We start from the raw sequence: 55,980 nt of genomic DNA, 5'->3' as shown, positions 1-55,980 counted from the left end.
CGACGGCGCGCAACGGCCTGCTCTTCCAGGGCTGCTCCGTCGACGTCATCCCGGACGCCAGCTTCGTCACGATGGCCCTCATGGTCATCACGATGACCGCGGGCACCGGCCTCATCATGTGGCTCGGCGAGCTCATCACGGAGCGCGGCGTCGGCAACGGCATGTCGCTGCTCATCTTCACGTCCATCGCCGCGAGCTTCCCGACCGCCCTGTGGTCGATCGCCGGCGGCGCGAACGGCGCGACGAACTTCATCATCATGATCGCGGTCATCGTGCTCGTCATCGGGCTGGTCGTGTTCGTCGAGCAGTCGCAGCGCCGCGTGCCGGTGCAGTACGCCAAGCGCATGGTCGGTCGCCGGATGTACGGCGGCTCGAGCACCTACATCCCGATCAAGATCAACATGGCGGGCGTCATCCCGGTGATCTTCGCGGCCTCGCTGCTCGCGGTCCCGGGCCTCATCGCGCAGTTCGGCGACCAGAGCGCCGACTGGGTGATCTGGATCAGCACCAACCTGGCCGACCCGTCCGCGCCGCTGCACATCCTGCTGTACGTGCTGATGATCCTGTTCTTCTGCTTCTTCTACACGTCGATCACGTTCAACCCGGACGAGGTCGCGGACAACATGAAGAAGTACGGCGGCTTCATCCCGGGCATCCGTGCCGGCCGGCCCACCGCCGAGTACCTCGACTACGTCATCACCCGCATCACCTCCGCGGGTGCCATCTACCTCGCGCTCGTCGCACTGCTGCCGACGCTGGTCCTCATCGGGCTCGGCGTGAGCACGAACATCCCGTTCGGTGGCTCCTCGATCATCATCGTCGTCGGCGTCGGCCTGGAGACGGTCAAGCAGATCAACTCCCAGCTGCAGCAGCGCCACTACGAAGGGTTCCTCCGTTGAGCAACGCCACCGACGGCCAGTCCGCCGCGCGCCCCGCGCGCCTCGTCATCATGGGCCCGCAGGGCGCGGGCAAGGGGACGCAGGCCGCCCGGCTCGCCGAGCAGCTGTCCATCCCGGCGATCTCGACCGGCGACATCTTCCGGGCGAACATCAAGGGCGGCACGGAGCTCGGCCGCCTCGCGCAGGAGTACACCGCGAAGGGCGACCTCGTCCCCGACACGGTGACGAACGCGATGGTCCGCGACCGTCTCGCGCAGGACGACGCCGCGCAGGGGTTCATCCTCGACGGCTACCCGCGCAACGCGGCCCAGGTCGTCGAGCTCGACGCGATCCTCGCCGACCTGGGCGTCGCGCTGGACGGCGTCGTGGAGCTCACCGCGGACCGCGACGAGCTGCTCGCGCGCCTCGCGAAGCGCGCGGAGATCGAGGGTCGCGAGGACGACACGGAGGAGGCCATCGCGCGCCGCCTCGACATCTACGCGGAGCAGACGGCGCCGCTCACCTCCGCCTACGCGGACCGCGGCCTGCTGGTGCGCGTCGACGGTATCGGCGACATCGACGAGGTCACGGGCCGCATCGTGTCGGCGTTGACCGCGCTCGTCGGCTGAGCGCCCGCACGTCTTTCCGTCGGTTCTGAGGAGCAGCAGGGTGTTCGGTCGCGAGCGCATCGAGTACAAGACGCACGACCAGGTCCGGTCCATGCGCAGCGCCGGCCTCGTCGTGGCGCGTGCGCTCGGGACGGTGCGCGACGCCGTCCGCCCGGGCATGACGACCGCCGACCTCGACGCGCTCGCCGCCGCGGTCATCGCCGACGCCGGGGCGACGCCGTCGTTCCTCGGGTACGAGGGCTACCCGGCGTCGCTCTGCGTGTCGGTGAACGACGAGGTCGTCCACGGCATCCCCGGGCCGCGCGAGCTGCGCCCGGGCGACGTCGTCTCCGTCGACTGCGGGGCCGTCGTCGACGGCTGGCACGGCGACTCGGCGGTCTCGTTCGTGCTCGGCGAGGGCGACCCGCAGGACGAGGCGCTCGTCGAGGCGACGCGCCGCGCCATGTGGGCCGGGATCGCCGCCCTCGCGACGAGCGAGCGGCTGTGCGACGTCGGGGCCGCCATCGAGGACTCGGTGCGTGTCTCGGGGGAGTCGGACGGCGTGACCTACGGCATCGTCGAGGACTACGTCGGCCACGGGATCGGGTCCGCGATGCACCAGCCCCCGGACGTCCCGAACTACCGCACGCGTGAGAAGGGCCCGCGGCTGCGCCCGGGCATGTGCCTCGCGATCGAGCCGATGCTCACGCGGGGCGAGCGGTTCACCGAGGTGTGCGAGGACGACTGGACGGTCGTGACCGACGACGGCACCCGTGCCGCGCACTGGGAGCACAGCGTCGCGATCCTCGACGAGGGCATCTGGGTCCTCACCGCGCCCGACGGCGGCGCCGCGGAGCTCGCGGAGCTCGGCGTGCGCGTCGCACCGCTCGCGGCCTGACCGCGCACCGGCCCGTCGCGGGCCGCCTCGCTCCCGTCCGGCAGCGCCCGACGGCACCCCGCACGACGGGGGAGTGACGCGTCGCACCGCGCGCACGACCCGCCACGGTTTCCCGTCCCTTGCCGGATGCCGTAGGATGGTCCGTCGGGTGTAGTCCGTGCACGTCGTTCATCCGGCCCCCGTCCCTCGGGACCCGGGCGACCGACCACCGCACGCGGCTCCACGCACCTCCCACGATCGGACGACCCTCGGGTCGGGCGTGCGCGGGAGTCCTAGCAGTTCAGACGAGAGTTAGCGGAGGACATGGCAAAGAAGGACGGTGTCATCGAGATCGAGGGCAGCGTGGTCGAGGCCCTGCCGAACGCGATGTTCCGCGTGGAGCTGGCCAACGGGCACAAGGTTCTCGCGCACATCTCGGGCAAGATGCGCCAGCACTACATCCGGATCCTCCCCGAGGACCGGGTCGTGGTCGAGCTGAGCCCGTACGACCTGTCCCGCGGCCGGATCGTCTACCGCTACAAGTAGTCGTCACGCGTCCACCCACTCACCCGCCTCGCACCCGGGACCACCGGGGCCGCTCGTCGGTCGCGCCCGGAGCGGGGCACCACTGAGGGAACGAAGATGAAGGTCAAGCCCAGCGTCAAGAAGATCTGCGACAAGTGCAAGGTGATCCGCCGGCACGGTCGCGTCATGGTGATCTGCGAGAACCTGCGGCACAAGCAGCGCCAGGGCTGAGCCCTCACCTGCGCCACGGGTGACGGTCCTCCGGGACCGCGGTCACCAGGCCGCCCGTCACGACGACGGCCGGCCACCAGCGCACCACCACGAACCTGCTCGGCACCCCGGACGCGAGTCCGGGAGGAGAACGCCACAGGCAGGGGAACCCCCGGCTCGGAGGCCGGGGCCCACGGAGCTCCCCGTGGGAGGGCGGTGCGACAGACCTCCGACGAAGCACGAGGAGCCGAAAGGCACATGGCACGTCTCATCGGCGTCGACCTCCCCCGCGACAAGCGGCTCGAGGTCGCGCTCACCTACATCTACGGCGTCGGCCGTACCCGCGCCCAGCAGACGCTGGCCGCCACCGGCATCAGCCCGGACGCCCGCGTGAAGGACCTCGGCGACGCCGAGCTCGTCGCGCTCCGCGACTACCTCGAGGGCAACTACAAGCTCGAGGGTGACCTCCGTCGTGAGGTGGCCGCCGACATCCGCCGCAAGGTCGAGATCGGCACCTACCAGGGCCTGCGTCACCGCCGCGGCCTGCCCGTGCGCGGCCAGCGCACGAAGACCAACGCGCGTACGCGCAAGGGACCGAAGCGCACCGTGGCCGGCAAGAAGAAGGCCCGCTGAGCCAGTCCGCAGGGCGGGCCCTGCTCGCGCACTGACGCGGACCTCACGGTCCGTCCCGTGCCGGGTGGAGATCCCCGCGGTCAGACCACCTCAGACCAGGAGAGAAGAAGGACATGCCTCCCAAGACTCGCGCCGCCGCTGGGCGCAAGCCTCGTCGCAAGGACAAGAAGAACGTCCCCGCCGGCCAGGCGCACATCAAGAGCACGTTCAACAACACGATCGTGTCGATCACGGACCCGTCGGGCGCCGTGATCGCGTGGGCCTCCGGCGGCGACGTCGGCTTCAAGGGCTCCCGCAAGTCGACCCCCTTCGCCGCCGGCCTCGCGGCCGAGGCCGCTGCCCGCAAGGCGCAGGAGCACGGCATGAAGAAGGTCGACGTCTTCGTCAAGGGCCCGGGCTCGGGTCGCGAGACGGCGATCCGCTCGCTGCAGTCGGCCGGCCTCGAGGTCGGCTCGATCCAGGACGTGACGCCGCAGGCGCACAACGGGTGCCGGCCGCCCAAGCGTCGTCGCGTCTGACCCTCGTCGTCGACGTGCCGTCGACGGGCCGCCCGGTCACCGACCGGCCGAGCCCGTCGACGGCGCCCGTCACGGGGCAGCCGCCTCCTGACGGGGTCGACGCACCCTTCCCGGCCGGGTGGACAGAGTCCCGGCCGGGGCCGCGTGCCGCAGGCACGCACCTCGCCTTGAACCGTGCAGCGTCATATGGCGGACGCTCACCGAAAGGAAACCACCAGTGCTGATCGCACAGCGCCCCACCTTGACCGAAGAGGTCATCTCGGAGAACCGTTCGCGCTTCTCCATCGAGCCGCTGGAGCCCGGCTTCGGCTACACGCTCGGCAACTCGCTGCGTCGCACGCTGCTGTCGTCCATCCCGGGCGCGGCGGTCACCTCCATCCGCATCGACGGTGTGCTCCACGAGTTCACCACCGTGCCGGGTGTGAAGGAGGACGTGACCGAGGTCATCCTCAACATCAAGAACCTCGTCGTCTCCTCGGAGAACGACGAGCCCGTCGTGATGTACCTGCGCAAGCAGGGTGCTGGTGCGGTCACCGCGGCGGACATCGTCCCGCCCGCGGGTGTGGAGGTCCACAACCCCGAGCTGCACATCGCCACGCTCAACGACAAGGGCAAGCTCGAGATCGAGCTGACCGTCGAGCGCGGCCGCGGCTACGTCTCGGCCTCGCAGAACAAGTCGTTCGACGCCGAGATCGGCCGGATCCCGGTCGACTCGATCTACTCGCCGGTCCTCAAGGTGACCTACAAGGTCGAGGCGACGCGTGTCGAGCAGCGCACGGACTTCGACAAGCTGGTCGTGGACGTCGAGACGAAGCCGGCGATCTCGCCGCGCGACGCGCTCGCGTCGGCCGGCAAGACGCTGGTGGAGCTCTTCGGCCTCGCCCGCGAGCTCAACGTCGAGGCCGAGGGCATCGAGATCGGTCCGTCGCCGACGGACGCGGCCCTGGCCGCGGACCTGGCGCTGCCGATCGAGGAGCTCAACCTCACGATCCGCTCGTACAACTGCCTCAAGCGCGAGGGCATCCACCAGGTGGGCGAGCTCGTCGCACGCAGCGAGGCGGACCTGCTGGACATCCGCAACTTCGGTGCGAAGTCCATCAACGAGGTGAAGGAGAAGCTCGCCGAGCTCGGCCTGTCCCTCAAGGACTCGCCGCTCGACTTCGACCCGTCGGCCGCCGCGTACTACGACGGCGACGACGACGAGGCGACGTTCTCGGACACCGAGCAGCAGTACTGAGCCTGCGGCTCTAGACACCTCAGCGCGTCCGGGTCCGCACCTGCGGCGCGATCACTTCCCAAGGAGCACATCCCATGCCTACCCCCGCCAAGGGCCCCCGGCTCGGCAGCGGACCGGCTCACGAGCGCCTGATGCTCGCGAACCTGTCCACCCAGCTCTTCGAGCACGGCCGCATCACGACCACCGAGACCAAGGCGAAGCGCCTGCGCCCGGTGGCCGAGCGCCTCATCACGTTCGCCAAGCGCGGCGACCTGCACGCGCGCCGTCGCGTCCTGCGCGTCGTCCGCGACAAGTCCGTGGTGCACACGCTGTTCACCGAGATCGCCCCGCAGATGGCGGAGCGTGAGGGTGGCTACACGCGCATCACGAAGGTCGGCACGCGCAAGGGCGACAACGCGCCCCTCGCGGTGATCGAGCTCGTGACCGAGCCCGTCAGCCCGAAGCAGGCCGTCGTCCGCGAGGCGGAGAAGGCTGCCGAGAAGGCGAGCAAGAAGAAGGCCGACAAGCCGTCCAAGAAGGCCGACAAGGTCGAGGACGCGCCCGTCGAGGACGCCGCCGTCGAGGACGCTCCCACCGAGGACGTCCAGGACGCGCCCGTCGAGGACGCCACGGAGGAGAAGAAGGAGGCCTGAGCCTCCTCTTCCCGCCCGAGCCCTCCGGGGCTCGTCGCGCAGGGCCCGGGACCGTACGGTCCCGGGCCCTGCGGCGTCCCCGGCCTGGCGAGTCTCCGGCCCTGTCCCGTTCCCCCGGGTCGATCTCGCGTGGAGCAGGCCCTACGGTCGAGACGTGACCTCCACCGACGCGTCGCCCGGGACCGGGACCGGGAGCGGGACGTGGCCACCCGTCGTCCTCGTGCACGGGTCGCGCACGTCGCGCTCGATGTGGCGCGACCAGCTCGCGGCGCTGGGCCGCGCCGGAGTGCGGGCCGTCGCGGTCGACCTGCCGGGCCACGGGGTGCGGCGCGGCGAGGCGTTCACGCTCGACGGCGCGGTCGGGGCGGTCGCGGCAGGGATCGACGCGATCGGCGGACGCGCGCTCGTCGTCGGGCTGTCGCTCGGGGGCTACGTCGCGATCGAGACGCGTGCGCGGCACCCGGAGCGCGTCGTGGGGCTCGTCGCCGCCGCGTGCTCGACGCCGCCGTCGACGCGCCTGCGCGGCGGCTGGCTCGTCCTCGCGCGCGGCATCGAGCGGCTCCCGGACGGAGGAGCCGGGCTGAACCAGGCGCTCGTCGACCGGGCGATGACGGCGCAGGCCGCCGCCGACCTGGCGGCCGGCGGGTTCGCCCTCGACGTCATGAGCGCGATCCTGCGCGAGGTGGGGTCGGTCGACCCGGTCCGGGCCCTCGGCGCGGCGGACTCGCCGGTCTGGCTCGTCAACGGGCGCTGGGACCACTTCCGGCTCGGGGAGCGCGGGTTCCTCGCCGCGGCGCGCGCGGGCGGGGCCTCCGCCCGGCTCGTCGTCGTCCCGGGCGCGCGACACCTGGTGAGCCTGGACGCGCCCGTGGCGTTCAACCGCATCCTGCTCGACGCGCACGGCGCGCTCGCCGCGGGCGCGCCTCCGGGAGGCGGGGGCGAGGGCGCGACGCCGGGCCTCCTCGAGCCCGCCGCGGCCGCGCCCAGGCCGCGCACCGCGGACGGGGAGCCGGACCGCGGCACGGCCGGTCGCTGAGGCGTCAGGCCGGCGGGAGGTCCCACGCGCGGGCGCCCCCGACGAGGGCCGCCGAGTTCGGCACCACGACGACGTCGTCGCCGAGCCGGTCGAGGACGCTCGGGGTGATGCGCCGCGAGTTGCCACCGCCCAGGTAGAGGCGGTCCCACCAGAACACGGGCCGCAGCCCCTCGACGACCGCGAGGACGCGGCGCGACCAGAGCCCGTCTCCGAGGCGGCGGCGCTCGGGCTCGCCGACGTACTCGTCGTACGTGGTGCCGCGCCGCACCGGGGCGCGCGACCACTCGAGGTGCGGCGCGAGCCGGCCCCCGTGGAACAGCGCGGAGCCGAGCCCCGTCCCCAGGGTCAGCACCAGCTCGAGCCCGGACGCCGCGACGACGCCCGCGCCGTGCACCTCGGCGTCGTTGAGCACGAGCGCCGGGACGCCGAGCCGGCGCTCGACGGCCGCGCGGACGTCGAAGCTCGTCCAGGCCTCGACGAGCGCGGGGTCCACGCGCGACCGGGGCCCGCTGCGCGTCACGTAGTGGGGCGTGTGCACGACGACGCCGCGCCGGATCATCCCGGGCAGGCCGACCGTGACGCGGTCGGTGGGAGGCAGCGAGGCCGCGATGCCCGCGACCGTCTCGACGAGGAGGTCGGGCGGGAGGGGGTAGGGCGTGGGGACGCGCACGGCCGCGGCGTGCGCGGTGCCCGACGCGTCGAGCACGTTCGCCTTGATGCCGCCTCCGCCGCAGTCGACGGCGAGGGTGCGGACGTCGTGCGGGTCGCCGGTCATGGGCGGCAGCGTAGGCACGGCGGCGCGCGCGGCGCACGGGCGGGCGACTACGGTGAACTCCCGTGACCGCCGTCCCGCTCCCCGCCCTCCCGGACCCCGACGCCCCGCGACCCGAGGTGCCGGACGACGTCGTGCGCGTGCGCCTGGACCTCGCCTACCAGGGGACGGCGTTCGCCGGCTGGGCCCGGCAGCCGACGCTGCGCACGGTGCAGGGCACGCTCGAGGACGGGCTCGCGACGATCCTGCGGGGCGCGGCGCCGCGGCTCACGGTGGCGGGGCGCACGGACGCGGGCGTGCACGCGCGGGGGCAGGTCGCGCACGTCGACCTCGCGCGGGCGCAGTGGGAGGCGCTGCCCGGCCGGTCCGACCGCGCGCCGGGGGACGCGCTCGTCGCGCGGCTGGGCGGCGTGCTGCCGGGGGACGTCGTCGTGCACCGTGCGGCGCAGGCGCCGGCCGGGTTCGACGCCCGCTTCTCCGCGCTGCACCGCGCGTACACCTACCGCATCGCGGACGACCCGGCGCAGCGCGACCCGCTGCGCCGGGAGTGGGTGCTGTGGAACCGGCGGCCGCTCGACGTCGCGGCGATGGACGCCGCCGTGCGGCCCCTGCTCGGGGTGCGGGACTTCGCGGCGTTCTGCAAGCCGCGACCCGGCGCCACGACGATCCGGGAGCTGCAGCACCTGTCGTGGTCGCGCCCGACGGACGGGCCCGACGCGGGGCTCGTGGTCGCGCACGTCCGCGCGGACGCGTTCTGCCACAACATGGTGCGCGCGCTCGTCGGCGCGTCGCTCGCCGTGGGGGAGGGGCGCCGCGACGTCGGGTGGCCCGCGGAGCTCCTCGCGAGCCGGCGCCGGGACGCGGGGGCGGGCGTCGTGCCGGCGCACGGGCTCGTGCTCGAGGAGGTCACCTACCCGCCCGACGCGGAGCTCGCGGCGCGTGCCGACCGCATCCGCGCCGTGCGGAACGAGGAGGACGTCTGGGAGGACGCGCCGCCCCGCGAGCCGGCCTGAGCCGGCCGCGGGCGGGCGCTCGCCCTCAGGGCTTCCTCGGGGCTTCCTCGGGGCTTCTCAGGGCTCCTCGACGACGTGGACGGCGGCCTCCTCGGCGCCCGCGGCGCCCCCGGAGATCCCCTCGTCGTCGGCGTACGTGTCGTTCTGGCGCCCGTCGAGGGCGTCGGGGTCCGCGACGAGGCGGCCCGCGCGGGTCTCGTCGGGACGCTCGGACGGGTCGCGCTCCCACTCCTCCGGCTCCTCCTCGGCCAGGCGCTGGTCGAGCGTCTCGCCGTGCACCTCTTCCCACGGCGTCTCGCCGAAGTGGTTCGAGCGGGGGCGCTCGGGCGGGGAGTAGCCCTCGTCGAGCACGTCGTCCACGCCGCGGTCGAGGAGCGTCTCCTCGGGCTGGAGCTGGTCGGTGTCGCCCTCGGCGCCCGTCTCCGGGTCGGGGCTCGTGGCGGTGGTGTCTTCGCTCATGCGTCCCACCCTGGCACCTCGCAGGGCCGGACGCAGCCCCGGACGCGAGTGCCTGCGAGGACGCCCGGCCGGGACTACGGTGGGGCCGCACCGCGCCCCGGTGCGCACCCGCTGGAGCACCCCTGAACCGGAGGACGACCGCATGGCCGGCATCGACGACATCCTGTCCACCGTCCCGCTCGACCAGCTCGCCGGTCGGCTCGGCGTCGATGAGGCGACGGCGCAGCGCGCGGTGGGCGCGGCGCTGCCCGCGCTGCTGGGCGGGCTGCGCGCCAACGCGCAGGACCCGGCGGGCGCGGCGTCGCTCGGCGAGGCCCTCGCGCAGCACGACCCGGCGCTCGTGGAGGGCGGCGTCGACCTCGACGACGTCGACACCGACGACGGCCGCAAGATCGTCGGGCACGTGTTCGGGCAGAACGAGCAGGCGGTCGTCGCGCAGCTCGCCCAGTCGACGGGCACCGGCAAGGACCTGCTCGCGAAGGTGCTGCCCGCGCTCGCGCCGATCGCGCTGGCCTTCCTCGCGAAGCAGCTCGGCGGCGCCGGGTCGTCGGGCGGCGCCACGACCGGCACCTCGGGCGGCACGGCGGGCGGCACTTCGGGCGGCACCGCGGCGGGGAAGGGCGCGGGCGAGCGGCCGGGCACCTCGCAGACCGGCGGGGGCGGCCTGGGCGACGTCCTCGGCGGGCTCCTGGGCGGCGGGTCGGGCTCCGGCGGCGGTCTCGGCGACCTCCTGGGCGGGCTGGGCGGCCTCCTCGGCGGCGGCCGGCGCTGAGTCGTCCCGCCATCCCGCCGTCCCGCCACCCGCCATCCGCCATCCCGCCACCCGCGGGTGGCGCCGGCCCGGCCGAGGTGCCGGACGCCGGGGTCCGGAAAGCGCGTGACCGCGCGGCCGACGTCGGGGACCATGACGGGGTGGGACACCTCGACCTCAGCGACGTCACGTATCACCTGCCCGACGGGCGCACCCTGCTCGACGGCGTCGACCTGCGGGTCGCGGACGGCGCGCGCGTCGCGCTCGTGGGGCCCAACGGCGTCGGGAAGTCGACGCTGCTGCGCATCGTCACCGGCGAGGTCGCGCCGCACGGGGGCGCCGTCGTGCGCAGCGGCGGGCTCGGGGTCATGCGCCAGGACGTCGGCCGCATCGACGACGACCGCACGGTGCGCGACCTGCTCGTCGGGCTCGCGCCGACCGCCGTCCGCGAGGCGGCGCTCGAGCTCGCGGCTGCCGAGCACGACATCATGACGGTCGACGACGAGCCCGCCCAGCTCCGCTACGCGCAGGCCCTCGTGGACTGGGCGGACGTGGGTGGCTACGACGCCGAGGCCGGCTGGGACGAGGTGACCGACGAGGTGCTGTCGGTCCCGTTCGAGAAGGCGCAGTGGCGCGACGTGCGGTCGCTGTCCGGGGGCGAGCAGAAGCGGCTCGCGCTCACGGCCCTGCTGCGTGGGCCCGAGGAGGTCCTGCTGCTCGACGAGCCGGACAACCACCTCGACGTGCCGACGAAGCGCTGGCTCGAGGAGCGGCTCGTCGCGTCGTCCAAGACGGTCCTCTTCGTGTCCCACGACCGCGAGCTGCTGTCGCGCACCGCGACCCAGGTCGCGACGCTCGAGCCGACGCCGGGCGGCGGCACGGTGTGGGTGCACGGCGGCGGCTTCGCGACGTACGCCCAGGCCCGCGCGGACCGGCGCGACCGGCTCGCCGAGCTCGCGCGCCGCTGGGACGAGGAGCACGCCAAGCTCCAGGAGCTCGTGCGGACGCTCAAGACGAAGGCCGCGTTCAACGACGGCCTCGCGAGCCGGTACCAGGCCGCGCGCACGCGCCTGCGCAAGTTCGAGGAGGCGGGGCGTCCCGAGGTCGTCGCGCGCGACCAGAACGTGACCGTGCGGCTCACGGGCGGGCGGACGGCCAAGCGCGCGGTGACGTGCGAGCGGCTCGAGCTCACGGGGCTCATGAAGCCGTTCGACGTCGAGGTGTTCTTCGGCGAGCGCGTCGCGGTGCTCGGCTCGAACGGCTCCGGGAAGTCGCACTTCCTGCGCCTCCTCGCCGCGGGCGGGAGCGACCCCGAGCCGGGCACCGTGCCCGACGACGTGGCCGGCGGCCCGGCGGCGCCCGCCCCTGTGGCGCACACTGGCCGGGCCGTGCTCGGGTCGCGGGTGCGGCCGGGGTGGTTCGCGCAGAACCACGACCACCCGGAGCTGCGAGGGCGCACGCTGCTGGAGATCCTCCACCGCGGCGAGGGGCACCGGGCGGGCATGGGGCGCGAGGGCGCGAGCCGGGCGCTCGACCGGTACGAGCTCGTGGGCCAGGCCGAGCAGCGCTTCGAGACGCTCTCGGGCGGCCAGCAGGCGCGCTTCCAGATCCTGCTCCTCGAGCTCGACGGCGCGACGCTGCTCCTGCTCGACGAGCCGACCGACAACCTCGACCTGCACTCGGCGGAGGCGCTCGAGGCGGGGCTCGCGGCCTTCCAGGGCACCGTGCTCGCGGTGACGCACGACCGGTGGTTCGCGCGCGGCTTCGACCGGTTCCTCGTGTTCCGCGAGGACGGCGAGGTCGTCGAGGCGCCCGAGCCCGTCTGGGACGTCGAGCGCGTCCGTCGGGCGCGCTAGCCCTCCCTATCCTGGTGAGCATGGCCGTCCACAAGATCGTGCTCTTCTACGCCTTCACGGCGCTGCCGGACCCGCGTGCCGTGCAGCTCTGGCAGCAGGCGCTGGGGGAGCGGTGGCACCTCACGGGTCGCGTGATCGTGTCGGAGCACGGGATCAACGCGACCCTCGGCGGGACGGTCGAGGACCTCAAGCAGTACGTGAAGACGACGCGCCGGTACCCGGGCTTCGAGGGCGTCGACGTCAAGTGGTCCGACGGCACGGGCCGCGACTTCCCGCGCCTGTCCGTCAAGGTGCGCCCCGAGCTCGTCGCGTTCGGCGTGCCGGACGAGGTCCGGGTCGACGAGCACGGCGTCGTCGGCGGCGGGGAGCGGCTGAGCCCGCAGGCCCTGCACGACCTCGTCGAGGAGCGCGGCGACGACGTCGTGATGCTCGACGGCCGCAACGCGTTCGAGGCGGCGATCGGCCGCTTCCGCGGGGCCGTCGTGCCCGACGTCGCGACCACGCGGGACTTCGTCGCCGAGATCGACTCGGGCCGCTACGACGACCTCAAGGGCCGACCCGTCGTCACGTACTGCACGGGGGGCGTGCGGTGCGAGGTGCTGTCGGCGCTGCTGCGCGCCCGCGGGTTCGAGGAGGTCTACCAGCTCGACGGCGGCGTCGTGCGCTACGGCGAGGTGTTCGGCTCGCAGGGGCTGTGGGAGGGGTCGCTCTACGTGTTCGACGAGCGCATGCACGTCGAGCTCGGCCCGGGCTCGACGCCGCTCGGCGCGTGCACGGCGTGCGGGGCGCCGACGGCGAAGTACGAGAACTGCGCCGACCCGAGCTGCCGGACCCTGCGCCTGTACTGCCCCGGCTGCGTCCACGAGGCCCGCTCGACGCGCTGCGAGACGTGCGTCCGGGAGCGCCCGGCCGCTTTGACCGGCGGCCTGCCTCGCGGGTAGTCTGGTGAGTCGTTGTGCTCATCTCACGACACCCGTGTCGCTAGCGCGCCCACTCGCTGCCGGCCAAGGAGCGGGTGTCGACCGAGCCCGCCGCGCAACGACCTGCCCTCTCGGCCGCACGCTTCAGCGGTCGAAGAAGACATCCTGAGACAGAAACGAAGGCTACGACCGTGCGTACGTACACCCCGAAGCCCGGCGACGTCCAGCGCGACTGGTACGTCATCGACGCGACCGACGTCGTCCTGGGCCGCCTGGCCACCCACGTGGCCACCCTGCTGCGCGGCAAGCACAAGCCGACCTTCGCTCCGCACGTCGACGGCGGTGACTTCGTCATCGTCATCAACGCCGGCAAGGTCGCCCTGAGCGGCAACAAGCGCGAGCAGAAGATGGCCTACAACCACTCCGGTTACCCGGGTGGTCTGCGTGCCGTCGCCTACGGCGACCTGCTCGACAAGCACCCCGAGCGTGCCGTCGAGAAGGCCGTCCGGGGCATGCTCCCCAAGACGACCCTCGGTCGCGCCCAGTTCGGCAAGCTGAAGGTCTACGCGGGTGCCGAGCACCCGCACGCCGCTCAGCAGCCGAAGCCGTTCGAGATCACCCAGGTCGCGCAGTAATCGCCGCCCAGGCGTAGCGCACAGAGAGACGCGAGGACACCACCCGTGGCCGAGACCACCGTCGACACCGACACCCTGGGCGACGAGACGCCCAGCACCTACACCTCCGAGTCCGCCGCCCCCACGGGCCGCGGCCAGAGCATCACCGCCCCCGGCCAGGCCCTGGGCCGTCGCAAGGAGGCCGTGGCGCGCGTGCGCCTCGTCCCCGGCACCGGCACCTGGAAGGTCAACGGGCGCACGCTCGAGGACTACTTCCCGAACAAGGTCCACCAGCAGCTCGTCAACTCCCCGCTGAAGCTGGTCGACGTCGAGGGTCGCTTCGACGTCGTGGCCCGCATCACGGGCGGCGGCTCCTCGGGCCAGGCCGGCGCGCTGCGCCTGGCGATCGCGCGCGCGCTCAACGCGATCGACGCCGAGCACAACCGCCCCGCGCTGAAGAAGGCCGGCTTCCTCACTCGCGACGCCCGCGTCGTCGAGCGCAAGAAGGCCGGTCTCAAGAAGGCCCGCAAGGCACCGCAGTACTCCAAGCGCTGATCCTGCGCTGTGCGCTCGTCGGCCCCGGTGGACCTGGTCCACCGGGGCCGACGGCGTTTGTGAGGAGCGGTGACCAAGACCCGTCGACGGCGGGCAGCGGCTGACGGTCGTACGGTCGGCGTACGGCCGGTACGAGGGGAAGGACTTCCATGGGACGGCTTTTCGGCACCGACGGGGTGCGCGGTCTCGCGAACGGCAACGTGACGGCGGAGCTCGCGCTGGACCTCGGCGTCGCCGCGGCCCGTGTGCTCGCGAGCGGTCAGGAGGAGGGGCACCGCCCGCGCGCGGTCGTCGGGCGCGACACGCGCGTGTCCGGGGAGTTCCTCGGCGCGGCGCTCATCGCGGGGCTCGCGAGCGCGGGCGTCGACGTGAAGGACGTCGGGGTCCTGCCGACCCCGGCCGTCGCCTACCTGACGAGCACCATGGACGTCGACTTCGGCGTCGTCATCTCGGCGTCGCACAACCCGATGCAGGACAACGGGATCAAGTTCCTCGCGCGCGGCGGCGTGAAGCTCGACGACGCGGTCGAGGACCGCATCGAGAGCCTGCTGGGCCTGGAGTGGGAGCGCCCGACGCACGGCGTCGTCGGCCGCATCTCCCCGGACTCGGGTCGCGCGGGCGGCGCGTACGTCGAGCACCTCATGTCGAGCATCGGCGCCGACGAGGATCACAAGCCGCTGGCCGGCCTGCGGATCGCGGTCGACTGCGCGAACGGCGCGGCGAGCGACGTCGGGCCCGCGGCGCTGCGTGCTGCCGGGGCGGACGTCGTCGTCATCAACGCGAGCCCCGACGGCCGCAACATCAACGCGGCGTGCGGCTCGAACCACCCGGAGCAGCTTCAGGCCGTCGTCGTCGCGTCCGAGGCCGACTTCGGCGTCGCGTTCGACGGCGACGCGGACCGCTGCATCGCGGTCGACCACGGCGGCACCGTCGTCGACGGCGACCAGATCATGGGCGTCCTCGCCCTCGCGCTCAAGGACGAGGGCGCGCTCCCGCACGACACGCTCGTCGTCACGGTCATGAGCAACCTCGGGCTGCTGCTCGCGATGCGCGCGGCGGGGATCAGCACCGTCCAGACGGCGGTCGGCGACCGGTACGTGCTCGAGGAGATGCGCGCCCACGGCTACGGCCTGGGCGGCGAGCAGTCAGGCCACATCGTCATGTCGCGCTACGCGACGACGGGCGACGGCGTGCTCACGGCCCTCCAGCTCGCGGCGCGGGTGCGCGCGACGGGCCAGAAGCTCGCGGACCTCGCGGGCGTCGTGCAGCGGCTCCCGCAGACCCTCCTCAACGTCCCCGGCGTGGACAAGGCGCGCGCGTCGACCGACGAGGCGCTGCTGGCCGCGGTCGCCGGTGCGGAGCGCTCGCTCGGGGAGACGGGGCGGGTGCTCCTGCGGCCGTCGGGCACCGAGCCGCTCGTCCGGGTCATGGTCGAGGCGGCGACGCAGCAGCAGGCCGACGCGGTCGCCGCGCAGCTCGCGGGCGTCGTGCGCGAGCGGCTCGCCCTGTGAGCGCGTCCGGACGGCCGACGGGACGCGAGGCGGGCACGAGCGTGCGGCAGGGGGTCGACGAGGCGCTGCGCGAGCACGTGCTCGCGCTCCTCGCCGCGTACCCGGACGGCGTCCTGCCGATCGTGCAGGCCGGCCACCCCGTGCTGCGCACGCCGGCCGTGCCGTACGCGGGCCAGCTCGGCGACGCGCTGCCGCGCTTCCTCGACGCGATGCGCACGACCATGCGCGCGGCGCCCGGCGTGGGGCTCGCCGCGCCGCAGGTCGGCATCGGCCTCGCGGTGGCCGTGGTCGAGGACCCGGGTGCACCGGACGTCGGCGACGACCGGGAGCGGAGCCCCCTGGAGTACCGGGTGCTCGTGAACCCGCGCTACGAGGTCGTCGGCGAGGAGACCCGCACGTTCTTCGAGGGCTGCCTCTCCGTGCACGGTTGGCAGGCCGAGCGGACGCGCGCCCACGCCGTCCGGCTCACGGGCCAGGACGAGGCCGGCGAGCCGTTCGACGACGTGCTGACCGGGTGGCCCGCGCGCATCGTCCAGCACGAGACGGACCACCTGCGGGGCGAGCTCTACCTCGACGCCGCCGACCTGCGCACGCTGTCCTCGACCCTCGGGGTCGCGCGGCTCCCGGGCGCCGGGAGCTAGCCCACCGGGCGTCCGCGGGCCCCTGGTCCTCACGACGTACGGGCCCGCCGCGGGAAGTCGTCCGCCGGGATGACGAACTGCCGCGGCGGGCACGGCAGAATCGTCACGGGCGCGGCGCCGTCGCGCCCGGGGTCCTCAGGGGTGAACCGGGGGTCTCCCTGATGGTCGTCGTCCTCGCGCTCCGTAGGCTTGTCCTGGTGCAGGACGACCGACCTGCCGCCACCGCCCGCCTGGCCTCCCCGCCAGCAGACGAACGAGGACGCCGTTGCCGGACGCCGTGTCGACCTTCCTGGAGAATCTCGAGCACTGGATTCTCGCCCTCGCGGCGTCCGCGTGGATCTATCCCGCCCTGTTCGGCTTCGCGACGATCGACGGGTTCTTCCCGCCGGTCCCCAGCGAGTCGGTCGTCATCACGCTCGCGGTCTCCGCGCACGCGACCGGCGAGCCGAACCTCGTCCTCGTGCTCCTCGTCGCGGCCCTGGGTGCCTGGACCGGGGACCAGATCGCGTTCGCGATCGGTCGCGCCGTCGGCACGGAGCGTCTGCGCATCCTGCGCACGCCCCGCGGGCGGCGCGCCGTGGGGTGGGCCGAGCGCGCCCTCGCGCACCGCGGGGCGTCGTTCATCCTCGCGGCGCGCTACATCCCCGTGGGCCGCGTCGCGGTGAACATGACGGCTGGCGCCGTCGGGTACCCGCGGCGTCGGTTCATGGCGTTCTCCGGCATCGCGGCGGTGACGTGGGCCGTCTACTCGGTGCTCATCGGGCTCGTCGCCGCCCGCTGGCTGGGCCACGAGCCGCTGCTCGCGATGGTCGTGGGCATCGTGCTGGGCGTCGGGAGCGGGTTCGTCATCGACCGCGTGCTCATGATGCGCGCGCGCCAGCGCGGCGAGCTGCCGCCGACGGCGCGGGTGCCTGTCGGAGAGGATGCGACCGACCCGGCCGGGGCCGCGCCGACGACCGGCGGGACGCCGGCCGCGACCGCGCCCGGCGGGGGCGCGACGGCCGGCGGGAACCCCGCGACCGGGCCGGTGACCGGCGCGCCCGCGCCCCGTCCGCGCGCGGCGGACGCCTCCGGGACGGTGCCGCCCGGGCCGTCGGGGGCGACGTCGTCGGGCACGCCGCCCCGCGCGACCTGACCCTGCCCTGTGCTGAGCGTGCCGCCTCAGAGCTTGCGCAGGCGGACGCGCTGGACCGAGTGGTCCGAGCCCTTCGTGAGGACGAGGGTCGCGCGGCCGCGCGTCGGCAGGATGTTCTGCTCGAGGTTCGGCGCGTTGATCGCGTCCCAGATCGACTTCGCCCGCTCCACCGCCTGCTCGTCCGTGAGGTCGGCGTAGCGGCGGAAGTACGACTCGGGGCGCGCGAACGCGGTGCGGCGCAGCGCGAGGAACCGGTCGACGTACCACTGGCGGATGTTGCGCGTGCGGGCGTCGACGTAGATCGAGAAGTCGAAGAAGTCCGACACGGCGACGGTCGACTCGTCGTGCGCGCTCGGGCGCGCCGGCTGGAGCACGTTGAGGCCCTCGACGACGAGGACGTCGGGCTTGCGGACGACGGCCTCGGCGCCCGGCACGATGTCGTACGTGAGGTGGTCGTAGACGGGGGCCCGCACCTCGGCGTGGCCGGCCTTGACCTTGGACAGGAACCGGATGAGCGCGCGACGGTCGTAGGACTCGGGGAAGCCCTTGCGGTCCATGAGGCCCCGGCGCGCGAGCTCCGCGTTGGGGTAGAGGAAGCCGTCGGTCGTGATGAGCTCGACGCGCGGCGTCTCCGGCCAGCGGGCCAGCATCTCGCGCAGCACGCGCGCCGTCGTCGACTTCCCGACGGCCACGGAGCCGGCCACGCCGATGACGTACGGCGTGTTGCCGGTCTCCTCGCGCAGGAACGTCGACGTCGCCTCGTGCAGGCCGGACGTCGCGGTGACGTAGAGGTTGAGCAGGCGCGAGAGCGGCCGGTAGACGGCGTCGACCTCGGCGAGGTCGATCGGGTCACCGAGGCCGCGCAGGCGCGCGACGTCGTCGTCGGTCAGCGGCAGCGGCGTCGACTCCGACAGCCGGCTCCACACGGCCCGGTCGAGATCGACGTACGGCGAGGACGACGGCGCGGCCAGGTGGGCCCGCAGGAGGTCGGACGGGTCGTCGGCGGGGGAGGACACCCGCCCGATTCTGCCGGATGCGCGCCCGTGCCGGTGCACGGGGCGGCTTCGCGTCCCGACGAGGGCACCGCGAGGCCGCCCTCCGCGGGTCGTCTCAGCGGGCGTCGTCCGCCCCGCGCGCGGCCCGACGACGGCGCGGCGTCGGCTCGACGGCGGGCCCCAAGCCGGGGAGCGCGAGGTCGGGCAGGCGGGCCATGAGGGCGAGCGCGTCGGCCGGGGCGTGGGCGTCCACGTCGTTGTCGAAGTAGACCTCGACGTCGTGGCCCGCGGCGTGCCAGGCACGCACGCGCTCGGCCCACGCGTCGAGCACGTGCGGCCGGTAGCCGCTGCGGTAGAGCTCCTGGTCCCCGTGCAGGCGCACGTACACGAGCGGGCTCGTGACCGCCTCGACGAGCGGCCACCGGCCCGCGCCGTCCGACACGGCGAACGCCACCCCGTGCCGGCGCAGGAGGTCGAGCGCCTCCGGCGCGGCGAACGACGCGTGCCGCGGCTCGAGCGCGTGCACGATCGGGCGGTCCGCGTCGGTCTCCGTCCAGGCGGGCGCGCGCAGGCGGTCGTCGTGCTCGTGCGCGAGCCTCGCCGCCTCGCCGGTGGTGCGCGGCAGGAGCGTGAGGAACGCGTCGAGCAGGTCGTGGTCGAAGGCGGTCCGCGCGGGGAGCTGCCACAGGACGGGCCCGAGCCTGCTGCCGAGCGCGAGGACGCCGCTCGCGACGAAGTTGGCGACCGGCGTCCGCACGTCCCGGAGCCGCTTCATGTGGGTGACGAAGCGCGGTCCCTTGACCGCGAACGTGAAGCCCTCGGGGGTCTGGTCGCGCCACGCGACGAACGACGACGGTCGTTGCAACGAGTAGAACGACCCGTTGAGCTCGACGGCGGGGAAGAGCGAGGCGACGTGCTCGAGCTCGCGACGCTGGGGGAGCCCCGCGGGGTAGAACGGTCCGCGCCAGTCCGCGTACCGCCACCCCGAGAGACCGATCCGGACGGTGGGCACGAGCACCAGCCTCGCGGTGCCGCGCGTCCCACGCCCGGCGAACGCGCCACGGACCGGGACACGACGAGGCCGCGGGCGCGAGGACGGCTCGCGCGCCGCGGGGCCCCGATTTGGCAGCGGACCTCACGAAGAACCGCGGGATCGCGCGGCCCCGAAGCGGCGCGGGTCCGTGGCTAGACTCGATCACCATGTGCGGAATCGTGGGCTACGTAGGCCCTGGAACCATGGTCGGAGAGGCCTCGGGGCGACCCCTCGACGTCGCTCTCGAAGGACTCGGACGGCTCGAGTACCGCGGCTACGACTCGGCCGGGGTCGCGCTCGTCGCGCCCGGCGTCGACGCCGTCGCGTTCGCGAAGAAGTCCGGCAAGCTCGCGAACCTCGTGCAGGAGATCGAGACGCACCCGCTGCCCGCGGCGACCGCGTCGATCGGGCACACGCGGTGGGCGACGCACGGCGGCCCGACGGACACCAACGCGCACCCCCACCTCGCGGACGACGACCGCCTCGCCGTGATCCACAACGGCATCGTCGAGAACTTCGCGACCCTCAAGGCCGAGCTGCTCGCCGAGGGCGTGACGTTCCGGTCCGAGACCGACACCGAGGTCGCGGCGCAGCTCCTCGCGCGGGCGTACCGCGACACCAAGGACCTCACGCTCGCGATGGGGCAGGTGGCGCGGCGGCTCGAGGGCACCTTCACGCTCCTCGCCGTGCACGCCGACGCCCCGGACACGGTCGTGGGCGCGCGGCACGACTCGCCGCTCGTCGTCGGGCTGGGGGAGGGCGAGAACTTCCTCGGCTCCGACGTCGCGGCGTTCATCTCCCACACCAAGGAGGCGCTCGAGCTCGGGCAGGACCAGATCGTCACGATCACGCCGACGTCGGTCGAGGTGACCGACTTCGACGGCAACCCGGCCGAGGCGAAGCGCTACACGGTCGACTGGGACGCGGCCGCCGCGGAGAAGGGCGGCTTCTCGTCCTTCATGGACAAGGAGATCCACGACCAGCCGCACGCCGTCGCCGACACGCTGCTCGGCCGCACGGACCCGTCGGGCAAGCTCGTGCTCGACGACCTGCGCATCGACGAGGCCGTGCTGCGCTCGGTCGACAAGATCATCGTCGTCGCGTGCGGCACGGCGGCCTACTCGGGCCACGTCGCGAAGTACGCGATCGAGCACTGGTGCCGCATCCCGGTCGAGGTCGAGCTCGCGCACGAGTTCCGCTACCGCGACCCGATCGTCGACGAGAAGACGCTCGTCGTCGCCGTGACCCAGTCCGGCGAGACCATGGACACGCTCATGGCCGTGCGCCACGCGCGTGAGCAGGGCGCGAAGGTCATCTCGATCGTCAACACGCACGGCTCGACGATCCCGCGCGAGTCCGACGCCGTGCTCTACACGCACGCCGGCCCGGAGATCGCGGTCGCCTCGACGAAGGCGTTCCTGTCGCAGATCACCGCCGCGTACCTCCTGGGCCTCTACCTCGCGCAGCTGCGCGGGAACAAGTTCCCCGACGAGATCGCGGCGATCCTCGAGGACCTGCGCGAGATGCCGCGCAAGATCCAGACCGTCATCGAGCGCGGCGAGTACGTGCGCGCGACCGCGCGGTCGATGAAGGACGCCTCGTCCGTGCTGTTCCTCGGGCGCCACGTCGGGTTCCCCGTCGCGCTCGAGGGCGCGCTCAAGCTCAAGGAGCTCGCGTACATCCACGCGGAGGGCTTCGCGGCCGGCGAGCTCAAGCACGGGCCGATCGCGCTGATCGACGAGGGCCAGCCGGTGTTCGTCGTCGTGCCGTCGCCGAAGGGCCGCGAGGGCCTGCACTCCAAGGTCATCTCGAACATCCAGGAGATCCGGGCGCGCGGCGCACGCACGCTCGTCATCGCCGAGGACGGGGACGACGCCGTGCGTCCCTACGCGGACGAGATCTTCTGGATCCCCGAGTCCCCGACGCTGCTCTCGCCGCTGCTGGCCGTCGTGCCGCTGCAGATCTTCGCGATGGCGCTCGCGACGGCGAAGGGCCTCGACGTCGACCAGCCGCGCAACCTCGCGAAGTCGGTCACGGTCGAGTAGCCCTCCCGGCCCCGCCCCCGCCCACGCGCCGACCAGGTGGTCCTGGCTCGTCCGGTCTCCCGGACGAACCAGGACCACCTGCTCGTGGAGGCGGGGAGGCCTGGTCGCCACCGTAGGGTGGACGCATGATCAAGGGCGTGGGGATCGACGTCGTGGACGTCGCGCGGTTCATGGAGACCCTGGAGCGCACCCCCCGGCTCCGCGAGAAGCTGTTCACCGAGGCCGAGCGTGACCTGCCTCCCGCGTCGCTCGCCGCGCGGTTCGCGGCGAAGGAAGCCATCGCCAAGGCGCTGGGTGCCCCCGCGGGCATGCGCTGGCACGACGCGACGGTGCACCGCGTCGTCGGCGGCCCGCCGGAGGTCGAGATCACCGGCACGGTCGCGGCACGTGCGGACGCGCTCGGCATCACGGCCTGGCACCTGAGCATCTCGCACGACGCCGGCATCGCCTCGGCGATGGTCGTCGCGGAAGGCTGACCCCGCCCCCACCCGCCCCGCCCCCGCCCCCGCCCCCACCCGCTGCCGCCGAGCGGGTGGTGCTGGCTCGTCCTACGACGTGGACGCGCCAGGACCACCTGTTCGGCCGGCGGGGATCGCCTGCTCGACTCGCGAGAAGTGCTGCGCGAGGTTTTGGTCGACCGTGGCGTGCCGCCGCCGGGCGGTGAGGTGCCCGTCAGGCGGCGAGGTGCCGGCGCACGGTCGCGGCGACCCGGCCGAGGTCGCGTGACGTGAAGCGCAGGAGGTCCACGGTGCCCGAGCCGGTGAGGAGGTTCTGGCGACGACGGTCCGCGAAGACCGCGAAGGGGGTGTCGTGGTGCTCCCGGCCGTCGAGCTCGGCGACGAGCCAGCGACCGCCGCGACGCCGCCATCCCATGTCACCTCGAGCGACCACGGCGCCCGTCTCGTCGCGCACGGGGAGCTGCAGGGTGTCCGGCGGCACCTCCTCCTCGATGCACTCCAGACGGGCGAACGACTCCAGCGGGGACTCCGCCCGGCCGTCCGACAGCTCCCAGAGGTCGTGCCGGGTAGCGATGCCTCGCCGTCCGCGAGCGAGGTCGTGCGCGCGGGCGAGCTCGTCGGGCGTCAGAAGCCGGCGGCGCTGGACCGCGTCGAGGACGGCGAGCCCGTGGGAGCGAGGAAGCTCCGGGACGGCCTGGGCGAGAGCCCAGTCGAGCGTCGCGACCCGGAACCCGTCGATCCTCGTCGTGCGCATCCCGTCGTCGAACTGGCGCAGGCGGACACCGTCACGGTGCTGCCGGCGCGACGCCTCGTCGAGGGCGACCTGGGGAGTGAGCCGGTGCGGCAGACCCTCCACGCCGTGCAGCACCAGGGCGCAGGCGCCGACGGCGACGGCGTCCGCGTCGTAGGCGAGCAGTCCGAGGAGCGCTGCGCGACGTCGTCGGTCGTCGAGGCTCGTCACGGCAGACGACCGGACCTCGTAGACGTTCATCGCGGCGCGGCGCCACTCTCGCCGGTCGACGAGCCCGCGGACCGCGCCTCGCGACAGTCCTGCCGCACCGGCCTGCGCGGTCGTGACCAGCTCTGCCTGCCGGGACGCGATCCGGAGGAGCTCGGCGGGGACGGCGGTTCGTGCGTGCATGACGCGATCTCAGCGGGTCGCGTGCCGCCACCGCAGCCTCGTCGTCGCGACCTGTGGACGACACCCCACGCCGCCCACCCTGTGGTCGGCGTCGACCAGGCGATCCACGACGGACGAGCAGGCGGTCCTGGTTCGTCCCGTCGACGGGACGAACCAAGACCACCTGCTCGCGCGGGGAGGGGGCGGAAGGGTGGAGGGGGAGGGGGGTCAGGATTGCAGGGCCGGGATGACCTGGCGCTGGAAGAGCTCGAGCTGGTCGCGGTCGGTCGCGGCGAAGGGGAAGTAGCCGATCGCGTAGCCGAGGCCCTGGGCGCGCAGCGCCGTGAGGGTCTCGACGATCTGCTCCGGTGTTCCCACGAGGGGGCCGTTCCGCCACGACGCGATGCTGTCGTCCGCCTTCTCGGGGAAGTACCGGCGCGCGTGCTCCTCGACCCGGGCAAGACGGTCCGCGACGTCCCGCTCGGTCTCGCCGATGACGACGTTGTAGTTGGCCGACCGCGTGATCTCCCCGAAGTCGCGGCCCAGGTCGCGGCAGTGCTGCTCGAGCACGGCGGACTTGTGGGCGAAGCCCTCCGGCGAGCCGTCGAAGTTCGTGTACTGGGCGTGCTGCGCCGCGATGCGCAGCGTCTTCTTCTCGCCGCCGCCCGCGATCCACAGGGGGATGCTCGGCACGGCACCCTCGCCGTCGACCGCCACGCGCTGCAGCGGCTGCGGGTAGCACAGGGCGCCGTCCACCTGGTAGCGCCGGCCCTCGAACGTGCCCGACGACCCCGTGCGCCACATGCGCGCCATGATCTGCACGCCCTCGTCGAGCGCGCGCAGGCGCTCGCCCGCACTGGGGAAGCCGTACCCGTAGGCGCGCCACTCGTGCTCGTACCAGCCCGCGCCGATGCCCATCTCGAGGCGGCCGCCCGAGACGTGGTCGACCGTCGCGGCGACCTTCGCGAGGTAGGTCGGCTCGCGGTACGCCATGCACGTGCACATCTGGCCCAGGCGCACGCGCTGCGACGCCGCGGCGAACGCCGCCATGAGCGTCCACGCCTCGTGGGTCGCCTCGGTGCTCGGGGTCGGGGTCGTGTGGAAGTGGTCGTAGACCCACACCCCGTCCCACGCGAACTCGCCGCCGGGCAGGGGCTCGCCCGCCGCCGCGTTGTCGGCGTAGTGGAGCAGGGAGAGCATGGTCTTCCAGTGGTCCTCGGGCGCGACGTCGACGAGGTCGTAGCGCCAGCCCTGCGGGATGAAGAGTCCGAATCGCATGCTCGTCACCCTATGCGGGTCCGCGCGGCCCGCAGCGCGCCCGCGGGGACCGTCTCAGCCCTCGGCCGTCCCGGCGGTCGTCGCCCCGGACGGCTCGGCGCGGGCGCCGCGCAGGCGGCCTCGGCGCCCGGTGGGCAGGATGAGGTCATGATCGAAGCCTGGTCCGTCGCCGACGTCCGCGCCGCCGAGGAGCCCCTGCTCGCCGCGGGCGTCCCGCTCATGGAGCGGGCGTCGTTCGCGCTCGCCACCGTCGTCGCGCGCGACCTCGCCCGACGCCGGTCGGTCGCCTTGCCCGACGGCGGCCGCCGCGACGGGCGCGTCACCGGCGCCCGGGCGGTCCTGCTCGTCGGCTCGGGCAACAACGGCGGGGACACGCTGCACGCGGGCGCGTACCTCGCGCGCCGCGGCCTCGAGGTGCTGGCGGTGCTCACGGGCGAGCACGCGCACGCCGGCGGTCTCGCGGCGCTCCGGGACGCGGGCGGACGCGTCGAGGTGCTCGTCGGCAGCCCCGACGGCGCGGCGCACGACGACGGTCACGACGACGGTCACGGCGACTGCCAGCGCGACCACCTCGACCCGCACGTCGCCGACCGGGTCGCCGCCCAGGCAGCGCGCGCCGACGTCGTGCTCGACGGCCTCGTCGGGATCGGCGCCCGCGGGGCGCTGCGCGGGGTCGCGGCGGACCTCGTGGAGCGGCTGACCGCGGTGCTCGACGGCGGCCCCGCGCACGGTCCCGAAGGCCTCGGTCGGCCGTGGGTCGTCGCGGTGGACGCGCCGAGCGGCATCGGCGTCGACGACGGCACGGTGCCGGGCCCGGTGCTGCGCGCCGACCGCACGGTGACGTTCGGCGCCGCCAAGCCGGGGCTGCTCCTGCCGCCCGCGACGCACCTCGCGGGGCACGGCGCGGTCGTCGACATCGGGCTGCGCCTGGGCGCACCCGGCCCTCATGCACCCGGCGTTGACGCAGCCGGCCTTGGCGCGCCCGGCCTTGGCGCACCCGGTGCTGACGCAACCGGCCCTGACGCACCGGCCCCGGGTGCACCCGTCCCTGACGCTCCCCGCCCCGACGCGCCCGCGCCGGACCGGGGGACCGCGGCGCCGGTCGTGCGTCGGCTCGAGCCGGCGGACGTCGCGGTCCTCTGGTCCGTGCCCGGCGCCACCGACCACAAGTACACGCGCGGCGTCGTCGGCGTCGTGGCGGGCACGCCGACCTTCCCGGGCGCGGCGGTGCTCGTCACGACCGCGGCCGTCCGCACGGGTCCGGGCATGGTGCGCTACGGCGGGCCCGACGACGCCACGCGCGCCGTCCTCGCGGCCCGCCCCGAGGTGGTGCCCGCCGCGGGCCGCGTCCAGTCCTGGGTGCTGGGCCCGGGCGTCCCGGCGGTCCCCGGCCCGGGCGACGACCCGGTCGACGACGGCGGCCAGCACGAGCGCGTGCGGGCGGCGCTCGCCGCCGCGACGGCGACCCACGCGACGACCACCGACGCGACGCCGCAGCGCGTGCCCGCGGTCGTCGACGCGGGCGCTCTGTCCCTGCTGCCCGACCGCTGCCCGCCGTCGGTCGTGCTCACCCCGCACGCCGGGGAGCTCGCGACGCTCCTGCGGGCGCGTGGCGACGACGTGACGCGTCCCGACGTCGAGGCCGAGCCGCTGCGGTGGGCGCGCCGCGCGCACGAGGCCACCGGCGCGACGGTGCTGCTCAAGGGGTCGGCGACGGTCGTCGTCGGGCCGGAGGGCGCGTGGTCGCAGGCGGACGCGCCTGCGTGGCTCGCGACCGCCGGGGCGGGCGACGTCCTCGCCGGCATCCTCGGCACGCTGCTCGCGGCGCACGCGGAGCGCGTCGTGCGGGAGCCGGGCCTCGCTGCGCAGCTGGCCGCGGCGGCCGCCGTCGTGCACGGTCTCGCCGCCGAGCGCGCGAACCCGGGCGGTCCCGTCGCGGCGCTCGACGTCGCGGACGCGGTCCCGGGCGTCGTCGCGGAGCTGCTCGCCGCGCGCTGACCGCGCCCACGGCGCACCCCACCGCGCGTCGACCACGCCGGGTTGCGCCCGCGCGCCGGTTGCGCCCGCGTGCCGACTGCGCCGCCGCGCACCCCACCGCACCCACGCGCGACCCGCACCGACCGCGGGCACCCCGCCGGTACCGTGGAGGGCGTGGTCCCCCTCCCCGTGCGCGACGGCCTCAACCCGACGCGCCTCGTGCTGCCGCACGACGCCGAGAGCGTCGCGCGGTACCCGCGCACCCTCGACTACGTGCGCCACCGCTTCCCCGACGACGCCGCGCGCCTCGCGGAGAAGGTCGCGGCGGGCGAGGTCGTCGACGGCCGCGGGCGCCCGGTGGACGCGCGCACTCCGTACGAGCCGCGCGGGTTCGTGTTCCTCTACCGCGACCCGCCCGTCGAGCCGGACGTGCCGTTCGAGGTCCGCGTGCTGCACCGCGACCGGGATCTGCTGGTCGTCGACAAGCCGCACTTCCTCGCGACCATCCCGCGCGGGGCGTACGTCGCGCGGTCGGTGCTGGTGCGGCTGCGCCGCGACCTCGACCTGCCCGAGCTCAGCCCGGCGCACCGCCTCGACCGGGTGACCGCGGGCGTCCTGCTGCTCACGCTGCGCCCGCAGGTGCGCGGGGCGTACCAGGAGCTCTTCGCGCGCCGCGAGGTGCGCAAGACCTACGAGGCGGTCGCGCCGTGGGACCCGTCGCTCGACCTCCCCGCGACCGTGCGCAGCCGCATCGTCAAGCGCCGCGGCGTCATGCGGGCCGAGGAGGTAGACGGCGAGCCCAACGCGGAGAGCCGCGTCGACGTCGTCGAGACCGACCCGGCGCGCGGGCTCGCGCGGTACCGGCTCGAGCCGCACAGCGGCCGGACGCACCAGCTCCGCCTGCACATGGCGCGGCTCGGCGTGCCGATCGTGCACGACAACTTCTACCCCGAGCCGTACGACGTCTCGCCCGAGGACTACTCGCGCCCGCTCCAGCTCGTGTCGCGGTCGCTCGCGTTCACCGACCCGTTCACGGGCCGCGAGCGCCGCTTCGCGACGGACCGCGCGCTCTCCGCGTGGTGACGCGCGGGTGAGAGAATCGACGACCGTGAGCGACACCCAGCGCACGACCTCTCCCGGCACACATCCCGGCACACCCGCCGGCGCCCCCGGCACCGTCCCGACCGGCGCCCGGGCGGGCTCCCTCGCGGGCCCCGCCCCGACGTCCCGCGCGAGCGGCTCCGACGGCCCGGACCCCCGCGCCTACCCGGCCCGCGCCGTCGTCGACCTGGCGGCGGTGCGCGACAACGTGCGCGCGCTCGCGGACCTCGCGCCGTCGTCCCAGGTGATGGCCGTGGTCAAGGCGGACGCGTACGGGCACGGGCTCGTCGCGAGCGCGCTCGGGGCGCTCGCGGGCGGTGCGACGTGGCTCGGGACGGCGCAGCCGGGCGAGGCGCTCGCGCTGCGGGCGGCGGGAGTCGGCCCGGACCGCGCGCGCGTGCTCACGTGGCTCTACCCGCCGGGCGCGCCGCTGCGCGACCTCGTGGAGGCGGACGTCGACGTGTCGCTCGCGGCGCGCTGGGCCGTGGACGAGGTCGTCGCCGCGGCGCGGGCCGCGGGCCGGACCGCCCGGGTGCACCTCGCGGTCGACACGGGCCTGGGCCGCAACGGGATCATGCCCGCGGACCTGCCCGACGTGCTCGACGCCGTGGCGCGCGCCGAGGCGGAGGGTGCCGTGCGCGTCGTCGGCATGTGGTCGCACCTGGCGTTCGCGGACGAGCCCGGCCACCCGACCGTCGTCTCGCAGGCCGACGTCTTCGACGAGGCCGTGCGCGAGGCCGCGCGGGCGGGCGTCGTGCCGGAGCTGCGCCACCTCGCGAACTCCGCCGCGACGCTCACGGCCCCCCGCACCCACTACGACCTCGTGCGCCCGGGCCTGGCCGCGTACGGGATGACGCCCGTGCCGCAGCTCGGGCCGCCGTCGCGGTTCGGACTGCGCCCCGCGATGACGCTCCAGGCGCGCCTCGCGACGGTCAAGCGCGTGCCCGGCGGTCACGGCGTCTCCTACTCGCACCACTACACGACGCCGCAGGACACGACGCTCGGCGTCGTGCCGCTCGGCTACGGCGACGGGATCCCGCGCCACGCGTCGGGCGGCGGGCCCGCGGGCGCGCCGGGCGGGCCGGTGCTCGTCGGCGCCCGCCCGGGAGAGCCCGGCGGGCGCGTCGTGCGCGTCGCGGGCCGGGTCTGCATGGACCAGCTCGTGCTCGACCTCGGCCCGGACGCGACCGAGCGCGCGGGCGACGTCGTCACGCTGTTCGGCGCGGGCGACGGCGTGGCGCGCGGCGGGGTCCCCACGGCCGAGGACTGGGCGCAGGCCGCGGGCACCATCAGCTACGAGATCACGACGCGCCTCGGTGCGCGCGTGCCGCGCGAGCACGTGGGGACGCACGTGCTCGACGACGGCGCGCGGGCGCTCCTGGCGCGCGACCCGAGCCCGCACGACAGCACGGAAAGGACGGTCCGCGCGTGAGCGACGACCCGAACCACTCGACCCCGGCGCCCGCCGCCGGGGGGACCGCGGCCGACGACGCCCCGGGCGGCGTCGTCGTGCTGCCCGACGCCGAGGCGACCCGCGCGTTCGGCCGCGCCCTCGCCGCGGTGCTGCGCGCGGGGGACCTGGTGATCCTCACGGGCGACCTCGGGGCGGGGAAGACGACGCTCACGCAGGGGATCGGGGCGGGGCTCGGCGTGCGCGGCCAGGTCGCGTCCCCGACGTTCATCGTCGCGCGCGAGCACCCGTCCGTCGTCGGGGGCCCGGCCCTCGTGCACGTGGACGCGTACCGCCTGGGGTCGCTCGACGAGGTCGACGCGCTCGACCTCGACTCGAGCCTGGACGAGTCGGTGACGGTCGTCGAGTGGGGCAGCGGCCTCGTCGAGGCGCTCGCGGGCGACCGCCTGGAGATCGTGCTCGAGCGCCCGCGCGGCGGGGTCGGCGCGGAGCAGGGCCCGGACGACGACGCCCCCGAGGCGGGGGAGCGGCGCGTGACCGTGCGCGGCGTGGGGGCGCGCTGGGCCGGCCTCGACGTCGCCGCGCTCACCCGGTAGCGCCCGGCGACGAGGACGGCCCCGCTCCCGGCCGTAGGCTGGAGCCGTGGCTGTTCTCGCGCTCGACACCTCCGCCTCCGTCACCGTCGCCGTCGTCTCCGACGACGGCGCTCGTCTCGCCCGCCGCGACGCGCCCGAGCGTCGCCGGCACGCCGAGGCGCTCGCCCCGCTCGTCGAGGCGGCGCTCGCCGAGGCCGGCGTCGACCGCCGCGACCTCACGGCCGTCGCCGTCGGGACGGGCCCGGCGCCGTTCACCGGCCTGCGGGTCGGGCTCGTCACCGCCCGGGCCCTGGGCTTCGCGCTCGGCGTCCCCGTGCTGGGCGTCCCGAGCCTCGACGCCGTCGCCGCGCAGGCCGTGAGCGACCTCGGCCTCGCGCCCGACGACGAGCTCCTCGTCGCGACCGACGCCCGCCGTCGCGAGGTCTACTGGGCGCGGTACCGCGTCGTCGCGCACGAGGGGCCGCACGCGGTCCCCGTGCTCGAGACCGTCGCGGGGCCCGACGTCGGCCCCGCCGCCGACGTCGCGACGCACGCCGCGGGCGCCGTCGTGGTCGGGGAGGGCGCCGAGCTGTACCCCGACGCGCTCGACGTCGCGCAGGACGCGCCGCAGGTCCCCGACGCCGCCGTGCTCGCGCGCCTGGCGATCGCGCGCCGGGCGGCCGGGCTCGAGCAGCCGACCGAGCCGCTGTACCTGCGCCGCCCCGACGTCCAGGAGGCCGCGGCGCGCAAGCGCGTGAGCGACGCGTCGCCGGAGCGGTCGCGATGAGCACGCGGTCGTACGAGATCCGGCTGCGGCCCCTCAAGGCCGCGGACCTCGACCGGGTCGTCGAGCTCGAGCGTGAGCTGTTCGGGCGCGGCGCGTGGACCTACGGGATGCTCGCCGACGAGCTCGCCGGGTTCGGGCGGTGGTACGTCGCCGCCGAGCCCGTGCGGCTCTACGCCGCGGGGCCCCAGCCGCTCGTCGGGTACGCGGGCCTGTGGTTCGACGGCGACGTCACCCAGGTCATGACCATCGGCGTCGACCCGGCGTTCCAGCACCAGGGCGTGGGCTCGGTGCTCCTGGAGGCGCTGGTCGAGCGGTCGCGCGAGCTCGGGGCGAGCGCCGTGCTGCTCGAGGTGCGCGTCGACAACGACGCGGCGCTCGGGCTCTACGCGAAGCACGGGTTCGAGCAGCTCGGCATCCGCAAGCGGTACTACCAGCCCGAGGACGTGGACGCGTACACGATGCGGCTCGAGCTGGGCGCCCCGCCGCCGCGCGACGAGCCGGACTACGGGACGGCGTCCGCCGACGTGGTCGCGTGACGGGCGACCTCGCGCGGCGCGACCGCGTGCTCGTCGACGCGCGCGGCCTCGCCGCGGCGCTCGCGGGCGACCGCCCGCCCGTCGTGCTCGACGTGCGGTGGGCGCTGGGCGTCACCGACGGGCGCGAGCAGCACCGCGCCGCGCACGTGCCGGGCGCGGTGTACGTGGACCTGGAGACCGAGCTCGCGGCGCCGCCGTCGCCCGCCGCGGGCCGCCACCCGCTGCCGGAGGCGGGCGACCTGCAGGCGGCGGCCCGGCGCTGGGGCGTCCGCGCCGACCGGGGCGTCGTCGTGTACGACGCCGTGGGCGGCACGTCGGCCGCGCGCGCGTGGTGGCTGCTGCGCTGGGCGGGCCACGACGACGTCCGCCTCCTCGACGGCGGCCTGCCCGCGTGGCGCGCGGCGGGGTACCCGACCGAGGAGGGCGACGTGCGGCCCGAGCCGGGCGACGTCGTCGTCTCCCCGGGCGGGATGCCGGTGCTCGACGCGGACGGCGCGGCCGGGCTCGCGGCGTCGGGCGTGCTGCTCGACGCGCGCGCGGGCGAGCGGTACCGCGGGGAGGTCGAGCCCGTCGACCCGCGGGCCGGCCACGTCCCGGGCGCGGTGAGCGCCCCGACGACGGGCAACCTCGCCGCCGACGGGACGTTCCTCGACCCGGACGCGCTCGGCGCGCGGTTCGCCGCGCTCGGCGTCGACCCGTCGCGCCCCGTCGGGGTGTACTGCGGATCGGGCGTCACCGCCGCGCACGAGGTCGCCGCGCTCGCGACGCTCGGCGTCGACGCGGCGCTCTACGCGGGGTCGTGGTCGCAGTGGTCGAACGACCCCGGCCGCCCCGTCGCGACCTGACGCACGCCGCGCCTCCCGGACCGAGGCGCGCGCGCAGCCCCCGGACGCGACGAGGCGGCACCCCGGTGGGGTGCCGCCTCGGCTCGGAGGTGCGGGACGGGACTCAGAGGACCTCGGCGACCTGGTGGAAGTCGAGGCGCGCCTGGCGCGGGAAGTGCGCGCCCTCGTCGGCCGGGTAGCCCACGTTGATCGCGACGAGCGTGCGCCAGCCCGACTCGCCGAAGAACTCAGCGTCGATCCCGGCGGCGTCGAAGCCCGTCATGGGGCCCACGGACAGGCCGGCGGCGCGCAGCCCGACGATGAGGTAGCCGATCTGGATGAGGGCGTTGGTGCGGGCCATGCCCTCACGCAGGTCGGCCTGCGGGTCGAGCTGCTCGGCGATGCCCTCGCGGAACGGCGCGAGCGTGCCGAGGTGCTGGTGGAACGACGGGTCGGCGGCGGCGACGATCGTCACCGGCGCGGCGAGCGTCTTGTCGCGGTTGAAGTCCGCCATGTGCGCGCCGAGGCGCTGCTTCGCCTCGGGCGTGCGGACGACGAGCAGCCGCAGCGGGAGGGTGTTCATCGCGGTGGGCGCCCAGCGGACGAGGTCCCAGGCGGCCTGGATCTGCGCGTCGGTGACGGGCTCGTCCGAGAACGCGTGCGTGGTGTGCGCCGCGCGGAACAGGCGGTCCGCGGCCTGCGCGTCGATCGCGAGCTGGTCGGCCTGCTCGCTCGGCGCGGCAGAGGACTCGATGAGGGTGTCGGTGCTCATGACTGGCACAAACAGTTGAACCCTTGATCATCTTCCGAGCAGACGGTGTGACGTGCGCGACACGGACGGTCCGGCCCCCGCGCGCGACTACCCTGGAGGCCATGGTCCCCACTGCTCCCGCGAGCTTCGGCGAGCCCCTGGTGCTCGGCATCGAGACGTCCTGCGACGAGACGGGCGTCGCGCTCGTCCGTGGCCGCGAGCTGCTCGTCGACACGGTCGCGAGCTCCATGGACGAGCACGCGCGCTACGGCGGGATCATCCCCGAGGTCGCCTCGCGCGCCCACCTCGAGGCGATGATCCCCACGCTCGAGCGCACGCTCGGCACGGCCGACGTCGACCTCTCCGAGGTCGACGCGATCGCTGTGACCGCCGGGCCGGGGCTCGTCGGCCCGCTGACCATCGGCGCCTCGGCGGCGAAGGCCCTCGCGCTCGCGCTCGGCAAGCCGCTCTACGGCGTGAACCACGTGATCGGCCACGCCGCCGTCGACGAGCTCGTGCACGGCGCGTTCCCCGAGCGCGTCATGGCGCTCGTCGTGTCCGGCGGGCACAGCTCGCTCCTGCTCGTGGACGACGTCGCGACGTCCGTCACCGAGCTCGGCTCGACGCTCGACGACGCCGCGGGCGAGGCGTTCGACAAGGTCGGGCGCCTGCTCGGCCTGCCGTACCCCGGCGGCCCGCACATCGACCGCCTCGCGCGCGAGGGCGACCCCACGGCGATCCGGTTCCCGCGGGGCCTCACCGCGCGCAAGGACCAGGAGAAGCACGCGTACGACTTCTCGTTCTCGGGCCTCAAGACGGCCGTCGCGCGCTGGGTCGAGGCCCGCCAGGACGCGGGGGAGGAGATCCCCGTGCACGACGTCGCCGCCTCCTTCGCGGAGTCCGTCGCCGACGTGCTCACCGCCAAGACCATCGCCGCGTGCGAGCGGCACGGCGTCTCGACGCTCGTCGTCGGCGGCGGGTTCAGCGCGAACTCCCAGCTGCGCGACATGGCCGCGGAGCGCTGCGCGGAGGCGGGCATCGAGCTGCGCATCCCGCCGATCCGCTACTGCACCGACAACGGGGCGATGATCGCCGCGCTCGGCTCGGCCGTCGTGCGGGCGGGCGTCGCGCCGTCGAGCCTGGACATCGGCGTCGACTCGTCGATGCCGCTCACCGTCACGCACGTGTGACGGCCCGGCCGGGTCACAGGGGCCGGCCGGCCCGCATCTCGGCGACGAGCGAGCGCACGACGGCGTCCAGCTCGCCCCCGTGGCGGCGCGCCACCGCGCGCTGCCGCTGGTAGGACGCGCCGCGCCGCACGATGGTGCGCACGCCGTCGAGCTCGTCGAGGCACCCGAGGCGCGCCGCGACGGGCTCGAGCTCGACGAGCAGCCGCCCGACGGCGTCGGTCACGAGCTCCTCGTTGCCCTCGCGGTCGAGGATGATGATCGCGTCCATGCCGTAGCGCGCCGAGCGCCACTTGTTCTCCTGCGCGTACCACGGCGGGATGCTCGGCAGCTCGCGCCCCTCGTCGAGCATCGTCGAGAAGTGCTCGACGAGGCAGTGCGTGAGCGCGGCCAGCGCCAGGAGCTCGGAGACGTTCGTGACGCCGTCGCAGATGCGCGTCTCGAGCGTGCCGAACTGCGGCGCGGGCCGCAGGTCCCACCGCACCTCGTCGAACGCGTCGATGACGCCGGTGTGCAGCATGTCGGCGACGTACCCCTCGAGCTCCTCCCACGTCCCGAACTGGAACGGCAGGCCCGCGGTCGGCAGCTGCTGGAACATCAGCGCGCGGTTCGACGCGTAGCCGGTGTCCTTGCCGCCCCAGAACGGCGAGCTCGCCGAGAGCGACTGGAGGTGGGCGAACGTCGTGAGCATCGCGCGCTGGATCGGCAGCACCTTGGCGCGGTCCTCGATGCCGACGTGCACGTGCACGCCGTAGATGAGCATCTGCCGCCCCCACCACTGGGTGCGGTCGATGAGCGTGGTGTAGCGCTGCTTGTCGGTGACCTTCTGCTGCGCCCAGCGCGCGAACGGGTGCGTGCCCGCGCTCATGAGCTCGACGCGCAGCGGGTCCGTCACGGCGCGCAGCTCCTCGACCGAGCGCTGCAGGTCGCGGCCGGCCTCGCCCACCGTGCGGCACACGCCGCTCACGACCTCGACCGTGTTGAGCAGGAGCTCCTGCTTGATCGACGGGTGCGGGCCGCCGTCGGCCGGGCGCACGGCGTCGAGCACGGTCTGCGCGACCTGCCGCAGGTCGCCCGAGTCGGCGTCGACGAGCGCGAGCTCCCACTCGAGCCCGACGGTCGAGCGCTCCGAGCGCGCGAAGGGGATCGCCGTGCGGCGCGGCAGGGCGCTCACCGGGGCCCGTCTTGCCCGGCGCCGGCCGGGGGAGCGGAGAGCGGCTCGACGACGAGTACCTGCTGGGAGCCGCCGACGCGCGTGAGGACGATCGTGGCCGTCGCGTCGCCCGTGAGGGCGAGCTGCCGCCGGAGCTGCTCCGGCGTGACGGCGGTGCCCCGCTTCTTGATCGTCAGACGACCGACGCCGCGCTCGCGCAGGTACGAGCGCAGCCGCTTGAGGCCGAACGGCATGGTGTCGAGCACGCGGTAGCCGCGCGCGAGCCCGTCCGCGAGCCCCGTCGCGTCGAGCGGCGCGGGGGAGTCGGTGGTCACGTACGCGATGGTCCGGTCGAGCAGGCGGCCGCCCAGCCCGCGCGCCGCGTGGGCGACGAGCCCCGCCCGGATCACGGCGCCGTCGGGCTCGTAGAGGTACTGCCCGACGGCGCCCACCTCGGGCACCACGTCCGCGTCGCCCGGGCGGTGGGCGATCCGTCGGGTCGTGGTGCGCGCGGTCCCGTCGGGCCCGGTCCACGACGACAGGACGAGCGCCGACCGGCCCGGTCCCTCGGGCGCGAGCGGGCCGAACCAGAGCCCGGCCTCCACGACGTCCCCGTCGACCGACACCCACTCGGTCTCGGCGTCCTCGGGCAGGCCGGCGTGCGGGATGCCCGGGCCGACCTTGATCCCGACCGCGGGCACACGCTCGCGCAGCGCCCACACCGCGTCGAGCGGTGGGGCGTAGGCCTTCGGGTCGAACACGCGCGTGCCGGCGCGGGTGCGGCGCGCCGGGTCGGCGTACACGCCCTCGATCCGCTCGCCCTCCAGGTCGAGCGCGAGCCCGTCGCCGTGGCGCACCTCGGCCTCGGGGAAGTGGCGCAGGTTGACGGTCGCGATCGCCGCGGTGAGCTCGTCGACGTCGGTCGCGAGCACCTCGAGCTCCGCGGCGGCGAACGCGAGCGCGTCGACGCCGATCCCGCTCGTGAGGTCCGCGACGCGCCGGATCCCCGCCTCCTGGTACCGCCGGGCGTGCAGGCCCGCGACGACGAGCCGGCTCGCCTGCTCCAGCCCCGCCTGCGTGAACAGCATGCCGTCGGCGAACGCCCCGAGCTTGCCGTGCGCCGCGGCGCGCAGCCGGGACTGGGTGAGGGCCGCTGCGGCCAGGTCCGGGTCGACGCCCTTCGCGCGCAGCCCTGCCGCGAGCACGAGCGCCTGCTGCTCGTCGTACGGCGGGAGCGCGCCGAGCAGGGCCCAGCCCTCGGGGCTGAGCAGCTTGGTGAGCGTGGCGGCGTCCATGGCGTCGATCCTTCCACGGGGGCCGGGGACCACGCGCAGCCGGGGCCCGGTCGTCCGCAGGACGGACGTTGGCACTCGCCTTGACCGAGTGCTAACCGGGACCTAGATTTGAGACGTGCCGCCACCGCTCGCGGAGGCGGCACCACGTGCGACCAGGCTGTCCGGCACCCGCGACGACGGCCAGCCGGTGCGCTCGACCCATCCGTTGCAGTTCTCACCGCGAAAGGGGAGGTCCGACGTGTCGGTCCCCATCAAGCCGCTCGAGGACCGGATCGTCGTGAAGGCCCTCGAGGCCGAGACCACGACCGCATCCGGCCTGGTCATCCCGGACACCGCCAAGGAGAAGCCCCAGGAGGGCGAGGTCCTGGCCGTCGGTCCGGGCCGTGTCGACGACAACGGCAACCGCGTCCCGCTCGACGTGACCGTCGGCGACAAGGTCATCTACAGCAAGTACGGCGGCACCGAGGTCAAGTACGGCGGCGAGGACTACCTCGTCCTGTCCGCGCGCGACATCCTCGCCGTGGTGGTCGGCTGACGCCGACCCGGTTCAGCAGCAGGGCCCCGCGACCGTCGGTCGCGGGGCCCTGCTGCGTTCCGTGGCCGGTCGCCCCACCGGTGGTCCCACGGGTCGTGCGCACGTGCGCCCGGTACGACGTCGGACCGGGGCCGTGCGGGTCTGCTGGTGGCGCGAAGGCACCGAGGTGGTGCCCGGGGAGAGGGTGCGTCAGCCGGTGCGGCGGGCGCCGCCCGCGAGGATGGCGGCGCGCTCGTCCTCGCTCAGGCCGCCCCACACCCCGTACGGCTCGCGCACGCGGAGCGACTGCTCGCGGCACTGCATCATCACGGGGCACGAGTGGCAGATCGCCTTCGCGGCCTCCGCTCGCCGTCGTCGCGTCGAGCCGCGCTCACCCTCGGGGTGGAAGAACAACGTGTCGTCCGCGTCGCGGCACGAACCCTGGTACTGCCATTCCCACAGCTCCATGACGGGCCCGGGGAGCCTCGAGATCTCTGCCATGCCGAACAACCTACAAGCGTTGCAAGACTTGTTCAAGCCCCCTGTGAGGAAAAAGTGAACGAGCAGGTTGAACCGCTCGTGGAGCGGTGCGAGGGGGTCAACCGCGTCGGCTGCTCCCGGCGCGCTGACGCGATCGGCGGCGCCCGGCGCGTTTGCGCGTGCAGCGAACAAATACGGCGCGGGTGTGGCGCGAAGGGTGCACGACTGTGACCTCTACGAGGTGGCGAGACGGGTGCCCGCTCGGCAGAATCGATCCATGACCTCAGTCCGGTCCGCCCCCGACCCCGAGGGAGCCCGACCGAGCATGACCTCGTCTCCCGGCCTCGCCGTCGCCGCCGTCGCGCGCCGGCTCGGCGTCGCGCCCGCGACCCTGCGCACCTGGGACCGTCGCTACGGCCTCGGCCCCTCGCAGCACCGGGCCGGCTCCCACCGGCGCTACACGGACGACGACGTCGCTCGCCTCGTCGTGATGCGCCGCCTCACGCTCGACGGCGTCGCGCCCGCCGACGCGGCCCGCGCCGCGCTCGCCGCCGACGAGGAGGAGCTCGCCGCGAACCGTGGGGCGATCTCCTTCGACGACCGCGGCGCCGACGGCGCGGGCGACCTCGACGCCGACGAGCCCGAGGCCGACGACGAGGCGCCCGAGCCGCCGCCGTCGCGCCCGTTCCTGCGCGCCGTCCCGGGTGGCGAGCCCGCACGGGCCGCCGGTCCCCGTCCGGTCGGCGTCCGTGAGGGACCGCGGCCCACGCGCGTCTCCGACGTCGTCGACGCGGCGATCGCCTACGACCAGCGCGCGTGCGACCGGCTGCTACGCATCCCGACGGGCGGCGACCCGGCCGCGTGGTGGTCCGACCTCGTCGAGCCCGCGCTCGAGCGCCTGGCCGAGCGCACCGTGCTCGCCGGCCCGGGCGAGGTGCCCGAGGTCGTGCTCGCCAACGCGACGCTCGTCGCGCTGCGCGAGTACACGCAGGCGAGCGAGGACGCGATCGTGGCCGCCGGGGGGCCGCCCCGCAACCACCCGAGCCGCATGCGGCGGATCGTCCTCGTGTTCGCGGCGCCCGACGAGCCGCTCCCGCTGGCCGCGCACGCCCTCGCCGCGTCGCTCGCCTCGCACGGCGCGATGGCGCGCATCGTCACCGGCCCCGCGAACGTGCACCGCACGCTGGAGATCGTGACGATGGTGCGGCCGTCCGCCGTCGCCATGGTGACCACGCAGGCGCGCCCCGACCTGGGCATCGTGCACGCCGCGCACGACGCGAACCCGAGCCTGCCGTTCTTCGTCGGGCTCCCGAGCGACCAGGCCGCGGAGGAGCTCCCGCTCGCCGCGACCGTCCACCGGGTGCGCAGCTTCACGGGCCTCCTGCACGAGCTCCTCGCCGTCGTGCGCTGAGCCGTCCGGGGACCGGTCGGACGGGCGCGGTGCGCGCCCACGCGTCCACGTGCCTCCCGCCCGTCCGTGCCTTCCAGGCGCGGGCGGGCGGGGGACCGGGCGGGAATACGGCGAGGGCCCCCGGCGTAGAATCCTGGTGTGACCGCCTCGCCCGTCCCCGCCGCCGTCCCCGACCGTGACCCCTTCGGATTCCTGGGTCTCACCTACGACGACGTCCTGCTGCAGCCCGGCTACTCGGACCTGGCGCCGTCGGACATCGACACCACGACGCGCCTGACGCGCGAGATCTCGATCCGCGTGCCGCTCGTCTCGGCGGCCATGGACACCGTCACCGAGTCGCGCATGGCCATCGCGATGGCGCGCCAGGGCGGCATCGGCGTGCTGCACCGCAACCTCTCGATCGAGGACCAGGCGCTCCAGGTCGACCTGGTGAAGCGCACGCAGACGGGCATCATCGACAACCCGGTGACCATCGGGCCGGACGCGACGCTCGAGGAGCTCGACAAGACCGCGGGCGAGTACCGGATCTCCGGCTTCCCGGTCCTGGACGCCGAGCGCCGCCTCATCGGCATGGTGACCAACCGTGACCTGCGCTTCACGCCCGTCGCCGAGTGGGCGACGACGAAGGTCGACGAGGTCATGACGCCCCAGCCGCTCATCACGGGCCCGGCGGGCATCTCCCGCGAGGAGGCGACCGCGCTCCTGCGCAAGCACAAGCTCGAGCGCCTGCCGCTCGTCGACGCGGACGGCCGCCTCACCGGGCTCATCACGGTCAAGGACTTCGTCAAGTCCGAGCAGTTCCCGAACGCGTCGAAGGACGGCCAGGGCCGCCTGCTCGTCGGCGCTGCGATCGGCTACTTCGGCGACGCGTGGCAGCGCGCCACGACGCTCATCGACGCGGGCGTCGACGTGCTCGTCGCAGACACGGCGCACGGCAACGTCCGGATGCTCATCGAGATGGTCGCGCGCCTCAAGTCCGACCCGGCGACGCGCGACGTCCAGGTGATCGGCGGCAACGTCGCGACGCGCGAGGGCGCGCAGGCGTTCGTCGACGCGGGCGCCGACGCGGTCAAGGTCGGCGTCGGTCCGGGCTCCATCTGCACCACGCGCATCGTCACGGGCGTCGGCGTCCCGCAGGTGACCGCCGTCTACGAGGCGTCGCTCGCCGCGCGTCCGGCCGGCGTGCCGGTCATCGCCGACGGCGGCATGCGCCACTCGGGCGAGATCGGCAAGGCGATCGTCGCGGGCGCGGAGACGGTGATGCTCGGCTCGATGCTCGCGGGCACCGAGGAGTCCCCGGGCGAGACGATCCTCGTCAAGGGCAAGCAGTACAAGGCGTACCGCGGCATGGGTTCCATGGGCGCCATGTCCTCGCGCGGCAAGAAGTCGTACTCGAAGGACCGCTACTTCCAGGCCGAGGTCACGAGCGACGACATGATCGTCCCCGAGGGCGTCGAGGGCCAGGTGCCCTACAAGGGGTCGCTCGGCACCGTGGCGCACCAGCTCGTCGGCGGCCTGCACCAGACGATGTTCTACGTCGGCGCCCGCACCGTGCCCGAGCTCCAGGAGAAGGGGCGCTTCATCCGCATCACGTCGGCGTCGCTCAAGGAGAGCCACCCGCACGACGTGCAGATGACGGTCGAGGCCCCCAACTACACGGGCTTCTGAGCGCGCAGCACCACGACCGACGGCCCGGCACCATCCTCACGGGGTGGCGCCGGGCCGTCGTCGTCCCGTCAGCGCTGCGTGCGGTCGGCGGTCACGACGCCATGACGCGCGCGTGCAGCGCCTGGACGGCGTAGCGCGCGGCCCAGAACGCCCCGTGCTGCCAGGCCGAGATCTCGGACATCCAGTCGCCCGCGAAGTACACGTTCCCGGCGCCCTGCTGCAGGAGCTTGAACCGGGACGACTGCGTGTTCGGGTACGCCCACGCGCCCTCGATGTAGGGCACCTTGTGCCACGCGATGGAGAACGAGCTCTCGAGCTCCGTCCGGTACTTCTCGCCGTGGATCTTCACGCCCTGCTCGACGGCGCGCATCTCCCGCTGCCGCGGCGTCATGTCCGCGTAGGCGCGCGCGTTCGCGCCGGTGTTGTAGTAGCCCACGACGAGCCCTCGGCGCTCGCCGTACCCGTAGGACGGGTACCAGACGTGGGCGAGGTCCATGTCGGTCTCGGTGATGCCGCCGTAGATCCGGTGGTCGTCCTCCCAGAACCGCGACCGGTACTGGAGCCCGATCTTGCCCGCGGGCGAGCCGACGGCGAACTCGCCGAGCGCGGCGTCGACGTCGGGCCCCCAGTTGGTGTCCCAGCGGCGCATGAGCCCCGCGGGCGCCGAGACGACGGCGAAGTCGGCGTCGATCTGCCGCGCCTTGCCGTTGGGGGCGGTGTACGTGACCGAGACGCCGCGCGGCGTGTTCTTCACCGCGGTGACGGGCGAGCTGAGCTGGACGTTCTGCTTGCCGATCGCCCTGACGAAGTAGTCGTAGGTCGTGTCCATGCCGCCCTTGGGCTGGAACATGAGCATCGACTGCTCCCAGTTGATCTCGAACGGGAAGTACTGCCCGACCTTCGAGGCGAGCACCTCCGAGACCGAGCCCGGGCCGGGCAGGGGCGTGCCGTGCTCGTTCCACGCGGACGGGTAGACCGCGTACCCGCGGTTGTTCCCGCCCCGGTAGCTCCCGTCGGCCTGGAGCGAGCCCCACGACCGGAGGAACGCGCGCAGGTTCTCCTTGTCCGCGGCGGTGAGCTTCTGGTCCAGCGCGCCCTGGTCGGTCGCATAGCCGAGCAGCTCGGACGTGTAGCCGAACACGTCGGCCTTCGCGGTGCGGTACCGGACCGGGTTGCCGGGGGTCGCGCCGGAGCGCTCGTTGTAGAGGTAGGCGTCCGCGTTGGCGTTGGTGAACACCTCGTAGGGGACGCCGAGCTCGCGCAGGTAGTCCATGGTGACCATCCACTGGGCGATGCGCCCCGCGCCCGCGTTCATGTAGACGCCGTCGGCGAACCGCGCCTTCTGGGTGACGCCGTTGACGTCGGTCTCCGCGTCGCCGCCGCGTATCGTCAGCGTCCGGCCGCCGACGCGGTGCCGCGCCTCGAGCACCGTGACGCGGTAGCCGACCTTCTGCAGCTCGTACGCCGTGGCCAGGCCCGCCGGCCCGGCACCGACGACGACGACCTTCTTCGCGGAGCGGCCCGTGAGGCTGAAGTCGCTGCCCCGCGGCGGTGTCCACGACTCGTTCCGCGGCTGGGCGGCGGCCGTCGGGGCGAGGCCCACCGCGCCCATCGTCGCGAACATGACGCCGGCGCTGGAGCCGACCCCGACGGCCTGGAGGAAGTTGCGGCGCGAGACGCCGGTCGTCTTCTCGTCAGTGACCATGTGGCTGGAGCCCTCTCGTCCACGGCCTGACGGGCGGGGAGCCCGGCCCACGATGCCGGGTGCCGCCGTCAGCACCGGGGCCGACGCTAGGGACGCGTCGTCGCGAGCGCGGGTCCGGCGCGTTTCGCGTCGGTCAACGGATCGCGGCTCTCGTAAACGTCTCGTGTCGCGGCCCTCGGCGGCGCCCGCGGGGCGGCGCGCCGCGACGTCCGGGCGCGCGCTGGTACCGGCGACGACCCGACACGTCGCCGTCACGGCGCGGAAACGGAGGCTGGCTAGCGTCGCGGCCCCGGCGGTCCTCGCGACCGGCCGGAGCCCGGGCGCCAGGGTGGCGCCCGTCGTCCCCCTGGGAGGCCTGCATGAAGAACCGCACCAAGGTCGTCGTCGCCGTCGCCCTCACCGCCGCCGTCGCCGTCCCCGGCACCGCCGTCGCTGCCGGGAGGCTCTTCGAGCCGAGGCCGACCGAGGCCCACTCCTTCGTCACCGGCGACACGCCGTCCATCGCCGACGGCGTCGCGATCGGCAAGAACGTCGCTTGGTACAAGTCGTCCGGGCTCGGGCCTGCCGCGATGAACACGACGCCCGGCGCGACGGCCGAGCAGCGCTACGTCCCGACCGACGTCTTCCCCGGCGGCGTCCTGCCGGCCGGCGTGACGATCACGGAGGCGCAGGGCATCAACGTCCTCATGCGGATCGGGGAGAACCTCGAGCGGGCCGGGCTCTCCTACGACGACGTCGTCTCCATGCGGGTGTTCCTCCAGAACCCCGCCGGCCAGGAGAAGATGGACTTCGCCGGCTGGAACCGCGCCTACCGCCAGTTCTTCGCGAACACGAACCTCGCGACCGGCGCGACGCTCGAGGTCCAGCTCGGCTCGGCCCGGACGGCGCCCATGGTGGTCAACGCGGCCCGGCCGTCGCGCTTCGCGCTCGAGATCGAGAACCTGCCGGTCGACGGCTGGCTCGTCGAGGTGGAGGTCGACGCCGTCTACCCGAAGTGACGACGACGGGCCGCCCTCCCGCAGGAGGGCGGCCCGTCATGGTCGTGCCGGCGCGGTCCGAGCGAACTGACGGCCCCGAGGGTGCCGAGGGGTCAGTCCCGGAACGTCTCGATGTTCGCGCCGAGCTCGCGCAGGCGCTCGGTGAGGCCCTCGTAGCCGCGCGCGATGATGTCGACGCCGCGCAGGACGGAGGTGCCCTTCGCGGCGAGCATCGCGAGCAGGATGACGACGGCGGGGCGCAGGGCGGGCGGGCAGCTCACCTCGGCGCCCGACCAGCGCGTCGGGCCCGTCACCTGGAGCCGGTGAGCGTCCAGGAGCCGCACGTCGGCGCCGAGCCGCGTGAGGTCGGTGAGGTGGATGGCGCGGCCCTCGTAGACCCAGTCGTGGATGAGCGTCGTGCCCTGCGCGTTCGCGGCGATGACCGCGAAGAACGGCAGGTTGTCGATGTTGAGGCCGGGGAACGGCATGGGGTGGATCTTGTCGATCGGCGCGTGCAGCTCGCTGGGGTGCACCGTGACGTCGACCAGGCGCGAACGGCCGTTGCGCGCCACGTACTCGGCGCTCAGCGTGTACCGCAGGCCCATCTCGGCGAGCGTCGCGAGCTCGATCTCCATGAACTCGATCGGGACGCGGGCCACGGTGATCTCCGAGCCCGTGACGATGCCCGCGGTGAGCAGGCTCATCGCCTCGACCGGGTCCTCCGAGACGGCGTACTCCACGTCCACGTCGATGTCGGTGCGGCCGTGCACGCGCAGGGTCGTCGTGCCGATGCCCTCGACCTGCACGCCGAGCAGCTCGAGGTAGAAGCACAGGTCCTGCACCATGTAGTTGGAGCTGGCGTTGCGGATCGTCGTCACGCCGTCGCGGCGGGCCGCGGCCATGAGCGCGTTCTCGGTGACGGTGTCGCCGCGCTCGGTGAGGACGACCGACAGGTCCGTGCCCGACGCCGGGGCGACGGTCGCGTGGTAGTTCCCGCCCGTCGCGGTGACGGCCAGGCCGAAGGGCCGCAGGGCGATCATGTGGGGCTCGACGGTGCGGGTCCCGAGGTCGCAGCCGCCCGCGTACGGGAGCTCGAACGTGTCCCGCAGCCCGAGCAGCGGCCCGAGGAACATGATGATCGAGCGCGTGCGGCGCGCGGCGTCCACGTCGATCGCGGCCAGGTCGAGGCGCTCCGGCACGACGATCTCGAGGTCGCGGCCGCCCGTCGTCCACGTGGCCCGCACGCCGATGGAGCGCAGCACGTCGACGATGCGGTCGACCTCGACGATGCGGGCCACGCCGCGCAGGGTGGTGCGGCCGCGGTTGAGGAGCGAGGCGCACAGCAGCGCGACCGCGCCGTTCTTGGAGGAGTTCACCTCGATGCGGCCGGAGAGGGTGTGGCCGCCCTGGACGCGCAGGTGCGCGTGCTTGGGGCCGCCGAGGCTGATGATCTCGGAGTCGAGCGCGAGCCCGATGCGGTTGAGCATCTCCAGGCTGAGGTTCTGCGAGCCCTGCTCGATGCGGTGCACGGCGCTCTGGCTCGTCCCGAGCCGCTCCGCGAGCTGGGTCTGGGTGAGACCCCGGTTCTGGCGGGCGCCGCGGATGAGCGCGCCGACCTGCGTGAGAGGTGCGTCGTCGATCGCTGTCATGAGAGCGACGATAACTCATGGATGAGATATCGACGCGGCGGCGGGCGCCCTCAGGCCCGCGCCCATGCCTTCATCACACGACCTTCACCCGCATCATGAGATATGCCTGCAGGTGGCGCTGCGTGTGTGTGCCCGGGTCAGCCCGGCCAGCGCCCGTCCGCGCCGGCGCCGACGTAGGGCTGGTCGCGGTCCGGGTCCAGGGAGTCGACCCACCGCCGGTGCGCGACGACCTGCAGGTCGTGCAGCGTGACTGGCCCGAGCCCGGCCAGGTCCGGGTACGCGCGCGCGAGCGCGTCGAGCAGGTCGAGTGTCGCGAGCACGTCCCCGTCCGCCGTGTGCAGGGGCCCGACGTCGAGGACCTCGTAGCGCGCGCACAGGTCGACGAGCCGGCGCTTGCCCTCGCGGGCCGGGTCCCACGCCCGGTCGAGCACGAGCGGGTCGAGCACCGGCCGCACGGGCCGCCCTAGGCGCGCGGAGAGCGTCGGCAGCCCGTGCCGCACGAGCTCGGTGTCGAGGATCGCGAGGTCGAACGCGGCGTTGTAGGCGACGAGCGGGACGCCGTCGCGCTGGGCGTCGACGACGAGCGTCGCGATCTCGTCGAGCGCGACGGCGGGGACCGACCCGTGCGCCGCGGCGTGCGCGGTCGTGATGCCGTGGATCCCCGTGGCCTCCGCCGGGATCTCGACGCCCGGGTCGAGGAGCCACGTACGGACGTGCGTGGCGCCCGGCTCGCGGAGCACGAGCGCGGCGGTGACGACGCGGTCGACGTCGACGTCGAGGCCCGTGGTCTCGGTGTCGAGACCGAGCAGCGGTCCCGCCGTCCAGGGCGTCGTCGTCATGGTCCACCTCTGCCGTCCGGTCGGGGCCCGGGGCGCCCGGCGCTCCCGTCGTCGCCGGACGTCCCGGCGACGAGCGTCACCCTGCCAGCGCCCACCCACACGGTGGTCGGTGCAGGTGACGGGCACGGCCCGCCGGTAGGCTGACCCGGTGAGCAACGAGATCGAGATCGGACGTGGCAAGCGCGGTCGGCGCGCGTTCTCCTTCGACGACGTCGCCGTCGTGCCCTCGCGGCGCACGCGCGACCCGGAGGAGGTGTCGGTCGGGTGGCAGATCGACGCCTACCACTTCGACCTGCCGATCCTCGCGGCACCCATGGACTCGGTCATGAGCCCGGCGACCGCCGTCGCGCTCGGCAATCACGGCGGCCTCGGCGTCCTCGACCTCGAGGGCCTGTGGACGCGCTACGACGACCCGACCGCGCTCCTCGAGGAGATCGCCGCGCTCGAGCCGCTCGAGGCGACGCGCCGCATGCAGGAGATCTACGCCGAGCCCATCAAGGCCGACCTCATCACGCAGCGCCTCAAGGAGATCCGCGCGGCGGGGGTCACCGTCGCCGCGGCCCTGTCGCCGCAGCGCACCCAGGAGCACTACCAGACGGTGGTCGACGCCGGCGTCGACCTGTTCGTCATCCGCGGCACGACGGTCTCCGCCGAGCACGTGTCCGGCGTCGCGGAGCCGCTCAACCTCAAGCGCTTCATCTACGAGCTCGACGTCCCGGTCGTCGTGGGCGGCGCGTCCACGTACACCGCGGCGCTGCACCTCATGCGCACGGGCGCCGCGGGCGTCCTCGTCGGCTTCGGCGGCGGCGCCGCCCACACCACGCGGGTCTCGCTCGGCATCCACGCGCCCATGGCGACCGCGGTCGCGGACGTCGCGGCGGCCCGCCGCGACTACCTCGACGAGTCGGGCGGCCGCTACGTGCACGTCATCGCGGACGGCGGCGTCGGCCGCTCGGGCGACCTCGTCAAGGCGGTCGCGTGCGGCGCCGACGCGGTGATGCTCGGCGCGGCGCTCGCGCGGGCCGAGGAGGCGCCGGGCAAGGGCTGGCACTGGGGCTCGGAGGCCCACCACGCCCAGCTCCCGCGCGGCGAGCGCGTGCGCGTCGGCACGGCCGGCACCCTCGAGGAGATCCTCTTCGGGCCGGGCCGCCAGGCGGACGGCACGCTCAACCTCGTCGGCGCGCTCCGCCGGGCCATGGCGACGACCGGGTACTCGGACCTCAAGGAGTTCCAGCGCGTCGAGGTCGTCGTCTCTCCGTACCAGCCCCGCTGAGCCCGCCGTGGCCGGACGCATCGCCGACGGTCCGCGCCTGACGCACGCCGGCGACGGCGCGCCGGGCGGCAACGGCTCCGTGCCCGCCGCGGGCGCGGGCCGCCCGGAGACTGACGTCGCGGACGCGGTCTCGACGGAGGCCTCCACCGACCTGGTCTTCACCGAGGTCGAGGACGCCGACGTCGAGGCGGTCGTCGCGCTGTGGCGGGAGTGCGGGCTCACCCGGCCCTGGAACGACCCGTACCGCGACCTCGCCGACGCCCGCCTGGGCGAGACCTCGACGGTGCTCGTGGGTCGCGCGACGCGCGACCTGCCCACGGTGGCCCCGGGCGGTGCTCCCGAGGCGCCCGGGGTCGCGGCCGGGGAGCTCGTCGCGACGGCGATGGCCGGCGTGGACGGGCACCGTGGCTGGCTCTACTACGTAGCGGTCGACCCGCGCGTCCAGGGGCGCGGCACGGGCCGTGCGACGGTCGTGGCGGCGGAGGCGTGGCTCGCCGCGCAGGGCGCGCGGGCCGTGCGCCTCATGGTGCGCGCCACGAACGACGCGGTGCGCGGCTTCTACGAGCGCCTGGGGTACGCGGACCAGGAGTGCGTCGTGCTCGGCCGCCCGCTCGGCGCCCCGGACGCCCGCGACGCCGGACGATGACCCCCGCCGCGTGGCGGCCGGACGACGACGAGCTCGCCGCCCTCGAGACCGAGCACCGCGCGCGCGTCGCCGCGCTCGACCCGCTCGTGGCGGTCCCCGCTCTCGGTGCCACCGCGGGCGACGAGCGTCTCCTCGCCGTGCGGCTCCCGGACGGCTCCCGGGCCGCGGGGCTCCTCGGCGTCGGGGACGTCGGACCCGGCTCCGCGGCGGCAGGGTTCCGCGCGCTGCGCGAGCACCGGCTGCGGGCGCGCGCGGCGGGACCGGACGTGGGCGGCGCGGTCCGCGCGCTCGTCGCGGCCTGGACGGCGCGCGTCGCGCGCGACCCGGGCAGCGCACCGGCGGGCGACGGGCTGCCCGAGCGGGGCCCCGCACCCCGCGACCACGGTCTGGCGCTCCTGTGGCCGAGCCGCGATGTCGAGGCCGTGGGCGCCCTCGCGGCGAGCGGCCTGCGCCCGACCGTGCACCTCGCTGCCCGTCGCGGCGCCCCGCCGGCCCGGCCCCGCACCGACCTCCCCGGGATCGTGCTGACCGACACCGGCCCGGACGACGTGGCCGCCGTCGTCGAGCACCAGCGCGCCGAGCTCGCGTACGACGAGCTCGTGGGCGCGGCCCGCGTCCGGCCGCTCGCGGCCGAGCACCTCGCCGCCCAGGTCGCCGCCGCCGTCGAGAACCCGCGCACCACGGTCCTCGTGGCGCGCCGCCAGGGGCCGGGGGAGCGGACGGGCGAGGTCGTGGGCGTCGTCGCGGTCGAGCCGCCGGAGCGCTCCGGGGCCGTGGCCGGGACCGTCACGACGGGGCCGGTCGCCTACCTCGTCCTGCTGCACGTGACGGGCAGCGCGCGCGGTACCGGGGTCGGCGGGGCGCTCGTCGACGCGGCGCTCGCGCGCGTGCACGAGCAGGCCGGGCCGGGCGCCGTCGTCGTGCTGCACCACGGCGTGCTCAACCCGCTGTCCGCGCCCTTCTGGGCGCGGCAGGGGTTCCGTCCCGCGCTCACCACGTGGGAGCAGCCCGTCGACGCGCTGTCAGCGCCACGACGTAGCCTGTCCCCATGACGAGCTCATCCGGCACACCCGGCTCCGGGCGCGGCGACGGCGCCGCGCTGGACGGCCTGATCGACCCCGAGAACCCGGCCGCGACCTACGTCCTCGAGCCGGAGGTCGTGGCCCCCCTCGCGCAGCGCGTCGTCACGAGCAACGAGGCGGGCATGCACCGCTCCGTCCTGCCGTCCACGGGAGCCCCGCTCGCCGCGGTCCCCGTCTCGTCCGTCGAGGACGTCGCCCGTGCCGTGGCACGCGCGCGGGCCGCGCAGCCGGCCTGGGCCGCCCGCTCCGTGCGCGAGCGCGCGGCGGTGCTGCGGCGCTTCGGCGAGCTCGTGCTCGCGCGCCAGTCCGACGGCCTCGACCTCATCCAGATGGAGTCCGGCAAGTCGCGGCGCAGCGCGTTCGAGGAGGTCGCGGACGTCGCGATCCTCACGCGCCACTACGCCCAGCGCGGCCCGCGCTACCTCGCCGACCGGCGGGCGCCGGGGATGCTGCCCGTGCTCACCGGCACGCGCGTGCACCGCCGTCCCGTCGGCGTCGTCGGCGTCATCGCGCCGTGGAACTACCCGCTGACGCTCGCGTTCGCCGAGGCCGTGCCCGCGCTCGTGGCGGGGAACGCCGTCGTGCTCAAGCCGGACCCGCAGACGACGCTCACCGCGCTGTGGGGCGCGGAGCTGCTCGAGGAGGCGGGGCTGCCCGCCGACCTGTTCCTCGTCGTCGCGGGCGGGGGAGACGTCGGCGCCGCGGTGACCGACCACGTGGACCACATCGCGTTCACGGGCTCGACGGCCACCGGCCGCAAGGTCGCGGCGCGCGCGGGGGAGCGCCTCATCGGCGCGACGCTCGAGCTGGGCGGCAAGAACCCGCTCTACGTCGCGGCCGACGCCGACGTGCGCGCCGCCGCGCGCGGCGCCGTGCGCGCGTGCTTCTCCAACTCCGGCCAGCTCTGCGTGTCGATCGAGCGGCTCGTGCTGCACGAGGACGTGGCGGCCGCGTTCCTCGACGAGTTCGTGCCCCTCGTGCGTGAGATGCGTCTCGGCGCCGGGCTCGACTACTCGGCGGACATGGGGTCGCTCACGTCGCAGGCGCAGCTCGACCGCGTGGTCGCCCACGTCGAGGACGCCATCGCGCGCGGCGCGCGCGTCCTCGCGGGCGGCGTGCACCGGGCGGACATCGGGCCGTGGTTCTACGCGCCCACCGTCCTCGACGACGTGCCCGACGACGCGGCGTGCGCGCGCGAGGAGACGTTCGGCCCGGTCGTCTCCGTGCGCCGGGTCGCGAGCGACGACGAGGCCGTCGAGGTCATGAACGACACCGAGTACGGGCTCAACGCGAGCGTGTGGACGCGCGACGCCGCCCGGGGCCGCCGGATCGCGGCCCGCGTCGAGGCGGGGACGGTCAACGTCAACGACGGCTACTCCGCGACGTGGGGGTCCGTCGGGGCGCCGATGGGCGGGTTCAAGGCGTCGGGCCTCGGGCGCCGCCACGGGCGCGAGGGGATCGAGGCGCTCGCCGAGGCGCAGACGATCTCCGTGCAGCGCGGCGCGAACCAGGGCCTCACGCTCGACACGCTCTACCAGCTCGGCGGGGAGCTGCCGAGCAAGGTCCTCACGTCGGCGCTCGACGTCATGCGTCGCCTGCGGCTGCCCTGACGGAACCCCGCTCAGCGGAGCACGGCGTCGAGCACGGCCTTCGTCGCCGCGGGGACCTCGCGGGCGCGGTAGAGCACGGCCTTCCACGGCTCCACGCTCGCCGCGCTGACGCCGACCCCCACGGCGTCGAGACCCGCGACGCGGCACGAGAACAGCGTGCGCGGCAGGTGGTACCCCTGCGTGACGACCACCGCCGTGCCGACGCCGAACTCCGACGCCGCGCGCGTGCACGTCGCGTGGGTGTCGAAGCCCTCGCGGTCCAGCAGGATCGCGTCGTCGGGCACGCCGCGGCCGAGCAGCCACGCGCGCATCGAGCCGGGCTCGTCGTAGTCGTCGTGCGCGTCGCCGCTCACGAGCACGACGGGCGCGACGCCCCGGCCGTAGAGCTCGGCCGCCGCGTCGAGCCGACGGCGCAGGTACGTGGACGGCGTCCCGTCCGGCCGCAGCCCAGCCCCCGGCACGACGATCGCGTCGCTCGGCGGCACGTGCGCGGGGTCGGCGACGTGCGCGCGCCCCACCGCCTGCACGACGACGAACGGCGCCAGCACGAGCACCACGAGCCCGGCGGCCGTCCCGAGGGTCAGGCGGCGCCGTCGGGACCGGCGCGGACGCCCCGACGAGGACCTGTCGGACGACGGTGCTGTCGCGGCTGCTGCTGACGGCGTGGTGGCGGGCGGCGACGCCGGATCGTCGGTCACGTCCCGACCCTAACCTCGCCGCCGCGTCGACCAGGCGCTCCTGGCTGGCCGAGCAGGTGGTCCTGGTCCGTCCGCCGTCCGGGACGGACCAAGACCGCCTGTTCGGCGGGTTGGGGTGGAGAGGAAGGGAAGAGGGTCAGGTGGGGGAGGTGAGGGTCGTGAGCTCGGCGGTGAGGTTGGCGCGGGCGCGGTCCTCCCAGAGCGCGGCGGCCTGCGGGGTGCGGAACAGCGTGCCGCCCTCGAGCAGCGCGCGCAGGACGGCGGCGCGCCCGGCCCGGAAGGCGTCGTCGGGCACGTGGGCGTACTCGGCGCGCACCTGCCGGGCGTAGCGGGCGTACCTGTCCGCCGCGGACCCGAGGACGGCGAGGTCGGCGTCCGAGACGAGCGCCCCGAGCCCGTCGCCGGGCGTCGGGGCGTGGTCGGTCGTCACGAGCACGAGCCGCACGACCTCCTCGACCTCGCGGGCGCCGAGGTGGCCCGTCAGCCGGGCGTCCGCGAGCTCGGCCGACCGCTCCTCGTCGCGGCCCGCCTCGCCGTCGTGCACGGCGTCGTGGAACCACAGCGCGAGCTGCGTCACCGCCGGCATCGGGCTCGTGCCCGACGCCGCTCCGCCCGATACCGCTCCGCCCGACACCGCTCCGCCCGACACCGCTCCGCCCGATACCGCTCCGCCCGACGACGCTCCGCCCGACGACGCTCCGCCCGACGACGCTCCGTCCGACGCCGCGGCGGCACCTCCGCGGGCGGACGGACGGGCGGCGTCGGGCACGCCGGGCGGGCGTCCTTCCAGGAGCGCGAGCGAGTCGAGCGCGTGCACGAGGTGCTCGGGTCCGTGGTAGACGCGGTGCGGCTCGTGCCAGCGCTCGACGAGCTCGACGCCGACGTCGCGCGCGCCCGGGAGGAGCGCGTCCCAGCGCGCGAGGAGCGTGTCGGCCTTCGCGGCGCGCCGCGCCCGGCCGGGCACGCGGAGGCCGGAGGCGCCGAGGCGCCGGGCGAGCTCGCGCCCCCCGACGGGCACCGCGCCCGCGGCGACCGCGACGTCGTACCGCTCGGCGGCGACGTCGTAGTGGTCGAGGTCGAACGCCCGCGGGCTCACGCCGATCGACGCCGCGAACGCGTGCAGCTCCGCGAGCGACGCGTCGGACACCAGATGGCTGAACAGCGTCCCGTGCGCGGGCCACGTGGGCGGGTCGATGAGAACGGTCACCGCCCGAGCATGCCACCGACCGGCGAGCCGACGCGCGGGCGTCGGCTCACCGGCCGGGGAGCGGCCTGAGCCGGGTAGGCATCACCCGGAGGCGTCCGGGCGTGCGGGGATCAGCCGGCGCGCGAGGCCGCCTCGACGACCTCGACCGACTGGCGCGCGATGGCGAGCTCCTCCATCGTCGGGACCACCATGACGAGCGTGCTCGTCCAGTCCGGCGAGATGACGCGCGGCTCGCCGGAGTCGACGGCGTTGCGGTCCGGGTCGACGGCGAGGCCGAGCGGCTCGAGCCCCTCGACGACGGCGGCGCGCACCTCGGCGTCGTGCTCGCCGACGCCTGCGGTGAAGGCGACGACGTCCACGCGGCCGAGCACGGCGGCGTACGCGCCGACGTACTTGCGCAGCCGGTGGATGTACACGTCGAACGCGAGGCGGGCACCCTCGTGGCCGGCCTCCATGAGCCGGTGCAGCTCGCGGAAGTCGTTCACGCCGGACAGGCCCTTGACGCCCGAGCGCTTGTTGAACAGGTCGTCGATCTCGTCGATGCTCATGCCCGCGTTGCGCGCGAGGTGGAACACGACCGCGGGGTCGATGTCGCCCGTGCGCGTGCCCATGACGAGGCCCTCGAGCGGGGTCAGGCCCATCGACGTCTCGACCGGCACGCCGCCCTTGACGGCCGACGCGGAGGCGCCGTTGCCGAGGTGCAGGACGATCGTGTTGAGCCCCTCGATCCGGCGCCCGAGGACGCGCGCGACCTTCCCCGAGACGTACTGGTGGCTCGTGCCGTGGGCGCCGTAGCGGCGGATCGCGTACTTCTCGGCGACCTCGGCGTCCAGGGCGTACGTCGCGACGTGCTGCGGCAGCCGCTGGAAGAACGCGGTGTCGAACACCGCGACGTGCGGCACGTCGCCGAGCAGCGACCGCGCGACCTCGATGCCCTTGACGTTCGCCGGGTTGTGCAGCGGCGCGAGCGGGGACAGCGAGCGGATCCGCTCGAGCACGCCGTCGTCGACGAGGACCGGGTCGGCGAACAGCGAGCCGCCCTGCACGACGCGGTGCCCCACCGCGTACACGTCGGCGTCCGAGAGCGTCGGGCCGACCTCGTCGAACATGCTCAGCGCGATGCGCAGCGCGTGCCCGTGGTCCGCGACGGGCTCCTCGCGCGTCGTCGTGTTCCCGGCGAACCGGTGCTTGATGATCCCGGACTCCTCGCCGATGCGCTCGATCGTGCCCGCGGCGATCGCCTCGCCGCCGACGGGGTTGACGAGCTGGTACTTGAGCGAGGACGACCCCGAGTTCATGACGAGCACGGACCCGTGCGCGCCGTACGCGCTGTAGGGGTTGGGGCGCTCGCCCTCGGGCAGGATCGTCATGACGTGGCTCCCTGGGAGTCAGAGGTGGGGTCGACGGCGTCGGCCGGGGCCTGCGCCTGGATCGCGGTGATCGCGACGGTGTTGACGATGTCCTGCACGAGCGCGCCGCGCGAGAGGTCGTTCACCGGCTTGTTGAGGCCCTGGAGGACCGGGCCCACCGCGACGGCGCCCGCCGAGCGCTGGACCGCCTTGTAGGTGTTGTTGCCCGTGTTGAGGTCCGGGAAGATGAACACGGTCGCGCGCCCCGCGACGTCCGAGCCCGGCATCTTCGACGCCGCGACGGACGCGTCCACGGCCGCGTCGTACTGGATCGGGCCCTCGACGAACAGGTCGGGGCGGCGCTCGCGCACGAGCGCCGTGCCCCGGCGCACCTTGTCGACGTCGGCCCCCGAGCCGGACTCGCCGGTCGAGTACGACAGCATCGCGACCCGCTGGTCGACGCCGAACTGCTGCGCCGTCGCCGCCGAGGAGATCGCGATGTCCGCGAGCTGCTCGGCCGTCGGGTCGGGGATGACCGCGCAGTCGCCGTAGACGAGCACGCGGTCCTGCAGGCACATGAGGAACACGGACGAGACGACGGACACGCCCGGCTGGGTCTTGATGATCTCGAACGACGGCTTGATGGTGTGCGCCGTCGTGTGCTTCGCGCCCGACACCATGCCGTCCGCGAGCCCGAGGTGGACCATCATCGTGCCGAAGTAGGACACGTCCTGGACGCGCTCGCGCGCCTCCTCGAGCGTCATCCCCTTGTGCGCGCGCAGCCGCTGGTACTCCGCGGCGAACCGCTCCACGAGCTCGGGGTCGTGCGGGCTGACGACGTGCGCGGCGTCGATGTCGAGGCCGAGCTCCGCCGCGCGGGCGCGGACCTTCTGCTCCTCGCCGAGGATCGTCAGCTCCGCGACCTGGCGGCCGAGCAGCGTGGACGCGGCGCGCAGGATGCGGTCGTCGTCGCCCTCGGGCAGCACGACGTGCTTGCGGTCCGCGCGGGCGCGCGACAGCAGCTCGTACTCGAACATCAGCGGCGTGACGACCTCGGGCCGGGGCACGTCGAGCCCCGCGAGGAGCGCCGCGCCGTCGACGCTCTGCTCGAACAGCGCGAGCGCCGTGTCGACCTTGCGCTGCGACTCCTTGGTCACGCGGCCCCGGGCGCTCGCGGCGGCGCTCGCCGAGCGGAACGTCCCGAGGTCGGTGCGGATGATCGGCAGGCTCGGGTCGAGGTCCGCGACGAGGCGCGCCGTCGACTCGGGCGGGAAGAACCCGCCGTTGAGGATGACGCCCGCGAGCGACGGGAAGCCCGACGCCGAGTGGGCGGCGAGCAGCCCGATGAGGATGTCCACCCGGTCGCCGGGCGTGATGACGACGGCGCCGTCGGTGAGCCGGTCGAGCAGGTGCTCGAACGACATCGCACCGACGAGCAGGTCGGTCGCCTCGCGCGCGAGGAGCTCCTCCTCGCCGAACGCGAGCGTCCCGCCCACGGCCTCCATGAGGATCCGCACGGTCGGCGCGTCGAGGAACGGGTCCTCGGGCACCGCCCAGCCCGGCAGCCGCGTGCCCGGGGCGGGCTGCGCCGTCGGGCCCGACGACGTGCCGCCCGCGAGCGGCTCGCCGTCCGGTCCCAGCGACCCGAGCAGCGCGCGCACCGCGTCGAGGTCGTCCGGCTGCACGCGGTTCGCGACGACGCCGATGGGCTGCGCGTGCTGCGAGCGCAGCTCGGCGACGCTCACCTCGATGAGGTTGCCCACGGCGTCGGGCGTGCGGCCCTTGCCGGAGACGACGAGGAGGACCGGTGCGCCGAGGTTCGCCGCGACGCGCGCGTTGAACGACAGCTCGGTCGGCCCGGCGACGTCGGTGTAGTCCGTGCCCACGACGACCACGAAGTCGCACTGGCTCGCGACCTCGTGGTACCGGGCCACGATCCGCGAGAGCGCGGCCTCCTGGTCGGCGTGGACGTCCTCGTACGTGACGCCGATCGCCTGCTCGGCGGTGACGTCCACGCCGTCGTGCGCGAGCAGGAGCTCGAGCACGTAGTCCTGCACGTCCGGGCCGGCGGCCCGGGTGACCGGCCGGAAGACCCCGACCCGCTGGACCTTGCGGACCAGCAGGTCGAGGACCCCCAGCGCGATCGTGGACTTGCCCGTCTCGCCCTCGGGCGAGGTGATGTAGATGCTGCGAGCGGTGTCGCTCACTCGTTGTCTCCTCCGGTGTCCTGCACGGCGGCGCTCGCGCCGTTGTACTGCGGGCCACCCTCCTCGGTCGCCGTCTCGCCGACGTCCGGCCACACCCAGTCGCGCACCTCGGGGATGTCCTCCCCGTGCTCGCGGGTGTACTGGCGGGCCGCCAGCCGCGCGTCGACCATCTCCTGGCGCAGGCCCGCGTAGGTCGAGCGCAGGGACGGCACACGGTCGATGACGTCGATCACCAGGTGGTAGCGGTCGATGTCGTTGAGCATGGCCATGTCGAACGGGGTGGTGGTGGTGCCCTCCTCCTTGTAGCCGCGCACGTGGATGTTCGCGTGGTTCGTGCGGCGGTACGTGAGGCGGTGGATGAGCCACGGGTAGCCGTGGTAGTTGAAGATGACCGGCCGGTCCGTCGTGAAGAGCGTGTCGAAGTCCTTGTCCGACAGGCCGTGCGGGTGCTCCTTCTCGTCCTGGAGCCGCATGAGGTCCACGACGTTGACGACCCGGACCTTGAGGTCGGGGATGCGCCGGCGCAGGATGTCCGCCGCGGCGAGCACCTCGAGCGTGGGCACGTCGCCCGCGGCGCCGAGCACGACGTCCGGGTCCTCGCCCTCGACCTCGGTGCCGGCCCAGTCCCAGATGCCGAGGCCGCGCGAGCAGTGCGCGATCGCCTGGTCCATCGACAGGAACTGCGGCGCCGGCTGCTTGCCCGCCACGACGACGTTCACGTACTGGCGCGAGCGCAGGCAGTGGTCGTACGTCGAGAG

At 74.6% G+C, this 55,980-nt stretch carries 55 protein-coding genes (2 of these 55 cut by a window edge); 37 read left to right on the top strand and 18 right to left on the bottom strand.

Annotation, left to right across the window (positions count from 1 at the left end; genetic code table 11):
- From secY to ACPCUX_RS02485, 10 genes are all read left to right on the top strand, one after another.
- Positions 1-899 carry the 3' portion of a preprotein translocase subunit SecY gene (secY, locus tag ACPCUX_RS02530; RefSeq protein WP_021480441.1) on the top strand. The gene continues 400 nt to the left of window position 1, outside the view, so only the last 899 of its 1,299 coding nucleotides appear in the window; its start codon lies beyond the left edge, outside the window; it ends in the stop codon at positions 897-899.
- Between the two features lie 50 nt (positions 900-949).
- Positions 950-1,507: an adenylate kinase gene (locus ACPCUX_RS02525; protein ID WP_114552598.1), complete on the top strand. Its 558-nt coding sequence runs from the start codon at positions 950-952 to the stop codon at positions 1,505-1,507.
- Positions 1,508-1,547: 40 nt separating this feature from the next.
- Positions 1,548-2,384 (top strand): type I methionyl aminopeptidase, encoded by an 837-nt coding sequence (map, locus tag ACPCUX_RS02520; RefSeq protein WP_043651996.1) that lies wholly within the window; start codon positions 1,548-1,550, stop codon positions 2,382-2,384.
- A 303-nt stretch (positions 2,385-2,687) separates the two neighbouring features.
- A complete protein-coding gene (gene infA, locus ACPCUX_RS02515) occupies positions 2,688-2,909 on the top strand; it encodes a translation initiation factor IF-1 (RefSeq protein ID WP_012867920.1) in 222 nt (73 codons plus the stop codon).
- Positions 2,910-3,005: 96 nt separating this feature from the next.
- Positions 3,006-3,119, top strand: coding sequence for a 50S ribosomal protein L36 (gene rpmJ, locus ACPCUX_RS02510; protein WP_009740505.1), 114 nt, complete (start codon positions 3,006-3,008; stop codon positions 3,117-3,119).
- 237 nt (positions 3,120-3,356) lie between these two features.
- A complete protein-coding gene (gene rpsM / locus ACPCUX_RS02505) occupies positions 3,357-3,731 on the top strand; it encodes a 30S ribosomal protein S13 (protein WP_021479758.1) in 375 nt (124 codons plus the stop codon).
- A 113-nt stretch (positions 3,732-3,844) separates the two neighbouring features.
- The gene (gene rpsK / locus ACPCUX_RS02500) at positions 3,845-4,249 is read left to right on the top strand and encodes a 30S ribosomal protein S11 (RefSeq protein ID WP_021479759.1); all 405 of its coding nucleotides are present in this window, start codon (positions 3,845-3,847) and stop codon (positions 4,247-4,249) included.
- 217 nt (positions 4,250-4,466) lie between these two features.
- Positions 4,467-5,486, top strand: a complete 1,020-nt coding sequence (locus ACPCUX_RS02495) for a DNA-directed RNA polymerase subunit alpha (protein ID WP_021479760.1) — start codon at positions 4,467-4,469, stop codon at positions 5,484-5,486.
- A 74-nt stretch (positions 5,487-5,560) separates the two neighbouring features.
- Positions 5,561-6,118, top strand: coding sequence for a 50S ribosomal protein L17 (gene rplQ, locus ACPCUX_RS02490; RefSeq protein ID WP_114552595.1), 558 nt, complete (start codon positions 5,561-5,563; stop codon positions 6,116-6,118).
- Positions 6,119-6,272: 154 nt separating this feature from the next.
- Positions 6,273-7,154, top strand: a complete 882-nt coding sequence (locus tag ACPCUX_RS02485; RefSeq protein WP_423388109.1) for an alpha/beta fold hydrolase — start codon at positions 6,273-6,275, stop codon at positions 7,152-7,154.
- A 4-nt stretch (positions 7,155-7,158) separates the two neighbouring features.
- Here ACPCUX_RS02485 and ACPCUX_RS02480 read toward each other — a convergent pair whose 3' ends face one another.
- Complete coding sequence (locus ACPCUX_RS02480) at positions 7,159-7,929, bottom strand: ROK family protein (RefSeq protein WP_423388108.1); 771 nt, start codon at positions 7,927-7,929, stop codon at positions 7,159-7,161.
- Positions 7,930-8,045: 116 nt separating this feature from the next.
- Here ACPCUX_RS02480 and truA point away from each other — a divergent pair, with 116 nt between their 5' ends.
- Entirely contained in the window at positions 8,046-8,939 is an 894-nt protein-coding gene (truA, locus tag ACPCUX_RS02475) for a tRNA pseudouridine(38-40) synthase TruA (protein ID WP_409142056.1), read from the top strand.
- Positions 8,940-8,996: 57 nt separating this feature from the next.
- Here the strand turns inward: truA and ACPCUX_RS02470 are convergent, their stop codons facing one another.
- Entirely contained in the window at positions 8,997-9,398 is a 402-nt protein-coding gene (locus ACPCUX_RS02470) for a DUF5709 domain-containing protein (protein ID WP_034654904.1), read from the bottom strand.
- Between the two features lie 142 nt (positions 9,399-9,540).
- On the opposite strand from ACPCUX_RS02470, the gene ACPCUX_RS02465 reads away from it, so the two are divergent.
- The 8 genes from ACPCUX_RS02465 to ACPCUX_RS02430 all read left to right on the top strand — a co-directional run bounded on the left by ACPCUX_RS02465 (position 9,541) and on the right by ACPCUX_RS02430 (position 17,381).
- Positions 9,541-10,170 carry a DUF937 domain-containing protein gene (locus tag ACPCUX_RS02465; RefSeq protein WP_034654903.1) on the top strand — a complete coding sequence of 210 codons (630 nt, stop codon included), beginning with the start codon at positions 9,541-9,543 and terminating at the stop codon, positions 10,168-10,170.
- A gap of 140 nt (positions 10,171-10,310) precedes the next feature.
- Positions 10,311-12,005, top strand: coding sequence for an ABC-F family ATP-binding cassette domain-containing protein (locus tag ACPCUX_RS02460; RefSeq protein ID WP_074808910.1), 1,695 nt, complete (start codon positions 10,311-10,313; stop codon positions 12,003-12,005).
- Positions 12,006-12,025: 20 nt separating this feature from the next.
- Positions 12,026-12,946 carry a rhodanese-related sulfurtransferase gene (locus ACPCUX_RS02455; protein ID WP_423388107.1) on the top strand — a complete coding sequence of 307 codons (921 nt, stop codon included), beginning with the start codon at positions 12,026-12,028 and terminating at the stop codon, positions 12,944-12,946.
- A gap of 170 nt (positions 12,947-13,116) precedes the next feature.
- Positions 13,117-13,560 (top strand): 50S ribosomal protein L13, encoded by a 444-nt coding sequence (gene rplM / locus ACPCUX_RS02450; protein WP_021479847.1) that lies wholly within the window; start codon positions 13,117-13,119, stop codon positions 13,558-13,560.
- A 45-nt stretch (positions 13,561-13,605) separates the two neighbouring features.
- Positions 13,606-14,094 carry a 30S ribosomal protein S9 gene (gene rpsI, locus ACPCUX_RS02445; protein WP_021479846.1) on the top strand — a complete coding sequence of 163 codons (489 nt, stop codon included), beginning with the start codon at positions 13,606-13,608 and terminating at the stop codon, positions 14,092-14,094.
- Positions 14,095-14,243: 149 nt separating this feature from the next.
- Positions 14,244-15,605, top strand: a complete 1,362-nt coding sequence (gene glmM / locus ACPCUX_RS02440) for a phosphoglucosamine mutase (protein ID WP_423388106.1) — start codon at positions 14,244-14,246, stop codon at positions 15,603-15,605.
- Positions 15,602-16,246, top strand: a complete 645-nt coding sequence (locus tag ACPCUX_RS02435; RefSeq protein ID WP_423388105.1) for a peptide deformylase — start codon at positions 15,602-15,604, stop codon at positions 16,244-16,246. The genes glmM and ACPCUX_RS02435 overlap by 4 nt, the downstream gene beginning before the upstream one ends.
- Before the next feature lie 265 nt (positions 16,247-16,511).
- The gene (locus ACPCUX_RS02430; protein ID WP_423388104.1) at positions 16,512-17,381 is read left to right on the top strand and encodes a DedA family protein; all 870 of its coding nucleotides are present in this window, start codon (positions 16,512-16,514) and stop codon (positions 17,379-17,381) included.
- A gap of 26 nt (positions 17,382-17,407) precedes the next feature.
- Here ACPCUX_RS02430 and coaA read toward each other — a convergent pair whose 3' ends face one another.
- Both coaA and ACPCUX_RS02420 read right to left on the bottom strand, forming a co-directional pair.
- Positions 17,408-18,397, bottom strand: a complete 990-nt coding sequence (coaA, locus tag ACPCUX_RS02425; RefSeq protein ID WP_044144243.1) for a type I pantothenate kinase — start codon at positions 18,395-18,397, stop codon at positions 17,408-17,410.
- A 94-nt stretch (positions 18,398-18,491) separates the two neighbouring features.
- Positions 18,492-19,388: a DUF72 domain-containing protein gene (locus ACPCUX_RS02420; protein ID WP_081600245.1), complete on the bottom strand. Its 897-nt coding sequence runs from the start codon at positions 19,386-19,388 to the stop codon at positions 18,492-18,494.
- A gap of 188 nt (positions 19,389-19,576) precedes the next feature.
- On the opposite strand from ACPCUX_RS02420, the gene glmS reads away from it, so the two are divergent.
- Entirely contained in the window at positions 19,577-21,454 is a 1,878-nt protein-coding gene (gene glmS / locus ACPCUX_RS02415) for a glutamine--fructose-6-phosphate transaminase (isomerizing) (RefSeq protein WP_061268657.1), read from the top strand.
- A gap of 125 nt (positions 21,455-21,579) precedes the next feature.
- Complete coding sequence (locus tag ACPCUX_RS02410; protein WP_021482029.1) at positions 21,580-21,930, top strand: holo-ACP synthase; 351 nt, start codon at positions 21,580-21,582, stop codon at positions 21,928-21,930.
- Between the two features lie 196 nt (positions 21,931-22,126).
- Here ACPCUX_RS02410 and ACPCUX_RS02405 read toward each other — a convergent pair whose 3' ends face one another.
- Both ACPCUX_RS02405 and ACPCUX_RS02400 read right to left on the bottom strand, forming a co-directional pair.
- Positions 22,127-23,053 carry a hypothetical protein gene (locus ACPCUX_RS02405; RefSeq protein ID WP_423388103.1) on the bottom strand — a complete coding sequence of 309 codons (927 nt, stop codon included), beginning with the start codon at positions 23,051-23,053 and terminating at the stop codon, positions 22,127-22,129.
- A gap of 207 nt (positions 23,054-23,260) precedes the next feature.
- Positions 23,261-24,310: a TIGR03560 family F420-dependent LLM class oxidoreductase gene (locus ACPCUX_RS02400; RefSeq protein ID WP_211931957.1), complete on the bottom strand. Its 1,050-nt coding sequence runs from the start codon at positions 24,308-24,310 to the stop codon at positions 23,261-23,263.
- Between the two features lie 147 nt (positions 24,311-24,457).
- Between ACPCUX_RS02400 and ACPCUX_RS02395 the strand changes: the two genes are divergently transcribed.
- The 7 genes from ACPCUX_RS02395 to ACPCUX_RS02365 all read left to right on the top strand — a co-directional run bounded on the left by ACPCUX_RS02395 (position 24,458) and on the right by ACPCUX_RS02365 (position 31,542).
- The gene (locus ACPCUX_RS02395; RefSeq protein ID WP_423388102.1) at positions 24,458-26,308 is read left to right on the top strand and encodes a bifunctional ADP-dependent NAD(P)H-hydrate dehydratase/NAD(P)H-hydrate epimerase; all 1,851 of its coding nucleotides are present in this window, start codon (positions 24,458-24,460) and stop codon (positions 26,306-26,308) included.
- Between the two features lie 153 nt (positions 26,309-26,461).
- Positions 26,462-27,370 (top strand): pseudouridine synthase, encoded by a 909-nt coding sequence (locus tag ACPCUX_RS02390; RefSeq protein WP_043660468.1) that lies wholly within the window; start codon positions 26,462-26,464, stop codon positions 27,368-27,370.
- A gap of 205 nt (positions 27,371-27,575) precedes the next feature.
- Positions 27,576-28,820, top strand: coding sequence for an alanine racemase (alr, locus tag ACPCUX_RS02385; RefSeq protein WP_423388134.1), 1,245 nt, complete (start codon positions 27,576-27,578; stop codon positions 28,818-28,820).
- A gap of 77 nt (positions 28,821-28,897) precedes the next feature.
- The gene (gene tsaE / locus ACPCUX_RS02380) at positions 28,898-29,395 is read left to right on the top strand and encodes a tRNA (adenosine(37)-N6)-threonylcarbamoyltransferase complex ATPase subunit type 1 TsaE (protein WP_061268667.1); all 498 of its coding nucleotides are present in this window, start codon (positions 28,898-28,900) and stop codon (positions 29,393-29,395) included.
- Between the two features lie 46 nt (positions 29,396-29,441).
- Positions 29,442-30,161, top strand: coding sequence for a tRNA (adenosine(37)-N6)-threonylcarbamoyltransferase complex dimerization subunit type 1 TsaB (tsaB, locus tag ACPCUX_RS02375; RefSeq protein WP_043660420.1), 720 nt, complete (start codon positions 29,442-29,444; stop codon positions 30,159-30,161).
- Positions 30,158-30,697 carry a ribosomal protein S18-alanine N-acetyltransferase gene (gene rimI, locus ACPCUX_RS02370; RefSeq protein WP_051028740.1) on the top strand — a complete coding sequence of 180 codons (540 nt, stop codon included), beginning with the start codon at positions 30,158-30,160 and terminating at the stop codon, positions 30,695-30,697. The genes tsaB and rimI overlap by 4 nt, the downstream gene beginning before the upstream one ends.
- Positions 30,694-31,542, top strand: coding sequence for a sulfurtransferase (locus tag ACPCUX_RS02365; RefSeq protein ID WP_423388101.1), 849 nt, complete (start codon positions 30,694-30,696; stop codon positions 31,540-31,542). The genes rimI and ACPCUX_RS02365 overlap by 4 nt, the downstream gene beginning before the upstream one ends.
- A 103-nt stretch (positions 31,543-31,645) precedes the next feature.
- Here the strand turns inward: ACPCUX_RS02365 and ACPCUX_RS02360 are convergent, their stop codons facing one another.
- Positions 31,646-32,293 carry a malonic semialdehyde reductase gene (locus ACPCUX_RS02360; RefSeq protein WP_021482305.1) on the bottom strand — a complete coding sequence of 216 codons (648 nt, stop codon included), beginning with the start codon at positions 32,291-32,293 and terminating at the stop codon, positions 31,646-31,648.
- 101 nt (positions 32,294-32,394) lie between these two features.
- Here ACPCUX_RS02360 and tsaD point away from each other — a divergent pair, with 101 nt between their 5' ends.
- On the top strand, positions 32,395-33,462 hold the full coding sequence (gene tsaD, locus ACPCUX_RS02355; RefSeq protein WP_423388100.1) for a tRNA (adenosine(37)-N6)-threonylcarbamoyltransferase complex transferase subunit TsaD: 1,068 nt from the start codon (positions 32,395-32,397) through the stop codon (positions 33,460-33,462).
- A 13-nt stretch (positions 33,463-33,475) separates the two neighbouring features.
- Here tsaD and ACPCUX_RS02350 read toward each other — a convergent pair whose 3' ends face one another.
- Both ACPCUX_RS02350 and ACPCUX_RS02345 read right to left on the bottom strand, forming a co-directional pair.
- Entirely contained in the window at positions 33,476-34,633 is a 1,158-nt protein-coding gene (locus ACPCUX_RS02350) for a glutamate--cysteine ligase (RefSeq protein ID WP_114553463.1), read from the bottom strand.
- A complete protein-coding gene (locus tag ACPCUX_RS02345; protein WP_076405093.1) occupies positions 34,630-35,907 on the bottom strand; it encodes a class I SAM-dependent methyltransferase in 1,278 nt (425 codons plus the stop codon). The genes ACPCUX_RS02350 and ACPCUX_RS02345 overlap by 4 nt, the downstream gene beginning before the upstream one ends.
- Before the next feature lie 238 nt (positions 35,908-36,145).
- On the opposite strand from ACPCUX_RS02345, the gene groES reads away from it, so the two are divergent.
- Complete coding sequence (gene groES / locus ACPCUX_RS02340) at positions 36,146-36,442, top strand: co-chaperone GroES (RefSeq protein WP_021482870.1); 297 nt, start codon at positions 36,146-36,148, stop codon at positions 36,440-36,442.
- 189 nt (positions 36,443-36,631) lie between these two features.
- Here groES and ACPCUX_RS02335 read toward each other — a convergent pair whose 3' ends face one another.
- The gene (locus tag ACPCUX_RS02335) at positions 36,632-36,922 is read right to left on the bottom strand and encodes a WhiB family transcriptional regulator (RefSeq protein ID WP_031316449.1); all 291 of its coding nucleotides are present in this window, start codon (positions 36,920-36,922) and stop codon (positions 36,632-36,634) included.
- A 304-nt stretch (positions 36,923-37,226) separates the two neighbouring features.
- Here ACPCUX_RS02335 and ACPCUX_RS02330 point away from each other — a divergent pair, with 304 nt between their 5' ends.
- The gene (locus ACPCUX_RS02330; protein WP_285678237.1) at positions 37,227-38,312 is read left to right on the top strand and encodes a MerR family transcriptional regulator; all 1,086 of its coding nucleotides are present in this window, start codon (positions 37,227-37,229) and stop codon (positions 38,310-38,312) included.
- A gap of 138 nt (positions 38,313-38,450) precedes the next feature.
- Complete coding sequence (gene guaB / locus ACPCUX_RS02325) at positions 38,451-39,980, top strand: IMP dehydrogenase (RefSeq protein ID WP_021479849.1); 1,530 nt, start codon at positions 38,451-38,453, stop codon at positions 39,978-39,980.
- A gap of 91 nt (positions 39,981-40,071) precedes the next feature.
- Here the strand turns inward: guaB and ACPCUX_RS02320 are convergent, their stop codons facing one another.
- A complete protein-coding gene (locus tag ACPCUX_RS02320; protein WP_423388099.1) occupies positions 40,072-41,685 on the bottom strand; it encodes an FAD-dependent oxidoreductase in 1,614 nt (537 codons plus the stop codon).
- 359 nt (positions 41,686-42,044) lie between these two features.
- Between ACPCUX_RS02320 and ACPCUX_RS02315 the strand changes: the two genes are divergently transcribed.
- Entirely contained in the window at positions 42,045-42,683 is a 639-nt protein-coding gene (locus ACPCUX_RS02315) for a Rid family hydrolase (RefSeq protein WP_034653981.1), read from the top strand.
- 92 nt (positions 42,684-42,775) lie between these two features.
- Here ACPCUX_RS02315 and ACPCUX_RS02310 read toward each other — a convergent pair whose 3' ends face one another.
- Positions 42,776-44,311, bottom strand: coding sequence for a helix-turn-helix domain-containing protein (locus ACPCUX_RS02310; RefSeq protein ID WP_198163091.1), 1,536 nt, complete (start codon positions 44,309-44,311; stop codon positions 42,776-42,778).
- Between the two features lie 137 nt (positions 44,312-44,448).
- The gene (locus tag ACPCUX_RS02305) at positions 44,449-45,150 is read right to left on the bottom strand and encodes an exonuclease domain-containing protein (RefSeq protein WP_415298092.1); all 702 of its coding nucleotides are present in this window, start codon (positions 45,148-45,150) and stop codon (positions 44,449-44,451) included.
- A 148-nt stretch (positions 45,151-45,298) separates the two neighbouring features.
- Between ACPCUX_RS02305 and ACPCUX_RS02300 the strand changes: the two genes are divergently transcribed.
- From ACPCUX_RS02300 to ACPCUX_RS02285, 4 genes are read left to right on the top strand one after another with little or no spacing between them, the layout of a single operon-like run.
- A complete protein-coding gene (locus tag ACPCUX_RS02300; protein WP_043655795.1) occupies positions 45,299-46,423 on the top strand; it encodes a GuaB3 family IMP dehydrogenase-related protein in 1,125 nt (374 codons plus the stop codon).
- Between the two features lie 7 nt (positions 46,424-46,430).
- The gene (locus ACPCUX_RS02295) at positions 46,431-47,069 is read left to right on the top strand and encodes a GNAT family N-acetyltransferase (protein ID WP_415298094.1); all 639 of its coding nucleotides are present in this window, start codon (positions 46,431-46,433) and stop codon (positions 47,067-47,069) included.
- Positions 47,066-48,121, top strand: a complete 1,056-nt coding sequence (locus ACPCUX_RS02290; RefSeq protein ID WP_423388098.1) for a GNAT family N-acetyltransferase — start codon at positions 47,066-47,068, stop codon at positions 48,119-48,121. The genes ACPCUX_RS02295 and ACPCUX_RS02290 overlap by 4 nt, the downstream gene beginning before the upstream one ends.
- Positions 48,118-49,761 (top strand): succinic semialdehyde dehydrogenase, encoded by a 1,644-nt coding sequence (locus tag ACPCUX_RS02285; RefSeq protein ID WP_423388097.1) that lies wholly within the window; start codon positions 48,118-48,120, stop codon positions 49,759-49,761. The genes ACPCUX_RS02290 and ACPCUX_RS02285 overlap by 4 nt, the downstream gene beginning before the upstream one ends.
- An 11-nt stretch (positions 49,762-49,772) precedes the next feature.
- Here the strand turns inward: ACPCUX_RS02285 and ACPCUX_RS02280 are convergent, their stop codons facing one another.
- From ACPCUX_RS02280 to ACPCUX_RS02260, 5 genes are all read right to left on the bottom strand, one after another.
- Positions 49,773-50,459, bottom strand: coding sequence for a SanA/YdcF family protein (locus ACPCUX_RS02280; RefSeq protein ID WP_423388096.1), 687 nt, complete (start codon positions 50,457-50,459; stop codon positions 49,773-49,775).
- A gap of 136 nt (positions 50,460-50,595) precedes the next feature.
- Positions 50,596-51,666 carry a DUF4031 domain-containing protein gene (locus ACPCUX_RS02275; RefSeq protein ID WP_423388095.1) on the bottom strand — a complete coding sequence of 357 codons (1,071 nt, stop codon included), beginning with the start codon at positions 51,664-51,666 and terminating at the stop codon, positions 50,596-50,598.
- A gap of 110 nt (positions 51,667-51,776) precedes the next feature.
- Positions 51,777-53,036 (bottom strand): acetate/propionate family kinase, encoded by a 1,260-nt coding sequence (locus ACPCUX_RS02270; protein ID WP_043656335.1) that lies wholly within the window; start codon positions 53,034-53,036, stop codon positions 51,777-51,779.
- Positions 53,033-55,222, bottom strand: coding sequence for a phosphate acetyltransferase (pta, locus tag ACPCUX_RS02265; RefSeq protein WP_043656331.1), 2,190 nt, complete (start codon positions 55,220-55,222; stop codon positions 53,033-53,035). The genes ACPCUX_RS02270 and pta overlap by 4 nt, the downstream gene beginning before the upstream one ends.
- Positions 55,219-55,980 carry the 3' portion of a phosphoketolase family protein gene (locus ACPCUX_RS02260; RefSeq protein ID WP_021482342.1) on the bottom strand. Its footprint extends 1,740 nt past the window's final position, so the window shows 762 of its 2,502 coding nt (coding positions 1,741-2,502); its start codon lies beyond the right edge, outside the window — the gene reads right to left on this strand; the stop codon is at positions 55,219-55,221. The genes pta and ACPCUX_RS02260 overlap by 4 nt, the downstream gene beginning before the upstream one ends.

It is taken from the genome of Cellulosimicrobium sp. AB352 (genome assembly GCF_049538415.1).
Lineage (GTDB): Bacteria > Actinomycetota > Actinomycetes > Actinomycetales > Cellulomonadaceae > Cellulosimicrobium > Cellulosimicrobium funkei.
This window is presented reverse-complemented; position numbering and strand designations above follow the sequence as displayed.

What these genes read in the sequence shown, in the direction of transcription:
- ACPCUX_RS02525 (WP_114552598.1), top strand. Translation starts at nt 950, where the DNA reads ATGGGCCCGCAGGGCGCGGGCAAGGGGACGCAGGCCGCCCGGCTCGCC.
- infA (WP_012867920.1), top strand. Translation starts at nt 2,688, where the DNA reads ATGGCAAAGAAGGACGGTGTCATCGAGATCGAGGGCAGCGTGGTCGAG.
- rpmJ (WP_009740505.1), top strand. Translation starts at nt 3,006, where the DNA reads ATGAAGGTCAAGCCCAGCGTCAAGAAGATCTGCGACAAGTGCAAGGTG.
- rpsM (WP_021479758.1), top strand. Translation starts at nt 3,357, where the DNA reads ATGGCACGTCTCATCGGCGTCGACCTCCCCCGCGACAAGCGGCTCGAG.
- rpsK (WP_021479759.1), top strand. Translation starts at nt 3,845, where the DNA reads ATGCCTCCCAAGACTCGCGCCGCCGCTGGGCGCAAGCCTCGTCGCAAG.
- rplQ (WP_114552595.1), top strand. Translation starts at nt 5,561, where the DNA reads ATGCCTACCCCCGCCAAGGGCCCCCGGCTCGGCAGCGGACCGGCTCAC.
- ACPCUX_RS02480 (WP_423388108.1), bottom strand. Translation starts at nt 7,929, where the DNA reads ATGACCGGCGACCCGCACGACGTCCGCACCCTCGCCGTCGACTGCGGC.
- ACPCUX_RS02470 (WP_034654904.1), bottom strand. Translation starts at nt 9,398, where the DNA reads ATGAGCGAAGACACCACCGCCACGAGCCCCGACCCGGAGACGGGCGCC.
- ACPCUX_RS02465 (WP_034654903.1), top strand. Translation starts at nt 9,541, where the DNA reads ATGGCCGGCATCGACGACATCCTGTCCACCGTCCCGCTCGACCAGCTC.
- ACPCUX_RS02455 (WP_423388107.1), top strand. Translation starts at nt 12,026, where the DNA reads ATGGCCGTCCACAAGATCGTGCTCTTCTACGCCTTCACGGCGCTGCCG.
- glmM (WP_423388106.1), top strand. Translation starts at nt 14,244, where the DNA reads ATGGGACGGCTTTTCGGCACCGACGGGGTGCGCGGTCTCGCGAACGGC.
- glmS (WP_061268657.1), top strand. Translation starts at nt 19,577, where the DNA reads ATGTGCGGAATCGTGGGCTACGTAGGCCCTGGAACCATGGTCGGAGAG.
- ACPCUX_RS02410 (WP_021482029.1), top strand. Translation starts at nt 21,580, where the DNA reads ATGATCAAGGGCGTGGGGATCGACGTCGTGGACGTCGCGCGGTTCATG.
- ACPCUX_RS02405 (WP_423388103.1), bottom strand. Translation starts at nt 23,053, where the DNA reads ATGCACGCACGAACCGCCGTCCCCGCCGAGCTCCTCCGGATCGCGTCC.
- ACPCUX_RS02400 (WP_211931957.1), bottom strand. Translation starts at nt 24,310, where the DNA reads ATGCGATTCGGACTCTTCATCCCGCAGGGCTGGCGCTACGACCTCGTC.
- ACPCUX_RS02395 (WP_423388102.1), top strand. Translation starts at nt 24,458, where the DNA reads ATGATCGAAGCCTGGTCCGTCGCCGACGTCCGCGCCGCCGAGGAGCCC.
- rimI (WP_051028740.1), top strand. Translation starts at nt 30,158, where the DNA reads ATGAGCACGCGGTCGTACGAGATCCGGCTGCGGCCCCTCAAGGCCGCG.
- ACPCUX_RS02360 (WP_021482305.1), bottom strand. Translation starts at nt 32,293, where the DNA reads ATGAGCACCGACACCCTCATCGAGTCCTCTGCCGCGCCGAGCGAGCAG.
- tsaD (WP_423388100.1), top strand. Translation starts at nt 32,395, where the DNA reads ATGGTCCCCACTGCTCCCGCGAGCTTCGGCGAGCCCCTGGTGCTCGGC.
- ACPCUX_RS02345 (WP_076405093.1), bottom strand. Translation starts at nt 35,907, where the DNA reads ATGGACGCCGCCACGCTCACCAAGCTGCTCAGCCCCGAGGGCTGGGCC.
- ACPCUX_RS02335 (WP_031316449.1), bottom strand. Translation starts at nt 36,922, where the DNA reads ATGGCAGAGATCTCGAGGCTCCCCGGGCCCGTCATGGAGCTGTGGGAA.
- ACPCUX_RS02330 (WP_285678237.1), top strand. Translation starts at nt 37,227, where the DNA reads ATGACCTCGTCTCCCGGCCTCGCCGTCGCCGCCGTCGCGCGCCGGCTC.
- ACPCUX_RS02320 (WP_423388099.1), bottom strand. Translation starts at nt 41,685, where the DNA reads ATGGTCACTGACGAGAAGACGACCGGCGTCTCGCGCCGCAACTTCCTC.
- ACPCUX_RS02315 (WP_034653981.1), top strand. Translation starts at nt 42,045, where the DNA reads ATGAAGAACCGCACCAAGGTCGTCGTCGCCGTCGCCCTCACCGCCGCC.
- ACPCUX_RS02310 (WP_198163091.1), bottom strand. Translation starts at nt 44,311, where the DNA reads ATGACAGCGATCGACGACGCACCTCTCACGCAGGTCGGCGCGCTCATC.
- ACPCUX_RS02305 (WP_415298092.1), bottom strand. Translation starts at nt 45,150, where the DNA reads ATGACGACGACGCCCTGGACGGCGGGACCGCTGCTCGGTCTCGACACC.
- ACPCUX_RS02290 (WP_423388098.1), top strand. Translation starts at nt 47,066, where the DNA reads ATGACCCCCGCCGCGTGGCGGCCGGACGACGACGAGCTCGCCGCCCTC.
- ACPCUX_RS02285 (WP_423388097.1), top strand. Translation starts at nt 48,118, where the DNA reads ATGACGAGCTCATCCGGCACACCCGGCTCCGGGCGCGGCGACGGCGCC.
- ACPCUX_RS02270 (WP_043656335.1), bottom strand. Translation starts at nt 53,036, where the DNA reads ATGACGATCCTGCCCGAGGGCGAGCGCCCCAACCCCTACAGCGCGTAC.